A 56,919-nucleotide genomic window follows, 5' to 3' on the forward strand; every position below is an offset into this window, starting at 1 on the left:
CTCGGCGTCATCTTCATCACCCACAACCCGCACCACGCCTACATGGTCGGCGACCACTTCAGCGTCCTGCGCCTGGGCACCATGGAGTTGAGTGCGGCCCGCAGCGAGGTCAGCCTCGAAGAACTCACCAACCACATGGCCGGCGGCGCCGAACTCGCAGCACTGAAGCACGAGTTGGCCCAGGTACGCGGCGTCGACGTCGAAGAACTCCCCGAGGCGAAGGACCTCAAGGTCATGTAGCGGCGTATCCCCAGCACGGCAAGGCCAAACGCCCCAACTGCTGGGGGACATGCCCCGGTCTCCGATGTCTCAGACCTGCTTCTCCGGTGCCGTGTCACTGGTACCGCGTACCACCAGCTTCGGATCCAGTACGGCCTCCCGGACTTCCAGATCCGGATTCTCCAGCCGCTCGACGGCGAACCGCACGGCATGCTCCGCCATCAGAGCCGCGTCCTGGCGGACGGTGGTCAGGCCGATCGGCATCAGATGGGAGAGGTGACTGTCGTCGTACCCGACAACCGACACATCACGCGGGACATCGACGCCTGCCCGCGTCAGGGCCATCAACAGGCCCCACGCACACCGGTCGTTGCCCGCGAGGACCGCCGTCGGCAGAGCCTGCCCCCGATCGCGCTCCGCCAGGAACAGACGGCCCGCCTCGATGCCCGATTCCTCCGTGTGCTCCCCGGGGATGACCCGCACCTCGGCCTCCAGCCCGTGCCGGCGCATCGCGGCCCGGTAGGCACGCCGCCGCTCGACCGATCCGGGACCCCGGCCGCCGTCGATGTGCACGATTCGGCTGTGCCCCAGTTCGACGAGATGCTCCATGGCCTGGTGCACCCCCTTGCCCTCGGCACTGTGGACGAAGTCCACGCGGGCGCGCGGCACCCGGCGGCTGACCGAGACGGTCACCGCCCTGTGTCCGAGTTCGTCGAGATACGCGGCCTCCGCCTCGGAGCCGAGCAGGATCAGCGCCTCGCAGCGGTGACTGAGCAGCGCCTCGGCCGCCTTGGCCTCGCTGCGGCCATGGGTGGCCGCGGAGAGCAGGACGTCGTAGCCGAGGCGTTCCGCCTCGGGATAGATCCCCGCGATGAGGTCCGCGTGGAAGGTCTGGTGCACGGTGAACATCACGCCGAGTGTGCGGCTGCGGCCGCGGGCCAGCAGCCTGGCCGCGCTGTCGGGGCGGTAGCCGATCTCGTCGGCGACCCGCAGCACCCGCTGCCGCGTCTCTTCGCTCGCGCCCGGCTGACCGCGGAAGATGATCGAGACGAGCGCCCGCGACACCCCCGCTTTCGCGGCGACGTCCGCCATCGTAGGCCGCTGCTTTCCCGACGCATCCACCTGTGAACCCACCTTCCGCCGCGGCCAACCCTACGGGCCTCTCGAAATCTCCCGGCAACAAGGTATTGACATGACATTTGGACAGGGGTCATCGTACACAGACTAGAGCGCGCTAGTAGAGCGCGCCAGAGAATCTCCTGAGCACCCCTGCCTCTGGCACGAAAGGGAAACCAGCGTGATGCCGTTCGAAGTGCTGACCATGGGCCGCGTGGGAGTGGACGTGTATCCGCTCCAGACCGGTGTGGGGCTGGCGGAGGTCACGTCGTTCGGCAAGTACCTGGGCGGGAGTCCGACCAACGTCGCCGTGGCCGCGGCCCGTTACGGGCGCTCCGCGGCCGTGATCACGAAGACGGGCCGGGACCCGTTCGGGGCGTTCGTCTGTACGGCCCTGGAGGGGTACGGCGTCGACAGCCGGTTCGTCGGTACGTCGGACATCGCGCCGACCCCCGTCACGTTCTGCGAGATCTTCCCGCCGGACGACTTCCCCCTGTACTTCTATCGGCTCCCCAAGGCCCCCGACCTGGACATCCGCCCGGATGAGCTGGATCTGGACGCTGTGCGTGACGCGCGGATCTTCTGGGTCACCGGGACGGGGCTGAGCGAGGAGCCGAGCCGCTCGGCCACCCTGGCCGCGCTCGCGCACCGGGCGAAGTCCGGCCCGACCGTCTTCGACCTGGACTGGCGGCCGATGTTCTGGGCCGACGCGGATCAGGCGCGTGCGTACTACGCCGAGGCCCTGCGCCACACCACCGTCGCCGTCGGCAACCTCGACGAGTGCGAGGTCGCGACCGGCGAGCGCGAGCCGTACGCCGCCGCGAAGGCGCTGCTCGCCGCCGGTGTGGAGCTGGCCGTGGTCAAGCAGGGACCGAAGGGTGTTCTGGCCGTGGGCCGCGACGGTTCGGCCGCCGAGATCCCGCCGGTCCCGGTGGACGTCGTCAACGGACTCGGCGCCGGTGACGCCTTCGGCGGCGCCCTCTGTCACGGCCTGCTGTCCGGCTGGGACACCCGGCGCACGGTCGCCTTCGCCAACGCGGCCGGCGCCGTGGTCGCGGGGCGGCTGTCCTGCTCCGACGCGATGCCCACCGAGGCCGAGGTCGAGGCCAAGCTCCACGAGGCGTCCATCGCCTCCTCCACCGCAGGAAAGGCGTGATGACGTGCTGTCCGACAACGTGAGCCGGATCGTGGAGGCCCGGGTCAACGACCCCGGCGCCATCGCGACGGCGGCAGCGCGCCGCGTGAAAGCCCCCTCGCTCCTCGGCGCCCACGGCAAGGCGATGATCGTCGCGGCCGACCATCCCGCACGCGGTGCCAACGGCGTGGGCGGCGACCCCATCGCGATGGCCGACCGCTTCGAGCTTCTCGACCGACTGTGCACGGCCCTGGAGCGGCCCGGCGTCACGGGTGTCCTGGCCACCGCAGACATCCTCGAAGACCTGCTGCTGCTCGGCGTACTGGACGGAAAGAGCGTCTTCGGTTCCATGAACCGGGCCGGGCTCGCCGGCTCCGCCTTCGAGATCGACGACCGGTTCACCGGCTACGACGCCGAGACGATCGCCGCGATGGGCTTCGACGGCGGCAAGATGCTCACCCGCATCGCGCTCGACGACCCGGCAACCCCGTCCGCCCTCGAGAACACCGCGCGCGCCGTCAACGAGCTGAACGACCGTCAACTCATCGCCATGGTCGAGCCGTTCATCTCCGAGTGGCATGACGGCAGGATCCGCAACGACCTCTCGACGGACGCCGTCGTCAAGTCGGTCAGCATCGCCTCGGGACTGGGCCGCAGCACCGCCTACACCTGGCTGAAGCTGCCGGTCGTGGACGACATGGAACGCGTCCTGGCCTCCTCCACCCTCCCCGCGCTGCTGCTGGGCGGCGAGGTCAAGGACGCCGCCGCCGCGTTCGCGTCCTGGGGCAAGGCACTGAAGCAGCCCACCGCACAGGGCCTGGTCGTCGGCCGCTCCCTCCTCTACCCCTCCAACGGCGATGTCGCCGGCGCGGTCGACAAGGCGGTGAGCCTGCTGTGACGGACACGAGCAAGCACCACCTGCCGAAGGGGACTTCGGCCGATGCCGACTACGATCTCCTGGTCACGCCCGAGTCGGCGGGCTGGCGATACTCCGGCCTCAGGATCCTGACCCTGAAGCCGGGCCAGGCGCACACCCTGTCCACCCGGGACTCCGAGTTCCTGGTCCTGCCGCTGACAGGCTCCTGCACCGTCACCACGGACAGCAAAGCCTTCCAACTCACCGGCCGGACAGGCGTGTTCGCCTCCGCCACCGACTTCGCCTACCTCCCCCGCGAGTCGCAGGCCCTGATCAGCAGCGCGGCCGGCGGGACGTTCGCACTGCCCTCCGCCCGTACCGAGCGGAGCTCACTCTCCGCCCGGTACGGCCCCAAGGAAAACGTCCCCGTCGAACTGCGCGGGGCCGGGGCCTGCTCCCGCCAGGTCAACAACTACTGCCTGCCCGGCACCTTCGAGGCCGAGCAACTGCTGGTGTGCGAGGTGCTCACGCCCGGCGGCAACTGGTCGTCCTACCCGCCGCACAAGCACGACGAGGCCCGGCCCGGAGTCGAGTCGGAGCTGGAGGAGATCTATTACTTCGAGGTCGCGGGCGACGGGAACGGCTTCGGCTATCAGCGGGTCTACGGCACTCCCGAGCGCCCCATCGACGTGCTCGCCGAGGTCCGCTCCGGCGACACCGTGCTGATCCCGCACGGCTGGCACGGCCCGTCGATCGCCGCACCCGGCTACGACCTCTACTACCTCAACGTCATGGCGGGTCCCGGTCAGGACCGCGCCTGGCTGATCTGCGACGACCCCGCCCACGGGTGGGTGCGGGGGACCTGGGAGTCCCAGGACGTCGACGACCGGCTTCCCTTCGAAGGGCTCACGCAGTAATGAACACCGTCCGACTCACCACCGCGCAGGCCCTGGTCCGCTTCCTGGCCAACCAGTACAGCGAGCGCGACGGCCAGGAGCAGCGGCTGATCCCCGGCGTCTGGGGCATCTTCGGACACGGCAACGTGGCTGGGATCGGCCAGGCACTGCTCCAGGCCGCCGTCACCCAAGAGGCCGATCTCCCCTACTACCTGGCCCGCAACGAGCAGGGCATGGTGCACGCGTCGGTGGCCTACGCCAAGATGCGCGACCGGCTGGCCACCTTCGCCTGCACGGCCTCGACGGGGCCCGGCTCGACGAACATGATCACCGGTGCGGCCCTCGCGACGACGAACCGCATCCCGGTACTGCTGCTGCCCAGCGACATGTTCGCCACCCGCGCCGCCGACCCGGTGCTCCAGCAGCTGGAGGACACCCGGGGCGGGGACGTCACCGTCAACGACGCCTTCCGGGCCGTGTCGAAGTACTTCGACCGGATCTCCCGGCCCGAGCAGCTGATCCCGGCCGCGCTGGCCGCGATGCGGGTCCTGACCGACCCCGTGGAGACGGGTGCCGTGACGCTGTCGCTGCCGCAGGACGTGCAGGCGGAGGCGTACGACTGGCCGGTCGCCTTCTTCCGGCGCCGGGCCTGGCACGTGGGCCGCCCGGTGCCGGAACCGGCCGCCGTGCAGCGGGCCGCGCGTCTGTTGCGCAACGCGCGCAAGCCGCTGATCGTGGCGGGCGGCGGGGCCGTCTATTCCGGTGCCGAGACCCAGCTGCGGGCCTTCGCCGAGGCCACCGGCATCCCGGTCGCCGACACCCACGCGGGCAAGGGCGCGGTCGCCTGGGATCACCCGTGCGCGGTGGGCGGGATCGGTTCGACCGGCTCGTACGCGGCCAACGAGCTGGCGAAGGAGGCCGACGTCGTCCTCGGCGTCGGCACCCGCTACAGCGACTTCACCACCGCCAGCCACACCGTGTTCGGGAACCCGGACGTCGCCTTCGTCAACCTCAACGTGGCCCGCCTGGACGCGGTCAAGCACTCCGCGGAGCCGCTGGTGGCCGACGCCCGGCTCGGCATCGAGGCACTCGCGGGTGCCCTGTCGGACTGGGAGGTCGACTCTCCGTACCGCGAGCACATCCGCCAACTCATCGCCCGTACAAGGGAGATCGAGGACCGCTGCTTCACCGTGGGCCACGGCCCGCTCCCCGCGCAGACCGAGATCCTGGGCGCCCTGAACGACGTACTCGGCGACCGTGACGTCGTCATCAACGCCGCCGGATCCATGCCCGGCGACCTGCAACAGCTGTGGCGGGCCCGGGATCCCAAGGCCTACCACGTCGAGTACGCCTACTCCTGCATGGGCTACGAGGTCGCCGCCGGCGTCGGCGCCAAGATGGCCGACCCCTCGCGCGAGGTCGTCGTCCTGGTCGGTGACGGCTCGTATCTGATGATGGCTCAGGAGATCGTCACCATGGTCTCCGAGGGCCTGAAGGTCATCGTCGTCCTCGTCCAGAACCACGGCTTCGCCTCCATCGGCGCCCTGTCCGAGTCGCTCGGTTCACAGCGCTTCGGCACCAAGTACCGCTTCCGGAACGGCGGTTCGGGCCTGCTCGACGGAGACGTCCTCCCCGTCGACCTCGCCGCCAACGCCTCCTCCCTCGGCGCGGACGTCCTGCACGCCACCTCCGTCGACGAGTTCCGTACGGCGATGGAGAAGGCCAGAGCCGCGACCCGCACCACCGTCGTCCACGTCGAGACCGACCTCTACGGGCCCAACCCGCCCGGCCACGCCTGGTGGGACGTCCCCGTCGCCCAGACCTCCGCCCTGGACACCACCCGCGCCGCGTACGAGACGTACGCCGCCCACAAGCAGGCCCAGCGCCCCTACCTGTAAGGACACCCTCCCGTGAAGACCATTCAGCACTGGATCGACGGCTCGGCCGTCCCCGGCACGGACACCGCCCCGGTGTTCGACCCGGCCACCGGGCGACAGCAGGCCCAGGTGGTCCTGGGTGGGTCGGCTGACGTCGACACCGCCGTCGTGGCCGCCTCGCGGGCCTTCGAGACCTGGTCCGAGTCGTCCCTCGCCCAGCGCACCCAGGTGATGTTCGCCTTCCGGCAGTTGCTCGTGGAGCACGAGGAGGAGCTGGGCCGGATCATCTCCGCCGAGCACGGCAAGACCGTCGACGACGCACGCGGCGAGATCACGCGCGGCCGGGAGGTCGTCGAGTACGCCTGCGGCCTCGGCGACGTGCTCAAGGGGTCCTTCTCCGACCAGGTGTCGCGCGGCGTCGACGTCCACGACTTCCGGCAGCCACTGGGCGTCGTCGCGGGCATCACACCCTTCAACTTCCCTGCCATGGTGCCCCTTTGGATGCACCCCATAGCCATCGCCACCGGCAACACCTTCATCCTCAAGCCCAGCGAGCGCGACCCGTCCGCCGCCAACTTCGTCGCCGAGCTGTACCAGAAGGCCGGACTGCCCGACGGCGTCTTCAACGTCGTCCACGGCGGCAAGCCGGCCGTCGACGCGATCCTCACCCACCCCGGCATCGAGGCCGTCTCCTTCGTCGGCTCGACACCGATCGCCAAGTACGTGCACGAGCAGGCCACTTCGCACGGCAAGCGGGTCCAGGCGCTCGGCGGCGCCAAGAACCACGCGGTCGTACTCCCGGACGCGGACCTGGAGTTCGCCGCCAACCACATCACGGCGGGCGCCTACGGATCGGCCGGTGAGCGCTGCATGGCCGTCTCGGTCGCCGTGGCCGTCGGTGACGCCGCCGACTCCCTCGTCGAGGTGCTGGAGCGCAAGGCCCGCGAGGTCAAGGTCGGACCCGGTGATGTGCCCGGCACCGAGATGGGGCCACTCGTCACCAAGGCCGCCCAGGAGCGCGTCGAGAACGCCGTCGGCATCGCCGCCGCGCAAGGCGCCACCGTCCTCGTGGACGGCCGCGGGCTGAAGATCGACGGCCACGAAGAGGGCTTCTTCACCGGGCCGTCCCTCATCGACCGGGTCACCGTCCAGATGGACGCCTACAAGGAGGAACTGTTCGGACCGGTGCTCGCCGTCGTCCGGGTCGACACCCTCGACGAAGCCATCGACCTCATCAACGCCAACCCCTACGGCAACGGCACCGCCCTGTTCACCGCCAGCGGTGAAGCCGCGCGCCGGTTCCAGCGCCGGGTCAAGGTCGGCATGATCGGCATCAACGTCCCCGTGCCCGTGCCGATGTCGTACTACTCCTTCGGCGGCTGGAAGGACTCCCTCATCGGAGACTCCCCCGTCCACGGCCCCGACGGCATCCGCTTCTACACCCGGCCCAAGGTCGTCACCACCCGCTGGCCGCAGCCCGCCCAGCAGTCCACAGCCGGCTTCAACTTCCCCACCTCCAGCTGATCCCCAGAGTTCCCCGTCCCCCACTTCGCAAAGGACCGACCATGGCAACGGCGCCAACTCCCCTCCGTACCGTCGCGGGCAACCTCTGCCTGGGCTCCGCCCCCGACTCCTGGGGCATCTGGTTCCCCGAGGACGAGCACCAGGTGCCGTACACCCGCTTCCTCGACGAACTCGCCACGGCCGGTTACGAATGGCTGGAGCTCGGCCCGTACGGCTACCTCCCCACCGACCCGCAGCGCCTGAAGGAGGAACTGGACGCCCGTGGGCTCCAGGTCTCCGGCGGCACCGCCTTCGGTGCCCTGCACCGCCCGGAGGCCTGGGACGAGATGCTCGCCCATGTGCGCCAGGTCGCCGCACTTACCGCAGCCGCCGGCGCGCACCACCTCGTCCTGATCCCGCCCATGTACCGGGACGAGAAGACCGGCGCGTTCACCGAGTCGCCCGAGCTGACCGCCGTCCAGTGGGCCGGGTTCGGCCGGGCCGCCGACCGGCTGGGGAAGCTGCTGCTCGACGAGTACGACGTGGGGCTGGTCATCCACCCGCACGCCGACAGCCACATCCAGACCCAGCCCGAGATCGAGCGGCTGCTCAACGAGTCGGACTCCCGCTACACCAACCTGTGCCTGGACACCGGGCACGTGGCCTACGGCGGCGGCGACAACCTGGACCTCATCCGCCGGTTCGGCGAGCGCGTGGGCTACGTCCACATCAAGCAGATGGACCCGGTGATCCTCGCCCAAGTCGCGGTCGAGGACCTGTCGTTCGGTGAGGCCGTCAAGCGGGGCGTGTGCGTGTCGCCCCCGGCCGGGGTACCGAACCCGGCCGATGTCGTGGCCGAACTCGCCAAGCTGGACGCCGAGTTGTTCGTCATCGTCGAGCAGGACCTGTACCCGTGCGCTCCCGAAGTGCCGCTGCCCATCGCGGTCAGCACCCGTGAGCACCTGGCCGGCTGCGGACTGGCGGGTACCCGCCGCCCGCACCTCGACCGGTAGGAGGCTGCCATGGACGTCAGGGACGACGCGACACAGGCAGCCGCCACCGCACCCGCCGAAGCCACACCGCGGGCGGTCTCCCGGCGGCTGCGACTCATCACCGTCATCGCCACCTTCGGCGGACTGCTCTTCGGCTACGACACCGGCGTCATCAACGGCGCCCTGCCGTACATGACCGACGACCTGGGCCTGACCCCCTTCACCGAGGGCATGGTCACCAGCTCGCTGCTGCTCGGTGCCGCGCTGGGCGCGGTCACCGGTGGCCGACTGTCGGACGCGCGGGGTCGGCGCCGTACGATCCTCGTCCTCGCCGTGGTGTTCTTCGTCGGCGCTCTCGGCTGCACGCTCGCGCCGAACACCGCCGTCATGGTGGTGGCCCGGTTCGTGCTCGGCCTCGCGGTCGGCGGCGCCTCGGTGACCGTGCCCGTCTACCTCGCCGAGGTCTCCCCCGCCGAACGACGCGGCGCCATCGTCACCCGCAACGAACTCATGATCGTCAGCGGCCAGTTGCTGGCCTTCACCTCCAACGCGGTCATCGCGCGGGTGGGCGGTGAGTCCGGCGGGGTGTGGCGCTACATGCTCGTGCTCGCCACGATTCCGGCCGTCGTGCTCTGGTTCGGCATGCTGGTCATGCCGGAGAGCCCGCGCTGGCTGGCCTCCAAGACCCGCTTCGCCGAGGCCCTCGAAGTGCTCAAGCAGGTCCGGTCCCAGCAGCGCGCCGAGGCCGAACTCGCCGAAGTCTCCGCGCTCGCCGTCAAGGAGGACCAGCAAAAGCTGGGCGGCTGGCAGGACATGAGGTCCACGCCCTGGCTGCGCAGGCTGATGTTCGTCGGCTTCGGCATCGCGATCGTGCAGCAGATCACCGGCGTCAACACGATCATGTACTACGGCACCCAGATCCTCACCGACGCCGGCTTCGCCGCCGACAGCGCCCTCACCGCGAACATCGCCAACGGCGTGATCTCGGTACTGGCCACCTTCGTCGGCATCTGGCTGCTCGGCCGGGTCAATCGCCGCCCGATGCTGATGACCGGTCAGATCGGTACCACAGCAGCCCTGTTGCTCATCGGAGTCTTCTCGCTGGTGCTGCCTTCCGGTGACGGCCGGGCGTTCGCGGTGCTCGCGATGACGGTCACCTTCCTCGCCTTCCAGCAGGGGGCGATCTCGCCGGTGACCTGGCTGATGCTCTCGGAGATCTTCCCGATGCGGATGCGCGGCTTCGGCATGGGCATCGCGGCGGTGGTGCTGTGGCTGACCAACTTCGCCATCGGCCTGGTCTTCCCGACGCTGGTCTCCGCGATCGGGATCTCCAACACCTTCTTCCTCTTCGTGGTGGCGGGCGTCTTCTCGTTCACCTTCGTCAAGCTCTACGTCCCCGAGACCAAGGGCCGCACCCTCGAAACCCTCGAAGCCGAACTCCGGGCGCGCTTCTCCTGACCCCTGATGCATAAGGAATGACCATGACCGTACGTGTAGGAGTCATCGGCGCCGGCTGGATCGGCAAGGAACACATCCGGCGCCTCACCCACACCGTCACCGGCGCCCGCGTCACCGCGGTCACCGACATCGACGCCGCCCGCGCGCAGGAGGCCGCGGCACCGGTCGGTGCCCAAGTGCTGCCCGACGGCGCCTCCCTGATCGCAGCGGACGACGTCGATGCGGTGCTCGTGACGTCCTGGGGCCCCACCCACGCCGAGCACGTGCTGAACGCGATAGCCGCCGGAAAGCCGGTGTTCTGCGAGAAGCCCCTCGCGACCACCGCCGAGGACTGCCTGCGGATCGTCGAGGCCGAGACGGCGTACGGCCGCCGCCTGGTCCAGGTCGGCTTCATGCGCCGCTACGACGCCGGATACCGGCAGATGAAGCAGGCCATCGACTCGGGCCGGATCGGCGAGCCGCTGATCGTGCACTGCGCCCACCGCAACCCGACCGTCCCCGAGTCGTACACCTCCGCCATGGCCGCCCTCGACACCGCCGTGCACGAAGTGGACGTACTGCGCTGGCTGCTCGACGACGAGATCATCTCCACCCAGGTGCTCGTCCCGCGCGCGACGAGCAAGCGGTTCGCCCACCTCACGGACCCGCAGATCATGCTCTTCGAGACCGCCAAGGGCGTCCGCATCGATCTGGAGGTCTTCGTCAACTGCCAGTACGGCTACGACATCCAGTGCGAGGCGGTCGGCGAAGAGGGCCTCGTCCGCCTGCCCGACCCCGCCTCCGTCGGACTGCGCACCGCCGGACAGCACAGCACGGAGGTGCTCACCGACTGGGTGGGCCGCTTCGCGGACGCCTTCGACACCGAGTTCCGCGAGTGGATCGCCAGCGTCGCGGCGGGTACGGAGCCCACCGGCCCGTCCGCCTGGGACGGTTACGCCGCCACCGTCATCACCGCCGCGACCGTCGAGGCCCTGGAATCGGGCCACGTCATCGCCACCGACCTCAAGCCCCGACCCGCCTTCTACGGAGGTGCCGCGTGAAGATCGCCCTCGACCCCTACATGTTCCGCGCCCTGCCCATCGACGCCATGGTGCGCACGGTCGCCGAACTCGGCTACGAATACATCGAGTTGTCGCCCCGCGACGACTTCATGCCGTTCTTCCTGCACCCGCGCGCCGACGACGATCGCGTGGCGGAGCTGAAGAACTCCCTGCGCACACACGGCGTGCAGCTGTCCTCCGTCCTCCCGCTGTACAAGTGGTCCTCGCCCGACGAGACCGAACGACAGACCGCCGTACGGTATTGGAAGCGGATGATCGAGATCACCGCCGACCTCGAATGTCCCCTGATGAACTCGGAGTTCAACGGCCGCCCCGAGCGCGCCGCCGAGAGCGAAGCCGCGTTCTGGCGCTCACTGGAGGAGCTGCTACCGCTGTTCGAACGCGAGGGCATCGCACTCAACCTGGAGGCGCACCCGGACGACTTCTGCGAGGAGAACACCCCCGCCGTCGACCTCGTCCGCGCCATCAACAAGCCCTGGGTGAACTACCTCTACTGCGCCCCGCACTCCTTCCACCTCTCGGGCGCCGATCCGACGGCGGACATCGCCGCGATGATGCGCTACGCCGGCGACAAGCTCCAACACGTCCACATCGCCGACTCCTTCAACCACAAGGGGTCCAGCGGCCTGCGCTACATCCTCAACCCGCCCGGCACCACCGCCCGCATCCACCAGCACCTCGACATCGACCAGGGCGAAGTCGACTGGAACGCCTTCTTCGGCACACTCCGCGAACTCAACTTCGACGGCGTGGCCACCGCCTGCGTCTTCGCCTGGGAGGAACGCGCCCACGAGTCCTCGGCGTTCATGCTCGACCGCATCCGCAAGGAACTCGGCGCGTGAACGGCCACCCCATCAGGCCCACATGAGACACCCTCCGGGCGTCCGGGAGCCGGCGGACGCCCGGAGCAACCGTCAAGCAGGTCGCCGCGAGACTCACCGCCCGGATACGCCCGGTCGTCATGTCGGCCACGCCAGGTCACTCCGCACGGCTTCTCGTCCCCCGGGGCAGGGGCGTCCTCGTACGGCCACGCACTACCGTTCGGCAGCGGAGCCGGCCGGTGCGAGGGCCTCGATCGCGGCGACGGTCTGGTCGAGGACCACGTCGTAGAGGCGGGCGAAGGCGGCGGGCAGCCGGGGCAGGAGCGGTGCGAGGGCCTCGCGCTCACTCTCGGGGCGGACCGAGAGCCCCGCCCGGAGCTGGGTGACGATCTGTTCCGTGGGGCTGCGGCGTGTCTCGTACGACGCGTAGCCGATGGTCGTCGAGCTGATGAGGAGGACGGCCACCGCGAGGTCCTCGTCGCTGAGACCGAGCGGACGGAGAACCTCGGCCAGCTTGGCCAACGGCCGTACTCCGACGGGCTGTTGTGTCGAAGCCATGTACGGCAGAAGCTGGGCGTGCGGACGCAACCGCTCCCGGCTGTTGCGCATCCAGTGGCGGACCTGCTCCTGCCAGGTGTCCCCGGTCAGGGTCACCGGCTGGATGCGGGACAGGACGCAGTCCGCCACGGCCTGGAGCAGCGTGTCGCGGTCCGGGAAGTAGCGGTACAGGGCCATCGGAGCGGCGCCGGCGGCCTCGGCGACGCGTTTGATGGTCAGGGCGGAGTCCGGATCGCGTTCCAGAAGGTCGACGGCGGCCTCGATGATCTGCTCTTGCGAGAGGCGCGGCGGACGCCCCCTTCCCCGGGATGCGGTCCCGGTCGCTGACTGCGCCATCGGATGCGTCCTTCCCTGCGCCCGCCGTCGTGAGCGCGCCGTCGTCAGGTTACGCGGCCTACCGGTGTCGGGACGGCACTGGTCGACGGTCCTGTCACCTGGCGCATTTCGGGTTCGGCCGGGCTTCTTCCGGTCCTGCCAGGGCCCCTTTCCGGCCCGAGGGCGGGACACATGGCATTTAGTGTACGAGTTACGAAAAACATGCGAGACTCGCGGTCACAGACCCAGCGGGTTCGGCGTGAGCGCACCGGAGCGCCATCTGACGTGCCCTCAGGAACGGAGGCACCCCCGTGTCCGCAGTGACGACTTCTCCGTCGCCGGAGACACCCGCGGGCGCCCACCCGCCGAGGGCCGGCGCCGTTACAGCCGTACTGGCCTTCGGCGGGATTGTCGTCGCGCTGATGCAGACCCTCGTGGTGCCGCTCATCGCCGAGCTTCCGGCCCTGCTGCACGCCTCGACGGCGGACGCGACCTGGGTGATCACCGCCACGCTGCTCGCCGGTGCCGTGGCCACGCCGGTCGTGGGGCGGCTCGGGGACATGTTCGGCAAGCGGCTGATGCTGCTGGCCAGCCTGGGCATGCTGGTGGCCGGCTCGGTGGTGTCCGCGCTCAGTGACTCGCTGGCCCCGATGGTCGTGGGACGGGCGCTGCAGGGCTGCGCGATGGGCGTCATCCCGCTGGGCATCAGCATCATGCGGGACGAACTCCCGCCCGAGAAGCTCGGCACGGCCATGGCGCTGATGAGTTCGTCGCTGGGGGTGGGCGGAGCCCTGGGCCTGCCCGGCGCCGCCCTCCTTGCCCAACACGCCGACTGGCACGCGCTGTTCTGGGTGTCGGCCGGTCTGGGCGCCGCGGTACTCGTCCTCGTGCTGGTGCTCGTACCGGAGTCACGCGTCCGCAGCGGAGGACGGTTCGACCTGGTGGGCGGGATCGGGCTGACGGCCGGCCTGCTCTGCCTTCTGCTGGCCATCTCCAAGGGTGCCGACTGGGGCTGGACCAGTGGCTCGACGGGCGGGCTGTTCGGTGCGGGAGTGGTGATCCTGCTGGTGTGGGGGTGGTGGGAACTGCGTTCCGCCCAGCCCCTGGTGGACCTGCGAACCACCGTCGGCCGTCAGGTGCTGCTGACCAACCTCGCCTCGGTCATGATCGGGTTCGCGATGTTCGGGATGTCCCTGGTCCTGCCGCAACTGCTGCAGATGCCGACGGCCACCGGATACGGCCTCGGGCAGACAATGCTGGTCGCGGGCCTGTGCCTGGCCCCGGCCGGACTGGTGATGATGGTCGTCGCGGCGCTCTCCGCGAAGGTCACGGCGGCCTTCGGTCCCAAGGTCTCGCTGATGATCGGCGCCGCGGTGATCGCGGCCGGATACGGCCTGGGCATCGCCCTGATGGGCGCCGTCTGGCAGCTCATCGTCGTCTCGGCGGTGATCGGCGCCGGGATCGGCTTCGCCTTCGGCTCCATGCCCGCACTCATCATGGCGGCCGTACCCCAGTCCGAGACCGCGTCCGCCAACGGCCTCAACGCCCTCATGCGGGCCATCGGCACCTCGGTCGCCAGCGCGGTACTCGGCGTCGTACTGGCCCACATGACCACGGACTTCGGCGGCTACCCACTCCCGTCCGAGGCCGGATTCCGCACCGCGATGGCCATCGGCGGCTGCGCGGCCATCGGAGCCCTGGTCCTCACCGCCTTCCTGCCGGGCCGCCGTTCCACCGGCCTCGCGACGGCGTCGGAGAAGCCGACTGCGGAGGGGCAGGGCGCGGCGCAGGACGCCAAGTCCCGTTGACGGGACTGACGGACGTAGACACGTCGGCGCGCACCAGGCTGCGAGCCCCGCCCCTCTCTGCCACTCTTCGCAGGCCCCGTATGAAGGGCCCTCCCCCCACCTTGGCGGCCGGCTTCCCCCCGAAGCCGGCCGCCAGGGTGACGTCAACTCGCCATGCGCAACAAGTCGTGGCAACCACAGCCAGACACCGTCAGACACATTCAGCCAAGGAGTCGAGATGAGCCCCCACATCGCAGCACGCAACGTCCTCGTGGTCGTCGGTACCGGAGGCATGGGGCTGGCCGTCGCGCGCCGCCTGGCCGCCGGGCGGCGGATTCTGCTGGCCGACTGGTCCGCCCCGGGCTTGGAAGCGACCGTCGGCACGCTGCGCGGCGAGGGCCACGAGGTCGAGGGCCACACGGTGGACGTCTCGCAGCGGGACTCGGTCGAGAAGCTGGCCGAAGCCGCCGGGGCCGCCGGCCGGGTCGACGCCGTCGTCCACACCGCGGGGGTATCGCCCGCCATGGCGACCGCCCGGCAGATCTTCGAGGTGGACCTGCTCGGCACCGCCCATGTCATCGACGCGTTCCTCCCCGTCGCCTCCGCGGGTACGTCACTGGTCTGCGTGGCGAGCATGGCCGGGCACTTCGCCTCGCTGTCCGCGGACCTCGAACGGCACCTGGCGACCGCCGCGACCGATGAGCTCCTGGGGCACAAGGAGATCGACCTCGACGCCGATCCCGGTCTGGCCTACGTGGTGGCCAAGCGCGCCAACCAGCTGCGCGTACAGGCCGCCGCCCACGCCTGGGGGGCCAGGGGCGCACGGCTGAACACCATCAGCCCCGGAGTGATCTCCACGCCGATGGGCGCCCAGGAACTCCAGGGCCCGGCCGGCGTCCACATCCAGGCGATGCTCGACCTGTCCGGCGCACGCAGGGCCGGTACCCCGGACGACATCGCCGGCGCCGCCGCGTTCCTGACCGGACCCGACTCCGCCTTCATCACCGGGAACGACCTCCTGGTGGACGGCGGGACGGTCTCGGCGCAGCGCTGGAACGCGACCGCCACGGTCTGAGGCGGCCCTGTCGCCACCGCCTTGCGTCAGGCGTGTCCGGGGCCGTGACATGACCGAGGCGACGCCCGCGAGGCGCAGGCGACGCCCGCCGACGGGGCAGGAACCAGACCCCTCCCGGCTGCCGCGGGGCGCCCTGGCCGCGTTCGTCGAGAACGGCATCGCCGACGGCCGAATCCGCCCGGCGCCCTCTACGCCGGCTCGGTCAGGTCCGTGCTCCAGCCCGGTATGCGATTCAGGTCCAGGCGCCCACCGGGGTGAACGAGCTGTCGTCCTGGATGGAGGTGTCGGAGGTGGAGTACTCGTCCACCCACAACTGGTGGGAGCGGTGACGGACGCAGCGCGTGGGGAAGTTGTGGGACATCAGCCGGACCGACTCGTCCTGTGATCCGGTGACGGCGTGGAAGGTCGCGTCCTGTCTGAAGGTGTCCGAGCCGTCGCTCGCGTCCAGCCTGATGCGGAAGCTGTAGTGCCGTAGGTATCGGCCGTCGGCGCTGCGGAAGGAGAAGCCGGTGGCGTCCGCGAGGCCGGCCACCACCGTGAAGCCGGCCTGCTTCTTGACGGTGTCGCTGCTGTTTTCGGTGACCTGGCCGAGGATGCCGAGCGCGTCGGAGCCGTACGCGGCGTAGTGGTCCGGGAGGTTGACGGACTGCAGTGACCGGGCCGCGCCGGCCACCAGGGCGTGGCTGGGATCCAGCAAGTCGTAGGCGGTGAACACCTCGTCGATCAGGGTGTCCTCGTCGGCTCCGGGCTTCGCCCCCTCCGCCTCGATGCGGTCGAGTTCGGCGGTGAAGGCCGCGTAGCTCTCCTGCGTCCAGGCGGCCTGGTCTGTCTCCCGGGCTGGGGCGAGGACCTGGGCGAGTGTCTGCGCGGTGACGGTGAACTCGCTGAAGTCGGACTCCACGGCCGTGCTGGAGGCGGCCGTCGTGAAGGTCCCCACGTCCTGGGCGGTCACCGCGCTCGCGACGGTGGCGGTGCCGACGGTGGTCCAGGTGTTGCCGTCGGTGGAGCGGTAGCCGGTGTAGTCGGTACCGGAGCGGACGAGCCTGAGCCAGGTCGGGTAGGAGGTGCTGCCGTCCGTCTCGACGCTGCGGTCGAGGGTGCCGTCTCCGTCGCTGTCCCACTGGAGCGCGACGCCGTGGCCCGGCGTCACCGAGAGCGTGAGGTAGCCGGGAGAGGTGCCGGTGCCGGTGATGTCGTCGCGGACCATGATGTCGACTGGTTCGGGCTCGGCCCCGGTGAGGCGTACTCCGACACCACCGCCGCCGTCCGCGTCGGGCACTTCGGCGCCGCCGTCGACGATCTCCAGACGCCGTACGTCCTGCCACAGGAGAACGGCAACCGGCGCCAGGTGCGCCACGCCCGCCTCACCGGCCCGGACGGCGTCGGGCTGACCGTCACCGGGCACCCGCACACCGATCTCACCGTGCGCCGCTGGACCAGCGAGGACCTCGACGCGGCCCAGCACACCAGCGACCTGCTCCCCCGCGACCGCGTGTACGTCAACCTCGACGCCGCGCACCACGGCATCGGCAGCGGCGCCTGCGGTCCGCGCACCCAGCCCCAGTTCCAACTCGACGCCCGCCCGGTCACGTTGTCCATCGGCTTCCGCGCGTGCTGACGCTCTGGTACCGGCAACCCGCGCAGGAGTTCCTCGCGGCGCTGCCGTTGGGCAACGGGTCCCCGGGCGCGATGGTGCACGGGCGTGTCGTGCGGGAGCGGATCGACCTCAACGCCGACACGCTCTGGTCCGGCGGCCCCGGGGACCACAACGACTACGGGGCTTCCGCGCACCTTCCCGCCGTGCGCGAGGCGGTGCTCCGTGACCGCGATCATGTGCGCCCCGAGGAGCTGGCCACACGGATGCAGGTGCCGTTCACGCAGGCGTACCAGCCCCTGGGCGCCCTACTGCTCGACCTGGATCACGGCAGCGAAGTCACCGCGTACCGACGGGAGTTGGATCTGACCGAAGGCGTCGCCACGGTCGCGTACACCGTCGACGGCGTACGCCACACCCGCGAGCTGTTCGTGTCGGCGGTCTCGGGCGTCCTCGCGATACGGCTGAGCTGTGACCGCCCGGCGGCACTGGCCTTCACCGCCCGTCTTCACTCGGCACACCCGGGATCGGCGCCGGGCGCGGTCATCTCGCCCGACGTGGGCACCGGATTCGCCGCAGGGCTGCACGTCCAGGCCGACCGGGACGGCACCGTCGAGCGCACCCCGGACGGAGGCCTGCGCGTCACCGGAGCGACGACCGCCACCCTGCTCGTCGCCTCCTCCCGGCCCGGCTCCCAGCCGGCCAACCTCCAGGGCATCTGGAACACCGCGGTCCAGCCGCCCTGGCAGTCCAACTGGACGACCAACATCAACCTCCAGATGAACCACTGGCACGCCGAGACCAGCGCCCTGCCGGAATGCCACGAGCCGCTCTTCGACCTGATCGACGACCTCGCCGAAGCCGGCCGACGCACCGCGCGGGCCTACTACCGCTGCCGGGGCTGGACCGCACACCACAACGTCGGCATCTGGCGCAGCACCAACCCCGTGCAGGGCAGCCCGAGTTGGGCCAACTGGCCGATGGCGGCGGCATGGCTCTGCGCCCACCTCTGGGAGCACTACCGGTTCACCGCCGACCGCCGCTTCCTCGCCGAGCGCGCGTACCCGGCGATGCGCGAGGCCGCCGTCTTCCTCCTCGACTTCCTCGTCAAGGACACCGGCGGGCACCTCGTCACCTGCCCCTCCACCTCACCCGAGCACCGCTTCCGAGCAGCCGACGGATCACTGGTCGCCACCGGCGCGGCGAGCACGATGGACCTCTGGCTCACTGGAGAACTCTTCGACAACTGCCTCGCGGCGATCGAGGAGTTGGGCCTGCGCGACGAGATCGAGGACCCGCTGCGCACCGCCCGCAAACGGCTGCGCCCGGTGGCGTACGTGGCCGGGGAGTCGCTGCCCGAGTGGTGGGAGGACGTCGAGCCCGAGGACCTCGGGCACCGCCATCTCTCCCACCTCTACGGCCTCTACCCCGGTTCGCTGATCGACGCCGAGGGCACGCCGGAGCTGTTCGCCGCCGCCCGCGCGGCCCTGGACCAACGCCTCGCACACGGCGGCGGGGGCACCGGCTGGAGCCTCACCTGGGTCGCCGCGCTCGCCGCCAGGCTCGGCGACGGGAACCTCGCCCGGCGCAGCGTCAACTCCCTTCTGGCGGGCTCCACTTCGGACAACCTCTTCGACCTGCACCCGCCGGAGCTGTTCCAGATCGACGGCAACTTCGGTGCCACGGCGGCCATGGCCGAAATGCTCCTCCAGAGCCACACCGACGAACTGCGGCTGCTGCCCGCACTTCCGTCCGCCTGGCCGGGCGGCAGCGTTCGGGGCCTGCGGGCCCGGGGCGGAGTCGGTGTGGACCTCGACTGGCAGGACGGCGCGCTCACCGGTGCCCGACTGTCCTCCACCGCTCCAGGCCCGTACGCGTTGACCGCCCCAACCGCCGGACGCGTCCTGCGGGTGACGGACGGCGAGGGCCGGCCCGTCGCGGTGGACAGCACGCCCCTGCCGGGCGGGGTCGTACGCACGGCCTTCACGGCAGTCGGGGCATCGGTCCACCACGTGCGCCCTCGCCTGCGGCGACTGGCGGGGGCGCGATCAGGTCCAGGGCGCGACGACGGTGAAGGAACGGCTGGCGCGGAACGCGGTGGTGTTCTGGGCGGGGTCGACCCAGAGTTCGAGGTTGTCGCGGTAACGGAGGTAGCGACCGGGGTAGTTGTAGGACTCCAGGGAGACCGACCCGTCGGTGGAACCGGGCCGGGCGCAGAAGGTGGCGTCCTTCTGGAACACGGCCGATCCGTCGTTCGCGTCCAGCCGGATGCGGAAGGCGTAGTGGCGCAGGTATCTGCCCGAGGCGTCCTCGATCGAGTAGCAGTGGGAATCGGCCAGTCCGGCGACGAATCTGAAGGTGGCCTCCTGCTTCGCGGGCCCGGGACCGGTGGCGGCGACGGGACTGAGGAAGCCGAGATTGCCGACTTCACGCACATAGTGGCCGGATCGGTCGACCGATCGCAGGGAATGGCGCCCGAGAAGCGTCGAGGCGGCCGTCGATGTCGGCGTCGGGATGGCGGACGTCGTCGGGGTCGGCGGTGACGACGGGGCGGCGGACGATGCCGGGGCCTGGACCGGCGCCTGCGCCGCAGGTGGTCGTACGGGCGCGTCGGACCGCGTGTAGGCGTACAGAGCGCCGCCACCCGCCAGGGCCACCGCCCCGGCCGTCAACGTCGCCACCGGCTTGGCCGCCAACTTGCCCAGCAGGTGTGCCACTCGGCCTGCACTGTCGGAAGCGTGCGCGAACCCACCGGCCGCCGTCCCCGCCGAGGCCGAGGGCATCGACTTGGCCAGCAGCAGCCCTGCCAGGCCGATCGGCACCGGTACCAGCGCGAATCCGCCCAACAACCCCTCCGTGGGCACCAGTTCGGAGGTGGTGAACAGGCACTGCGGGCAGTCGCGGACATGGCGCGCCAGCCGCTTGCGCCACCGCGCGTTCGGCCGGCCGTCCCAAGAGGTCAGCTCCGCCTCCAGCTCCGCACAGCGCGGCGACGCTGCCAGGGCCCGCACCACGGCCCGCCCGGACTCGAGCCGCTCCTTGACCCGCTGCACCCGTACCGCGGCATGTTGCGGCGCGAGTTCGCAGGCCGCCGCGAGTTCGGCGCGGGTCAGCTCTCCGGCGGTTTCCAGCCACCACAGCGAGAGCACCTCGCGCTCCTCGTCCTCCAGCCAGCGGGTCGCCTCCACCGCCTCGCGCCGCTGTCCCGACAGGGCCAGCCGGAGAATGGCCAGATCGGCGAAGTCCGCCTCCGGGGCCGCCTCCTGGACGGTCTCCTCCGGCAGCTCCGCCTGCGGCCGGGCCTGCCGGCCGCGCCAACGGTCGCGGACCTGCCGTACGGCGATGGCGACCAGCCAGGAGCGGAACCGCTCCGGTTGCTCCAGACCCGGCAGCCCGTCCAGGGCCCGCAGCATGGTGTCCTGGACCACGTCGTCGACGTCGCTGTGCCCGTCGAGGGCCCTCCCGACGATGTTGTAGACCAACGGCAGGCAGCCCCGCACCAGGTGCTCCAGCGCCTGCGGGTCACCGGCCCGCGCCGCCACGACCACCGCGACGTCCGGCCGTTCCCGCACGTCCTGCGAGCGAACCCGTCCCACCTTGTCCCGCCCTGTCTCGTCGACGAACGCCTGATGCTGACGTTCCGAAGGATGGCAGTGTGCCAGAGGAGTTTGAAACTCCCTTCCGCGGTTCTGTTATCCGCGATCCGCCCGCACGTCTCCTGTGTGTACGCCGAATCCGACAGGAGCCAATTCAGTGTCAATGAGCCAGGACGACAGCCGACCGATGATGAGCCGTCGCAGCGTGCTGCGGATCACGGGTGCGGCCACCGTGGCGGCCGGCCTCGGGACAGCCGCTGTCGGCGCCGCCGCCTCTCCCGCGACCGCCGCTTCCGCCTTCGCACATCCGGGGATGCTGCACACGCAGGCCGACTTCGACCGTATGGCCGCGAAGGTGAAGGCGGGCACCGGGCTCTGGAAGCAGGGTTACGCCAAGCTGGCGGCCAACCCGCGCGGCCTGAGCACCTGGAAGGCGAACCCGCTCGCGACGGTGATCCGCGGCGCCGACGGCGACAACGTCACCACGCTCGCCTTCGACATCCACGCCGCCTACCAGAACGCCCTGCGCTGGAAGATCACCGGCGACACCGCCCACGCGGACGCGGCCCGCGACATCCTCAACTCCTGGTCGGCCAAGCTCACCACGCTCGACGGCAGCGCCGACCGGTTCATCGCGGCGGGCATCCACGGCTACCAGTTCGCGAACGCTGCGGAGATCATGCGCGGCTACGACGGCTTCGACCTGGCCCGGTTCAAGAAGATGATGCTGGACGTCTTCTACTCGGCGAGCAGCAGCTTCCTCGCCAAGCACAACGGCGCGTACGACTCCAACTACTGGAGCAGCTGGGACCTGTTGAGCACGGCGTGCGTACTGGCCGTCGGCATCCTCTGCGACGACCGGGCCAAGGTCGACGAGGCGGTCACGTACTTCAGGACCGGCAAGGGCATGGGCTCCGTCAAGAACGCCATCCCGTTCATCCACCCCGGTGGCCTCGGACAGATGGTGGAGGTCGGACGTGATCAGGGGCACGCCCTGCTGAGCGTGGGCCTGCTGGGCACCATCTGCGAGATGGCGTGGAACCAGGGCATCGACCTGTACGGCTACGACGACAACCGCGTCCTCAAGGGCGTCGAGTACGCCGCCAAGTGGAACCTGGGCAAGGACGTCCCCTTCACTTCATGGACCTGGCACAAGGGCGCGCCCGGCTCGTGGGAAGGGTGGGAGACGTTCACGGAGGCGTCCGAGAGCGGCCGTGGCGGGGTGCGCCCGATCTGGGAGAGCCTCTACAACCACTATGTGAACCGCCGCGGCCTGGACGCGCCGTACGTGAGCGCCATGGCCGCCAAGGTCAGGCCCGAGGGCGGCGGCGGGGACTACGGAACCGGCGGTGGCCTCGACCACCTCGGCTTCGGCACACTGGTCTTCACCAGGGACAAGACGATCGTCTCCGCCACGACACCGACACCGTCCGCGAGCGCGTCGGGGTCGGGGTCCGGGTCGGGGTCCGGCTCGGCGACGGACTCCGGCACCGCGACCCCCACCGCCGACGCCTCCGGCGGAACCCAGCCGCAGGGCGGCCGGGGCGAGGACCTCGCGGCCACCGGCGCGGGTGGCATCGCCGCCGCAGCTGCCACCGGCGTCCTCGCCATCGCGGGCGGCTTCATCGCCCTGCGCCGCAGAGGCGCCCACGGCAACAGCTGAACGCGGATCCCGTGGCACCTCGCGATGGGGTGCCACGCCCACCTTGGCGGACAGGAGGATCAGGTCTGTCCGACATCGGTCCTCGCCAACTCCGCCTTGTTCAAAGGAGGTTCTTGCGCAGCGCTCCCGCCTGGGCGACCAGGACGACATTCTCCGGCCGTCCAAGGCTGCCGATGTCGTGCAAGGGGTCGTGGTCGACAACCACGAAGTCCGCGGTCTTCCCCGCCTCCAGGGAGCCGAGTCGGTCGTCGACCCCGAGGAGCCGGGCCGCGGTGAGCGTGCCCGAGGTGATCGCGGCCAGCGGGTCCATGCCGAGTTCCACCAGGTGCGACAACTCGCTCAGATTTCGGCCGTGTCCGACGACACCGGCGTCCGTGCCGAGGGCGATCGGGACACCGCGGGCGATGGCGTGCGCGATGTTCTCCTTGGTGATGCCGGCCCAGCGGCTCTTCTTGCGGAAGTGGTAGTCGGGCATGGCCGCCTCGTCGAGTGGGGCGAAGACCGTGGCGAGGGTGGGGACGAGGACGGCTCCCCGCTCCAGGGCCAGATCGCACAGCTCGTCGGTCATTCCGTAGCCGTGCTCGATGCTGGTGACACCGGCCTGGAGGGCGTTGCGGATGCCCGCGGTGCCCTGGGCGTGCGCGGCGACCGTCTTCCCGCGATGCCGTCGGGCCTCGTCGACGACGGCCTTCAACTCGTCGGGGGTCAGCCCCTCGTCGTCGGGGTCGTCGTGCGGGCTGCCCATGCCGCCGGTGGCGCAGACCTTGATGAGGTCCGCGCCGTCGCGCAGCATACGCCGGGCCGCGATCCGTACCTCGTCGACCGTGTCGGCGATCTCAGCCAGGTGCGGGGCGGAATTCACGCCGCTGGGCAGCGAGCAGTCGGCGTGTCCGCCGGTGTGGCCGATGACCTTGACCGCGGTCTGGAGCCGGGGGCCTTCGACGAGGCCCCGTTCGACGGCGGTGCGATAGCCCGCGGGCAGACCGCCGAGGTCACGCAGCGTCGTGACACCCGCGTCGAGGGTCGTGCGCAGCCGCCGCGCGATCTCGAAGGTCTCCACCGTCGGGTCGATGGTCAGGCCCGCGGTGAGGCCGCGTCCCGGGGTCATGCACAGGTGCGTATGACAGTCGAAGAAGCCGGGGAGCAGGGTGCGTCCGCGCAGATCCACCGTCATCGCCGTCGGTGTCGGGGGTGCGGTGGCGGCCGGTCCCGCGTAGACGACGATTCCGGTGTCGTCCACGACGAGGACCGCGTCCGGTACGGGCGCGGCTCCGGTTCCGTCGATCAGAGTCGCGTGCTGGTAACGGGTGTTCATGGCATCTCCGTGAGGAAGCGGTGTTCGCCGGAGCCGACTTCGGGGCGCTCCGCCATGCCCGGCAGGTCGATCAGTGCGGTGGAGCCGGGCGGGACCATGACCGTCACGCGCAGCACGCCGTCGATGCGGGACCAGGACACGGCGGCGCGGCCGTACGGCGTTTCGTGTGTGGCGGAGGCATGGGTGAGTCCGCCGCCGGGGCGGGGGCGGACCAGCAGGCGGCGGTAGCCGGGGGCCGCGGGGGCGAGCCCGGCGACGGTGCGGTGCAGCCAGTCGGCGACGGCGCCGAGGGCGTAGTGGTTGAAGGAGGTCATCTCGCCGGGGTTGACCGTGCCGTCCGGCAGCATGCTGTCCCAGCGTTCCCAGACGGTGGTCGCGCCCATGGTGACCGGGTAGAGCCACGACGGGCAGGTCTTCGTCAGCAGCAGTCGGTACGCCGTGTCGTACTCCCCCGCGTCGCACAGCGCGTCGCAGATCAGCGGCGTACCGACGAAGCCGGTACCGATGTGGAAGCCGCCCTCGCGGACGAGTTCGGCGAGGCGACGGCCCGCCTGGGCCCGATGGGCGTCGGCGAGCAGGTCGAAGCGCAGGGCGAGGGCGTACGCGGTCTGGGCGTCGTTCGTGAGGAGGCCGTCCGGGGTGACGTACTCGTCGCGGAAGGCGGCCCGTACCGCCTCGGCCAGCTTCGTGTAGTGGGCGTGATCGTCGTCCCTGCCGAGGAGTTGGGCGGTGCGGCCGAGCAGGGAGGCCGAGTGGGCGTAGTAGGCGGTGGCGACCAGTTGTTTGTCGGTGCGGGCGTCGCCGGGTTGGTCCGGCGGGGCGGTGGGGTCGAGCCAGTCGCCGAGCTGACGGTCGGTGTTCCACAGGTGCCGGTCTCCGGCCACGGCGGTGATGCCGTCGACCCAGGCCTTCATGCTGTCGTACTGGGCAGCGAGGATGCCGAGGTCGCCGTAGCGCTCGTACATCACCCAGGGCACGACGACCGCCGCGTCGCCCCAGGCGGCGGCGCGCAGTTCGGGGAAGCGGTCAGGGAAGAAGGGCACGTACATCGGGACCCGGCCGTCCGGGTACTGCTGGGCGGCGAGGTCGGTCAGCCAGGAACGCAGCAGGCCGGAACACTCGTACAGGAAGGTCGCGGTGGGGGCGAAGATCTGCACATCGCCTGTCCAGCCGAGCCGTTCGTCGCGCTGCGGGCAGTCGGTGGGGATGTCGACGAAGTTGCCTCGCATGCCCCACACCACGTTCTCGTGCAGGCGGTTGAGCAGCGGATCGGAACAGCTGAACCAGCCGGTGCGGCGCATGTCGGTGTGCAGGACGACGGCCTGGATGTCACCTTCGCCCATGTCCCCCGGCCAGCCGGTGACTTCGGCGTAGCGGAAGCCGTGGAAGGTGAAGCGCGGCTCCCACTCCTCGCCGCCCGCATCACCGCGCAAGGTGTACGTGTCCGTGGCGCGGGCCTCGCGCAGCGGACGCACGGCGAGTTCGCCGTCCTCCAGTACCTCGGCGTGGCGCAGGGTGACGGTGTGTCCGGCCTCGCCGGTGACCCGGATGCGGAGGCGGCCGACGAGGTTCTGACCGAAGTCGAGAATCGTACGGCCGGACGGAGAGGTGAGGACGGTGACGGGAGCCAGCGTTTCGGTACGGCGTACGGGCGGGCCGTCCGGGGCGACGAGCAGTGCCAGGTCGTGGGGCAGGACCTCGACCGGACTCCACTCGGCGGGCACGCGTCGCGCGTCGTACTCCTCGCCCTCGTAGATCCCGGAGCTGAGGATCGGGCCGTGCGCGGCCCGCCATCCCGAGTCGCTGCCGAAGGTCTCGGTGGTGCCGTCGGTGTAGCGCACCTCGATCTGGACGAGGGCGGCCAGCCGGTCTCCGTAGATGTTGCGGCGTCCGCCGCCGAAGCCGATCCGGCCGCGGAACCAGCCGTCGGCCAGCAGCACGTCGACCGTGTTGCTCCCCAGGTGCAGCGCTTCGGTGATGTCGTACGTCTGGTGGCGCAGCCGCTCGGTGTAGTGGGTCCAGCCGGGGGCCAGGACGTGGTCGCCGACGCGTACGCCGTTGATCTCGGCCTCGTACAGGCCGTGGCTGGTGGCGTAGAGGCGGGCGGACGCGACGGGCGCGCGCAGTTGGAAGGTGCCGCGCAGTACGGGCGGCGGGACCTGTCGGTCGGTGGCCTCGGGCCAGGCCGGGGACACGAAGCGGGCCTGCCAGTCGGCCGGTTCGAGCAGCCCGGCCTCGACGGTCAGCGGTGCGGACCACGGGCTCGCGCCCGCGCCCTTCGGTCCCCATACCCTTACGGACAGGCCGACTTGCTGCCGCGAGCGCAGGGGGTCGCCGGGCCAGGGCACCAGGACCGAGTCCGCGGACAGGCGACGGGCTGTGTACAACTCCCGCTCACCGTCCGTGAGTCGGATCTCGTACGCCGACTGGGTCCAGCCCGGATGGGCGGTGACGGTCTGCCAGCTCAACCGGGGGCGGGGTTCGCCGATCCCGAGTGGCTCCCGGTGATGCTCGGCCCGCAGGGCGGTCACGTGGATGTCCTGGTCAGGCATGTGCTTCCTTCGAGTGGGCCTCGGCCGGCGCGAGCGGGAGAGCGAAGTGGAAGACCGCTCCCCGCGGCTGGTTCCCGGCCGCGTGGATACGGCCGCCGTGGCGGGTGATGATGCGGTGGCTCAGGGCCAGGCCGATGCCGCTGCCGTTCTCCTTCGCGGTGAAGACGCCGTCGAAGATCCGGTCGCCGGGCAGGTCGGCCGGCAGGCCCCGGCCGTGGTCACGGACGGCGAGTTCGGCGTTTCCGTCCGCCGTCCGCCGCGTGGCGATTTCGACCTTCCGCTCCCCCAGTGGCCAACTCGCCATCTCCTCAATGGCGTTGAAGGCGAGGTTCATGACGACCTGCCCGATGAGGACGTTCTCGCAGCGCACCGGGAGGGGCGCGTCGGTGAGGTCGAACTCGACGTCCACGGCGTGCTGTTGAGCCCTGACGTCGATGAAGTAGGCGCAGTCCTCGACGATCGTGTTGAGGTCGGTCAGCTGCTCGGACTGTTCCAGGCGGCCCACGTACTGCCGCAGGCTGCCCAGGATGCGCCTGGCCCGCTCGATCTGCCGTACGGCGTTGTCCAGCCCCCAGGCGACGGACTCGTCACCGGCGGCGAGCCGGCCGCGGGCTCCCTCCACGAAGTTGTACGCGGCGGCGAGCGGCTGGCTCACCTCGTGCGCGATCGCCATCGCCATGTCGCCCATGGCGTTGTAGCGGGCGAGGTGGTTGAGGTGCTGGGTGTCCCGGCGGTGTTCCTCCTCGGCGCGCACCCGGTCGGTGATGTCGTAGAAGAGCACGAGCCGGCCACGCAGATCGCTCTCGATGTCGATGTGCTGGCAGGTGGCCGCGTACCAGCGGGCCTCGCCGCCGGGGGCGCCGAGGCGGTAGCGGCCCTCGCTCTCGGGGACGGCACCGTCGCGGCAGTAGTCCGCGAAGTCGGCACCGTGCAGGGCCGGTACGTCGACGCCGAGCAGTTTGGCGGCGGACTCGCTCGCGAACACCACACCGCCGTCGTCGTCGAGGACGACGATGCCCTCGGCCAGGTTGCCGAGGAAGGTGCGCAGTCGCCCCTCGGTGCGGAACAGATCGCGGCGGACGGCCTTCTCCTCGGCGATGTCGCGGAACTGGACCATCACGACAGGGCGTGACGGCAGGTCCACGCGGATCGCGATGGCCTCGGTCAGGATCTCCTCGCCGCTCTTGGAGCGGTAACACCACTCGGTGGCGCTGACCCCGTCCTCGACCGCCTGCCCGAGCCAGCGGTGCCCCAGTTCCCGGCTGTACTGGCGGGCGTTCTTGCTCATGTCGGGGGCCTTGAGCGGCTTCAGTTCGTCGACGGTCCACTCCAGGAGGTCGCAGGCCGCCTGGTTCGCCCAGAGGATGTCGTACGTCCTCGCGTCGTGGAGGAGCACGCAGTACTTCAAGGCCTGTGTCAGGGCCCGGAAGTCGGCCGGTTCGAGATCGTTCATACGGCCTTGCCCTCGCTCTCATCGGGCGGCCGGGAGCCGCAGTCCCAGCCGGAGTACGTCGCGGACCAGCGTCGCGATGCTCTCCGCGCCGGTCTTCTCCCGGATGCGGGTGCGGTGTACGTCGACGGTCTTCGTGCTGATGCCGAGCCGCCCGGCGATCTGCTTGCTGGGCACGCTGTCCACCACCAGGTGCAGCACCTCGCGTTCGCGGGCGGTCAGGGTGTCCAACCGCCCCAGCAGATCGCGCCGTTGGGCCAGTTCGTCGAAGCGTTCCCGCGCCGTCCGCTGCGCCGCCTGCACGACGTCGAGCATGTGCTGGGGGTCGTAGGGCTTCTCCAGGAAGTCGACAGCCCCGTTCTGCAGGGCCCGTACCGACATCCGGATGTCCCCGTGCGCCGAGACGAAGACGACGGGCAGCGCCGCCCCCGCCTCGTTCAGCATCTCCTGGACGCCGAATCCGCTGATCTCCGGCATCCGTACATCGAGGACCAGACAGGCCGGCCGGTCCCGGTCGTAGGACCGCAGGAAGGCCCGGGCGTCGGAGAAGCACTGCGAACGGATGCCCACCGACTCCAGGAGCCAGGCCAGCGAGGTGCACAACTCCTCGTCGTCGTCCAGGATGTAGACGAGGCACATCTCAATCGCCCCAGGCAGCCTGGGCGATCCAGTACTCGCTGCCGTCGGCGCTGACGCCACGCTTCCACTCGCTGGTGCGTCGCAGGGCGGGTTCGACCCGAGCGGTCGCCGCGTCGGCGCCGTCCGGGCCGTCCTGATCGACCTGCCAGTGGACCCAGTTGACCTCCTGGCCGGCGCTGTCGTGCACGAACAGGTCGACGTGGTGCCAACCGTACTGGTGGGTGTCGGCGTAGCAGGTCAGGAACATCGTCCGGTCGTGGGTGTCCGCGCTCATCGCTCTCCCGTCAACGGTGCGCTGAAAAGCCGTTCCGTGCGGAAGGCCGAGATACGGGGACGGTCCGGGCCGATCCGGAAGGTCACGTCGAGCTTGGCGACCATGATTTCGGAGAAACCCGACTCGTAGCGCGAGAGCTGTTGCATCGACCAATTCCCTTGGGCGGTACCGCCCTTGACGTAGACCACACCAGGGAAGAGCAGGTGCACATTCGTACGGAAGTGCGGGGTGGGCGGCAGATAGGCCGACAGCATCTCGACGATCGCCTCACGGCCCTCGGTGCGCCCGAACTTCTCGGCGTACTCGCTGCCGCCGCCCTCCCAAATCGCGTCCTCGGTGAAGAGGTCCCCCAACTCACCTTCCGTACGCACCGGAACGTCGCAGAGGGCGAGGTAGCGGGTCAGGGTGTCCACGACCAGCCTCTCGCTCGACCCCTCGCTCATGACGCGTCCCGTTCCCGCGCCAACCGCAGCCGCTCCGCCCGGCGTTGCGCCTGCCGCTCAGGGTCGGGCACCGGCGCGGCGAGCAACAGCCGTTTGGTATAGGGGTGTTCGGGGTGCTCGGTGATCTGGGCGGCGTCGCCCGTCTCCACGACGTCGCCGCGGTACAGCACGGCCACCCGGTGGCTGATGTGCCGTACGACGGAGAGGTCGTGCGTGACGAACAGATACGCCACCCCCGTGGCCTCCTGGATCTCGATGAACAGGTCGAGCACCCGTGCCTGTGTGGACAGGTCCAGGGCGCTGACCGGCTCGTCGCACACGATCAGTTTGGGATCCCGGCACAGGGCGCGCGCGATGGCGATCCGCTGCCGCTGACCGCCGGAGAATTCGCGCGGCAGCCGCTGCGCCGCGTCATGCGGGAGGTACACCTGGTCGAGCAGGGTCTGGACGCGGCGTTCCGCGTCGGTGCGCGAGACGCCGGTCACGAGCATCGGTTCGGTGAGGATGTCCATGACGGTCATGGCCGGGTTCAGCGAGGTGAACGGGTCCTGGAAGACGACCTGGATGTCCTTGCTCAGCGCCCGCCGCTCCCGTTTGCCGAGCCCCGAGACCGGCTTTCCGTCGTAGCGGATCGCACCACTGGTGACGGGAGCCAGGCCGAGGACCGCGCGGCCCAGGGTCGTCTTGCCGGAGCCGGACTCGCCGACCAGGCCGAGTGTCTCGCCGGGTGCGATCGACAGGGACACTCCGTGCAGGACGCGGAAGGGCTGCGCGCGGCGGCCCTTGCCCGGGTACTCCACGACGACGTCTTCGAGTTCGAGCAGCGGGGTCGGGGCCGCGGGGCGAGCGGTCATGACGTCACCTCCTTCAAGGGGGCGCCCAGAGCGGCGCGCGCCGGGCCGCCTTCGAGCGTGGAATCGAGGAGCATCCGCGTATACGCGTGCTCGGGCGACGCGAAGATCTTCTCGACGGGTGCCGTCTCGACGATGCGCCCGCTCTGCATGACGGCGACCCGGTCGCAGATGTCGGCGACGACGCCGAAGTCGTGGGTCACGAGGATCATGCCCATCTCGCGTTCCTGTTGGAGGGAGCGCATGAGGTCGAGCACCTCGGCCTGGACGGTGACGTCGAGTGCGGTGGTCGGCTCGTCGGCGATCAGCAGTTGCGGATCGCAGGACACGGCGCCCGCGATCAGTACGCGCTGGGCCATGCCTCCCGAGACCTGGTGCGGGTACGACTTGAACACCCGCTCCGGGTCCGGGATGCCGACGCGCGCCAGCAGCTCCAGCGCCCTGGCGCGGGCTTCGCCCCTGGAGATCCCCAGATGCTTGCGCATGGGTTCGACGAGCTGGGAGCCGATACGGAAGCAGGGGTCGAGGTTGGACATGGGCTCCTGCGGTACGTATCCGATACCGCGGCCGCGCAGGGCGTTGAGTGCGGCCCGGCTCACGCCGAGCAACTCCTTGCCGGTGAAGGCCATCTGATCCGCCGTCACCTCGGCCTCGTTCGGCAGCAGTCCGAGGACGGCGAACGCCGTCTGGCTCTTCCCGGAGCCGGACTCCCCCACCAGGCCCAGGACTTCACCGCGCTCCACGGTGAGGCTGACTCCGTCGACGACGATCTTGTCGCCGCCGGAGCCATCGGAACCACCGGAGCCGCCGGGCCTCGGGTAGCTGATGCGGAGGCCTTCAACGGTCAGCAGACGATCGGACGGCGACGGCACCCCGGCAGCGGACTTCCTGGGCGCCGGACGACGGCGGCGGACCACCCGGGTCTCGGTCGTCCCCAGTGCGTCGCGCACCGCGTTGCCGAGCAGGCTGGCCGCCAGGATGGTCACGCCCATCGCGAGGCCCGGCCACACCAGCAGCGTCGGTGTGGTGTAGACGTTGGTGAAGCCGTCGTTGAGCATCGCGCCCCAGCTTGCCTGGGACGACTTTCCCAGACCGAGGAAGGACAGACCGGCCTGGATGCCGATCGCCACCGCGAAAAGCTGCGTCGCCTGGATGACCGAGGGCGCGATGACCACCGGCAGGATGTGCCGCCGCATGATGCGGGGGTCGCCGAGGCCGGAGACCCGCGCGGCGTCGACGTAGAGCTCCTCGCGCACCGAGACCACCGAGGCGCGGATCAGGCGGAAGACCATCGGCGCCATGATGACGCCCAGGACGACCATCGCGACGTTGAGATCCTGGGAGACGGCCGCCATCACCACCAGCATCACGATGATGGCGGGCACGGCCATGATCACGTTGATGAGCCAGCCGGCGACCGCGTCGAACCAGCCCCGGTAGAAGCCGCTGACCAGGCCGAGCGGTCCGCCGACCAGGAAGGCGACCAGGGCCGCGAGCGTGCCGCCGAGCAGGCTGGTCCGGCCGCCGTACAGCAGCCGTGACAGCACGTCCCGGCCGACGCCGTCGCCGCCGAGCGGGTGGGTGCCCGACATCGGTGCGAGGGTGTCCGACAGAACGCTGTGGTCCGGTGCGTAGTCGGTGAGCAGGGGGGCGGCGAGGCTCGCGAGGATCACCAGCGCCAGAACCACGAGGCAGCCGACGGCAACCGGGTCGCGCAGGGTCCGGCGCAGGAGGCGGTCCCGTTTCGGGATCGCCGCGGTCTCCGGGACGGTCATGAGACACGCACCTTCGGGTTGAGCCAGCCGTACGCGATGTCCAGCAGCAGGTTGACGGCGACGACGACGGCCACGGTCACCACGACCGTACCGAGCAGGACGGGCGCGTCTCCTCGGACGGCCGCCGAGTTGGCGAGGGTGCCGATGCCCGGCAGTCCGAACACCTTTTCCACGACGACCGCGCCGCCGATCAGGCCGATGAACTGGAGGGCGAGCACGGTCAGGGCAGGTGGGGCGGCGTTCCGCAGCGCGTGCCGGTACACAACACTGCGGGTGCTGAGTCCCCGGCTGCGCAACGTGCGGACGAAGTCGGCCCGCAGGACGTCGATCAGTGCCCCGCGCACCTGCATCGCCGTGGCCGCCGTGGCCGCGACCGCCAGGGCCACGGCGGGCAGGATGACCGATTGGAGCCATCCCGTGGCGGACGTGCCGAGAGCGACATATCCCGTGGCCGGCAGCAGTCCGAGCTGGACCGCCATGACGACCGCGAGGACCAGGGCGATCAGGAAACTGGGGATCGCGGTGCCGAGCACCGCGGCGAACTGCACGACGCGGTCCACCCAGCCGCCGCGCAGCGCTGCCACGGTCCCCAGCACGATGCTGAGGACCAGGGCGATCAGCATGCCGACGAGGACGATGGAGAGCGTGACAGGAAGGGTGTTCACCAGGGACTGGTTCACCGAGTCGCCGGTGAACCAGGACTGGCCCAGATCGCCGTGCACGGCCCGGTCGATCCAGTGCCCGTACCTGACCACCAAGGGGTCGTCGAGGCCGAGTTCACGGGCCTTGGCGGACACCTGGGACGGCGAGGCGGTCTCGCCGAGAATATTGCGGGCCACGTCGGCGCCGGTCAGGCTGAGCAGCAGGAACGTCGCGGTGGCCACGACGACCACCAGGACGACACCGGCAGCGATGCGCCGGAACAAGAAGACAAGCACGGTCAGTTCCTCCTTCCGCGTGTCGTAGCGGCCTCGCCGCTATCGTCCGCGTGTCGCAGCGGCCTTGCCGCTAGCTCGTGGCCGGCGCGAAGTTGTAGATCGGCGGGAAGTTGATGCCGGGCTGCGGTGTCACCTTCACGCCCTTGGCGGTCGCGTAGGCGTTCACCGTGGGGGTCCAAGGGGCGTTCCACGCCTGGTCGACGACGTAGGTGTTGAGCTCCTTGAACAGCGCGGTGCGCTCGGCTCCGGTCGCCTTCGAGATCTGGGAGATCAGGTCGTCGGCCTTGGGATCGTTGTACTTGAAGGGGTTCCAGGTCGCGTTCTTGGTCAGCTCCAGCTGGACCTTGTCCCACGAGGTCGGGGCACCCAGCTTGAAGTAGGACAGGGCGTACTTGCCGGAGAGCATGCTGCTGAAGATCTGGTCGCTCGGCAGGTTGTCCAGCTTCACCTTGATACCGATGTCCTTGAGGGACTGGGTGAGGGCCGCCTGCTCCTGCGGGAAGAGGGCGGACAGGTCCGGCATGGTGACCGAGAAGCCGTTCGGGTAGCCGGCCTCGGCAAGGAGCTTCTTGGCCTTCGTCGGGTCATAGGAGTACTTGGAGTTCAGCGAGGCGTCGTAGCCCTCCTCCCACGGGGCGAACAGCTGCGTGGTGGGCTCGCCGAGTCCGGTCTTGGCCGTCTTGATGATGGCCTGCTTGTCGAAGGCGTGGTTGAGCGCCTGCCGGACCTTGAGCTTGCCGAGCGCGGGGACGATCTTGCCGGCCCGGTCCCAGATGAACAGGCCCTCGATGTCGCCGGGTTGATAGGTGACGACGTTCAGGCCGCGGTCCTTGACGGTCTTGACGCGGCTGAGGCTGAGCGAGGCGCCGTCGAGCTGGCCCGAGAGCAGGGCGTTGGTACGGGCCGTCGGGTCGGCCAGGTACTTGATGACGATCTTGTCGTACGGGAAGGCCTTCGCGTTCCAGTAGCCCGAGGTGCGCGTGTAGGTGTACGTCTGCCCGGCCGTGGTCGCCGAGGTGTCCAGCTGGTACGGGCCGGAGCCGACGGGAGCCTTCGGGTTCTCCAGTGACTTGGGGCTGGCGATCATGCCGGAGACCTGGCCCAGGGCCGGGAGCAGGGCGGCGGTGGGGTGGCTCAACTTGATGGCGACGGTCTGGGCGTCCACGGCGTCCACGCTCGAAATGTCCTGGATCTCGCCGGCAGCCGTGCCCGTACCGCTCTTGGTGTGCATGAGGTTCTGCTTGACGGCCTGCGCGTCGAGCGGTGTGCCGTCGGTGAACTTCACACCGCTGCGCAGCTTCAGCGTCAGGGTGGTCTCGGCCTTGTCGTACGTCCACGAAGTGGCGAGGTTCGGGGTGGGCTCGTTCTTCGTGTTCAGCCGGATCAGCGTGTCGTAGACCGGCTGGTAGTACTGGGCCTCGGGGCCCATGCTGGCCTTCGCGAGGTCCCACGGTGTGGCCGTGACCGACTCGGAGATGGTCAGTGTCTTGTCGGCGGCACCGGTCGAGCCGGTGCCGCCGCAGGCTGCGGTCGTGATGGTCAGGAATCCGGCGCCGATGAACGCCGCTGTCTTGCGCATGATCTCTCCATCTGTTCCATTACCACTGTCTCCTCGGCTCCCCGCGGTCGTCCCGCTCCCCGGGTGTGAACAACCAGTCATTCGACGTTCCGAGCCTGTAGATCACTGCACGTACTTGGCGGCCCACTCCCCGCACTTGCGGACGCTCCCCTCCGGCGTCGGCTGGGCCCCGCGGTCCACTTCGATGATCAGCCAGCCGTCGAAGCCGTCCGGGAGCGCGTCGACGAAGCCTTCGATGTCGGCGTTTCCGTGGCCCGGCTCCGACCACAGGCCGGCCTTCACCGTCTTGCGGTAGTCCCAGCCCGCCTCCCTCGCCCGTGCGGCAAGGCCGAGGTCGAGGTCCTTGATGTGGACGCTCGCCACGCGGTCCGCATAGTCGCGGACGAGCTGCGCGGCGTCGGCGCCCGCCCAGGCCAGATGGCCCATGTCGGGACCGAACCCGAGGACCGAGGCGTCGACGGTGTCGAGAATGAAGCGGGTCTCCTCCTCCGTCTCGGCCCAGGTGCCCACGTGCGGGTGGAAGGCGGGGGTGATCCCCTGGGCGCGGATGATCCCGGCCGTCTCCGCCAGCAGGTCCCGCACGCGTTCCAGCCGGTCCTGGTCGGCGTCCTGGCCGACCGCCGGCCGGGCCACGCGTACCGCGTCCTTGGCCATCCCCATGGCGAGGAACACCGTGGGCACGCCGAGTTCCGCGTGCTGTTCGGCGACCCGCGCGGCGGTGTCCCGGTACTGCTGCCGCTCGGCCTCGTCCTCGGTGAGCCGTACGGGAACGTAACCGGGCGCGGCGCTGAGTCCGTACTCGGCCAGCAGCGCGGCGTACGTCGCGGCCGTCAGGTCGCCGGGGACGTCGCTGTGCACGGCGGTGATGCCCGCGTCGCGGATGACCTCAAGCCGGTTCTCCAGCGACGGCGCAAGGGTGGGATCGATCCAGCCTTCGGGGCTCGCGACCCACTGCAGGGGGTTGATCGCGAGACGGTCCTGCCTGATCTTCATGTTCTCGGGTCCTTTCAGACTGTGGAGCGCGGCTCGGGATCAGTGGGCGTAGCGGGGTTCGGGGCGCTCGCAGCTGCTCTCCAGTGCGACGACCCGGTTCTCCTGCTGCGCGATCTCGAAGCTCGCGAGGACTTCCAGGGTGTGGAAGGCGAACTGGGCGTTCGCGCGGTGCGGCTCGCCGGCGAGCGCACCGACGAGATCCTGTACTCCCAGGCCCCGGCGGTGCTGCTCGGGTGTGCCCACGGCGCCGAACAGCTCGGTCACCGGAGTGAGCACCTCCCAGTCGCTGTCCTGGTGGCGCTTGATCCGTACGTCGCCGTCGAAGAAGTTGGGGTTCGGCAGGGCGAGGGTGCCCTCCGTGCCGTAGATCTCGATCCGTGGCAGTTCGGTGTCCCAGACGTCGAAGCTCATCAGGACGGTGCCGATGGCTCCGGAGGCGAAGGTCAGCACGGCGGAGGCGTGGGTGGGCACCTCGACGGTGATCTCGTCGACCACGCGGTCGGGGCTCGTGACCTTGCGGGTCTTCGCGCCGATACGGGTGGCCCCGGAGAGCGAGCTCACCGGGCCGAGGCAGTTGATCAGGGCTGCCAGGTAGTAGGGCCCCATGTCGAACACGGGCCCGGCGCCCGGCTGGAAGAAGGAACGTGGGTCAGGGTGCCAGGTCTCGGCGCGGCTGGAGCGTACGAAGGCGGTGGTACCGACGACCTCGCCGATCAGCCCGGCGTCGATCGCGTGCCGTGCGGTCTGTACGGCGCTGCCCAGGAAGGTGTCCGGAGCCGAACCCAGCAGCCGGCCGGTGCGCGCCGCGGCTTCGAGGATGCTCCGGCCCTCCTCGACGGTGACGGCGAGGGGCTTCTCCGCGTAGACGTGCTTTCCGGCCTCCAGCGCGGCGATGGTGGTCTTCGCGTGGAACTGCGGGGGCGTGATGTTGATGATGATCTCGACGCTGTCGTCGGCGACGAGTTCGGTGTCGTCCCCCCATTCCGGGATGCCGAATTCGGCGGCGGCCTGCTTGGCGCGGGCCGGGTCGATATCGGCGACGCGGACCACTTCCAGCTCCGGGAAATTACGCAGGCCTTCGACGTATCGGCCGAATATGTTGCCCGCGCCCAGAATCCCGATGCGGTGCCGCGTGTTCTCCTGAGCCATGAATCTCCTGCGCTTTCTTGTCAGTTGGGGGGCGTGTCGGTCGAGTGGGGGGCACGGCCGTCAGGCCACGATCAGTGGCCGTAGCGTGCGGTGGGCGATCTCCAGCCCCGTCTTGACCTTCTCCTCGGTACCGCTCCACACCGGGTCCTCGTGCTCGACCGAGAGCGTCCCGGTGAAGCCGTTCTCGTACAGGGCGTCCACGACGGCGTTCCAGTCGACCTGGCCGCGGCCCGGGACGCGGTAGCGCCACCAGCCGTTGTCCCAGGGGTCGTCGCGCTCGACCGCCTTGCCGAAGACGCCGTAGCGGTCGATCGCGCCGGGCAGGATCTCGGCGTCCTTGGCCTGGGCGTGGACGATCCGGTCGGCGTACGGTGCGATGGTCTTCACCGGGTCGACGCCGATCCAAGTCAGGTGCGACGGATCCCAGTTGAGGTAGAGCCCGAGGGAGAACATCCACTCCCACAGCTCGGGCGAGTAGGCGAGGTTGCCCGGGTAACCGTCCGGGTGCCAGCCCTCCATCACACAGTTCTCGATGATGATGCGCACGTCGCGTTCGCCCGCGTACTCGACGAGTTCGGGGAAGATCTTCTCCGCCTCGCGGAGGTTGTGCGCCACGGGCTGGGTCCAGTCACGGCCGACGAAGGTGCCGACGTACGGAACGTCGAGGGCGGCCGCGGTGTCGATGACCTTCTTGAGGTGGGTGCGGATCTCTTCACGGCGCCCGGCGTCGGGGTGGAGGTTGTTCTCGTAGTAGGCGAGCGCCGAGAGCTGGAGGCGGTGGCGCTGGAACAACTCCCTTGTCTCGTCCGCCTGTTGGGCTCCGAAGTCGGCCACCGGCAGGTGTGCGGCTTCGAAGTCACGGCCGCCGGTGACGGGCCAGGCGGCGACCTCCAGAGCCTCGTATCCGGCCTCGCTCGCCCAAGCGGCGATCTGCGTCAGGGAGAGGTTCGGGAGACAGGCTGTGAGCATGCCGAGTTTCATACGGGGGCCTCCTGGCTCTCGTGGGTGAGGACGGGGCCCTCGACGCCGGTCCATGCGAGGGAGCCGGCCGACCGCAGCACGGCTTCGACGAGCCGTGCCGAGCGCAGTCCGTCCGCGCCGGTGGGCAGGCCTTCGGGTGTGCCGCCCTCGATCGCCGTATAGGCGTCGGTGACAAAGGAGTTGAAGCAGTCGGCGTAGCCCTGGGCGTGTCCGGCGGGCAGCCGGGAGAGCCGCCGCTGCTCGGCCGAGCCGTGCTGTGGATCGCGCACGAGAATCCGTGCGCCGTCCTGGGCGCCCAGCCAGGCGGTCTCGGGGTTCTCCTGGTCGAAGACCGCGCTGCCGTCCGCACCGTCGAGCTCGAACCACAGCCGGTTCTTGCGGCCCGCCGAGACCTGGGAGACCGTCAGCGTGCCGAGGACACCGTCTTCGGTGCGCAGCAGCACGGCGGCCACGTCCTCGGTGGGCCGGTTCGCGAACGTGGTGCCGATGCGAGCCGTCAGTTCGGTGAAGCGGACTCCGGCGACCCACTCCACGAGATCGCACCAGTGGGATCCGATGTCGGCGAAGGCCCGCGAGGGTCCGCCCTCGGCCGGGTCCACCCGCCAGGACGTCGCGTCCTCGGCCAGCAGCCAGTCCTGGAGGTAGCTGCCGTGGATGAGCTGCCACGCCCCGAACTCACCGCGCAGGCGGCGGTCGCGGATCTCCCGTACGAGGGGGTGATAGCGGTAGACGAAGGGGACGGCCAGCAACAGCCCGGCGCGCTCGGCGAGTTGGGTCAGCAGCTCGGCGTCGGCGGCGGACGTGGCCAGCGGCTTCTCGCAGATCACGTGCTTGCCGGCGCGCAGGGCCACCTCGGCCTGCCGGACGTGCAGGGCGTTGGGCGTGCAGAGGTGCACCACCGTGACGCTCTCGTCGGCGAGCACCGCGTCGAAGTCCGGATACCGAGCGGGTATGTCCCACTCCTTGGCGACCTGTGCGCCGCGCTCGGGAGTCGATGCCACCGCTCCGGCGAGGACGCCCCCGGCCGAGCGGATCGCCGCGGCGTGCACCGCGCCGATCATTCCGGTCCCGACCACGACCGCCCGCAGGGAACCACTCACCGGTGCACCTCCGCCGTCTTCCGACCGACCGCGGCCTGAACGCCGCGTTGCGCATCACCATCGTTTAGTTCGCTGGAAAAGCACAAGAGGCCCTATTTAATTTTCTCCAAGGCCTAAAATCGGTCAAATCCCGGGTCCATGCCGAAACGATCTCGTCATGATCCAGACATCCTTGGCCTGAACACCTTGTTGACGGGCGGAAGGTGACGTCATTAAGGTCGCTGGAATGCATAAAGGCGACGGATACAGCGAGGGACACACCGCCGGGACGACCCCGTCCTCCCCGGTGCCGGTCGCGCTGCGCAGGGTGCTGGACCTCGTGGTCTCCGGTGAGGCGACCAGCCGTGCGGAGATCTCCCGGCGCAGCGGTCTCGCCCGCTCGACCGTGGGCCAGCAGGTCGACCACCTCGTCGCGCGCGGCATACTCCAGGAGCTGGAGAGCAGGGAATCGGTCCGTGGGCGCCCGCCGCGGGTCCTGACGATCAGCCCGCAGGCCGGGACCATCGCCGTCGCGGACATCGACACCCTGTCGAGCCAGGTCGCCATCGCCGACCTCACCCAGCGGGTGATCGCGCACGAGACCGTGGACATCCGGATCGACGCCGGCCCCAAGGCGGTGCTGGACGCGGTGACGGAGCGGCTGTCGAGTCTGCTGGCGAAGCACGGCCGCGACCCGGGCCGGGTCCGCGAGACGGTGGTCGGCCTGCCCGGTCCCGTCGACTTCCAGCACGGCTGCGCGGTACGTCCGACCGGCATGCCCGGATGGGACGGCTACCCCGTCGCCGAGCACCTGCGCACCGCTTTCCGCTGCCCGGTCGTGGTGGACAACGACGTCAACCTCATGGCGCTCGGCGAGGCCGGCCAGGCCGAGGCGGACACTCCGCTGCTGTGCATCAAGATCGCCAGCGGCATCGGTGCCGGGATCGTCACCGCGAACGGCGACGTGTACCGCGGAGCCGACGGGGCGGCCGGCGACATCGGCCATATCCGGGCGGTCGGCGGCGGCGATGTGCTGTGCGCCTGCGGCAACATCGGCTGCGTGGGAGCGCTCGCCTCCCACCGGGCGATCCTGCGCAGCCTAGGCATTCCCGAGTCGACGGGCGAGGACCCGCTGCACGGCGCGCACGAGTTGGCACTGCGGGTGGCCAACAGTGATCCGCCCGCCCTGCACGCGCTGCGCCAGGCCGCCACCGAGATCGGCGAGGTGGTGGCGATGCTGGTGCACATGTTCAACCCCCGCACCCTGGTGCTGGGCGGCCCGCTGAGCGAACTCCGCGACGATCTGCTCTCCGGCGTCCGCGCGGTCGTCTACCAGCGCGCCCTGCCGCTGGCCACACGCAAGCTCACCATCACCACCACCCAGCTCGGCGCCGCGGCCGGGATCCACGGCGGGATCGCGCTCGCCACCCGGGACATCTTCAGCCCGCCGGGCATCGCACGACTCCTGGCGAGCGACCCCACGTAGAGGCTCACGGCGAGCCGGGCCACGCAAGGGCTCTCGGCGCACCGGAACCGCCTAAAGGAATCCCCTACACACTCCAGCCAACTCCCAATTGTCGGCCCGTTCCTGCCGCGCCTAGCGTGAAGGCACGGCGGGAACGAGGACCGCCCGGCAATGCGAGGAGTTCGTCCCATGACGCAGTCGCTGGAATCCCCGGCACCGGTCGGTTCCGACGCCCGAGCGGCCGCCTTCGACCGCGTGCTGTCCCAAGTGGCCGAGCGGCGCGCGGAGTTCGAGGAGAAGCGGCACGTTCCGCAGGACATGGTCGCCGAGTTCAAACGAGCCGGTCTCTACCGGGCGGGCGCCCCGAAGCGCTTCGGCGGCGACGCACTGCCGCCGGCCGAGTTCCTGCGGCTCATCGAGCGGATATCCGAGGTCGACGGATCGGCCGGCTGGGTGGCCAGCTTCGGCTCGGCACTCGTCTATCTGGCCGCGCTGCCCCTGGAGACCCAGGCCGAGTTGTACGCCGACGGGCCCGATGTGGCCTTCGCCGGCGGCCTGTTCCCCGTCCAGCCGGCCGAACTCGTCGACGGCAGGTACCGCGTCTCGGGCCGGTGGAAGTTCGCCAGCGGCTGCAAGGGCGCGGACGTCCTCGGTGTCGGCATCAAGGCGAGCGGGGACCACGCCGGTCAGCCGAACGCCGGTCGTCCGCTGACCGCGGTGATGCGCCCCGAGCAGCTGGAGATCGTCGAGAACTGGGACGTCATCGGTCTGCGCGGCACCGGAAGCCACGACCTGGTGGCCGACGGAGCGCTCGTCCCCGAGGAGTGGACGTTCGTACGCGGCGGTGAACCCACCATCGACGAACCGCTGTACCGCTACCCGACCGTCCCGTACGCCGCCCAGGTCCTTGCCGTGGTCGGCCTCGGAGTCGCCCGCGCCGCACTCGACCAGGCGATCGCCAATGGCGGACGCGCCGGATTCACCGGTGCCCCGAAGCCCGCCGAGCGCGCCACCTACCGCATCTCGGTGGGCCAGGCGGAGGCCCAACTCCGGTCCGCACGCGCCTTCTTCTACGAGACCACCGGCGAGGTGTGGGCGACGGTGGAGGCGGGAGATCCCGCGACCCCCGACCAGGCCAGTCTGCTCCGGCTCGCCTCCGCCCATCTCGCGAAGACCTCGTTCGAGGTCGTCCGCGCCGCCTACCAGCTCAGCGGCATCCCGGCCATCACCGACGGCAACCCGATGCAGCGCTACCTGCGCGACGCGTCCGTCGTCCCGCAGCACGCCTTCCTCCAGGAGGGCATGTACGACGGCGCCGGCGCGGTCCTCATGGGCGTCGAGCCCTTCCCCGGCTACCTCTAGCCCCTCCCCCGGCCATCTCCGAGCAGCCCTTGTCCGGCCCACCCCTGAAAGGCGGGAACTCCACCATGCCCAATTCCGGCGGCAAACCCCTGCGCGTGCTCTTCTGCATCGGCGTCAACCAGAACTTCTTCGATCTGCCCTCCGGTCAGGGCAAGGCGGTCTGGGACGGCTTCACGACCATGCTCTCCCAGCTCTGGGAGCTGCCCGGTGTGAGCGTCCTCGGCACCATGGACGACGACCAGCACATGGTCGGCCCCTCGGACTCCTGGCCCTGGACGTCGTACGTGCTCGCCGACGTAACCGACCAGCCGACGGTCGCCGCGGCCTGCAACCTCTTCCGTACCGTCCAGGTCGGCGAGTACGGGCTGTGGCGCTACATGAAGATCGAGGCGCGCGTCGGCCGTCCGCTGCCGGAGCCGGAGGTCACCCGATGACCGTGTCCCCGGAGACTCCCGACCTCGCCTCGCTCGTCGAGGACGACCGCGTCGCCGGCACCCTCTACACCGGCCCGGAGCTGTTCGAGCTGGAGATGGACCGGATCTTCCACCGCACCTGGGTGTGGGTGGCCCACGAGAGCGAGATCGCCAAGGCGGGCGACTTCAAGACCGCCTGGATCGGCCGCCGTCCCGTCATCGTCAGCCGCGACCGCCGCGGCGGCATCAACGTCCTCCTCAACCGCTGCCGCCATCGCGGCGCCAGCGTCTGCGACGTCCCCAAGGGCAACGGCAACGGCTTCACCTGTCCCTACCACGCGTGGTCGTACGCCCTGGACGGCACACTGCGCGGCATCCCCTATCCCGAGGGCTACGAGAACGTCACGGAGAAGAAGGACCTGCCGCTGCAACGCCTCAAGGTGGGGACGTACGCGGGCATGATCTTCGCGAGCTTCAACGACGAGATCGAACCGCTGGAGGACTTCCTCGGCGGGGCGCGGCTGTGGATCGACCGCTTCATGAAGCAGGGCGCCGGCTTCCCGATCAAGGTGCAGGGCGAGCACAAGTTCCGTTTCCAGGGCAACTGGAAGATCCAGCTGGAGAACACGACCGACTGGTACCACTTCCCGATCGTGCACCGCTCCTGGATGTCGTCCGTGGACGCCGAGACCGCGAGCATGCTGTCGATCATGACCGACGAGAGTGCGGTCACCCACGCCCTCGGCAACGGCCACAGCGTGTCCGTCTCCGTCGCCGAGCACGTCGACCTGGACGTCGACGACGGCACCGAGAAGCTCCAGGACCGCTTCGGTCACGTCATCGAGGAGCTGTCGAAGGACCTGCCTCCGGAGCGCGTACGGCGGATCGTGCGCTCGCTGCACGGCGCCGGCTTCAACCTCAACCTGTTCCCGAACGTGGCCATGTCGATGTCCTTCTTCCGGGTCCTGCGGCCGATCTCGGTCGCGGAGACGGAGATCCGGCATGTGGCCCTCGGCCTCGACGGCGGCCCCGAGATCGTCAACCGCGAGCGGCTCCGCATCCACGAGCACTTCCAGGGGCCGTTCGGCTTCGGCAGCCCCGACGACGCCGAGGCCTGGAACCGCGTCCAGCGCGGCGTGACCGGCGGTGTCGACATGCCGATCCTCGTCAACCGGGGTCTCGGCCGGGAGAAGCCCAACGACCTGGGCCAGCCCACCTCCCACGCGACCGACGAGACCGGCATGCGCGAGGCCTACGCGATGTGGAAGAGGATGATGACCGATGTCAAGTGACGTTCTCAGTACGACAGTTGGTGACGTTCTCAGTACAGCAGTTGTGGATGCCGAGCTGCCGCTCGACGATCCGCGTGCCCTCGCCGCGCTCTCCCTGATCTGGCGCGAGGCCCGCCTCCTGGACGCCAAGCGGTACGAGGAGTGGGACACGCTGTGGGCCGAGGGCGGGGAGTACGTCATCCCCATCGACCCGGAGACGACGGACTTCGCCGGCTCGCTTAACCTCGTGTACGACGACGACCGGATGCGCCGGATGCGCATCGAGCGGCTGACCGGTGGCTTCTCCATCTCGGCGACCGCCGCGGCCCGTACGGTCCGCACCGTCTCCCGCTTCACGGTCGCCGCCCGTGACGAGTCCGAGGACTCCATCGAGATCTGTTCGGCACAGGTGGTCGTGGGCTACAAGCGCGGCGAGACCTTCGTCCTGGCGGCCGATCTCACACACCGCGTCACCTTCACCGACGGCGGTCCCCGGATCGTGCGCAAGGTCGTCCGTCTGATCAACTCCGAGGACGCCGTGACGGCGTCGGGGTTCCTCCTGTGAGCCCGGCAGGGTGGGAGGACGACCAGCCGCGCGTCGTGCTGGTCACCGGAGCGGCCCGCGGCCTGGGCGCCTGTATCGCCTCCCGGTTCTACGACCGCGGCTACCGCGTCGCCGTCACCGACCTGGACGAGGAGGCCGCGGTCAAGAGCGCTGCCGCCCTGGACCCGACCGGGAGTTCCGCGGTCGGGCTCGGCCTGGACGCCCGTGACAAGGCCGCGTTCGTACGGGTGCTGGACGATCTGGTCGCGCGCTGGGGCGCCGTCCACGTCCTGGTCAACAACGCGGGCCACTCCAAGGTCGAGGCGCTGATGGACATCACCCCCGACAGCTTCGGCTCGGTCGTGGCGGCCAACCTCGACGGCACGTTCCTCGGCTGTCAGGTGCTCGGCGCGTACTTCGCCGACCGCGGCTACGGACGCATCGTCAACATCGCCTCGCTCGCCGGGCAGAACGGCGGCACGGCGACCGGCGCGCACTATGCCTCGGCGAAGGGCGGTGTCATCACGCTCACCAAGGTGTTCGCCCGTGAACTCGGGCCGCAGGGCGTGACAGTCAACGCCATCTCTCCCGGCCCGCAGGAGCTGCCGTCCGTCCGCGAGAGCGTCGACCCCGACAGGCTCGCGCAGATCGAGGCCTCGATTCCCGTACGCCGCCTCGGGCGCCCCGAGTTCATCGCCGACATGGCCGTGCTGCTGGCGGCGGACAACGCGGACACGGTGACCGGGGCGTGCTGGGACGCCAACGGCGGCCTCTACATGCGCTGAAGCCCAGCATGAGCTGAAGCTCCTTGCCCCGTTGGTTCCGCCCTTTGGTTCCGCCCTTTGGTTCCGCCCTTTGGTTCCGCCCCGAATGTGAAGGCAGACGGATGTTCACTGTCACCGTCACCGAGGCCGTCGACGTCACCGACGCGGTCAAGGTCCTCCGGCTGGCCCGCGCCGACGGCAGCCCACTCCCGGGCTACCCGGCCGGTGCACACATCGACGTGACCGGACCGACCGGGATCACCCGCCCCTACTCACTGTGCGGACCGCCGCACGACCCCGGCGCCTACACCATCGCCGTCAAGCGCGAGGAGACGTCCCGGGGCGGCTCCCACGCCCTGCACGACAAGACGGAACCCGGCACGGAGCTGCGCATCGGCACACCCCGGCAGCTCTTCGGCCTCGACCTCGACGCGAGCGCGCACCACCTGGTCGCCGGCGGCATCGGTATCACGCCGCTGCTGGCGATGGCGTACGAACTGCTCGCCACGGGCGCGGACTTCAGGCTGCACTACGTGGCACGGAGCCGGGCCGAGGCGGCCTTCGCTGACCGGCTGGAGGAGTCCGCCTTCGCCGACCGGGTCGTCCTGCACTTCGGGCACGGGCGTGAGACGGCGATCCAGGCACTCTCCGACGCACTCACCGATCTCCCGGCGAGCGCACACGTCTACACCTGCGGGCCCCAGGGCTTCATGGAACAGGTCGCCGCGCTCGCGGCCCGAAGCCTGCCTCAGGACCAGATCCACTCCGAGCTGTTCCAGGCGGCGGACCAGCCGGACGCCGCCCCCGGCGAGAGCTTCGAGGTCGAACTCGACACCGGCGAGGTCTACACCGTGCCCGCCGACAAGAGCATCGCCGAAGTGCTGGAGGACAACGGAGTCCCCCTCGACACCTCCTGCCGCGAAGGCATCTGCGGCACCTGCGTCCTACGGGTCCTCGACGGCGAGCCCGACCACCGCGACCACTGCCTGACCGCCAAGGAAAAGGCGGCGGGCGACCAGATCGCCGCGTGTGTCTCCCGCTCCAGGTCACCCCGGTTGGTGGTCGAGCTGTGGTGAGCCGGCACGCCGAGCGATGCGCCGCGCCGGAGACCGGCGCAGAGAGGAACAGACGACCATGACCGCGTACGACACCCAACTCGCCGCGACTCAGGCGGACTTCAGGGAGGCGATGGCGCACCTTCCCGCGGCCGTCAACATCCTGACGACGGACGGACCGAACGGCCGTTGCGGCATCACTGTCAGCGCGGTCTGCTCGGTGACCGACGATCCGCCGACCGTCCTGGTCTGTGTCAACCGCAAGAGCGCCATGCACGACGTCTTCAGCGCCAACGGCCGCGTGTGCGTCAACGTGCTCGGCGGGGACCAGCAGGAGCTGGCGCTGCACTTCGCCGGCGCGACTGAGGCGTCGATGGCCGAGCGCTTCACCTGGGATGTCTGGGACCGGAGTCATGACGTGCCGGTGCTCAAGGACGCGGTGGTGACCGTGGTCGGCACCATCAAGGACTCCAAGGCCATGGGCACCCACAGCGTGCTCTTCGTCGAGATCGAGCAGATCCGCACCCGGCCGGGCGGCCACAGCCTCGTCTACTTCAACCGCAGCTTCCACCGGCTGGACTCGGCGCCGCCGGTGGCCTGTTGAGCAACAGCCCATTGACATGCGCCTGTTGACGAACACCCCTACTTCGAAAGCAGGTTGACGTGCCCTCACTGACATCCGCCGCGCACGACCCGCGCGAAGCCATCGACGGCGCACTGCGACGCCTGGCCGAGACCGAGCCGGACATCCGTGCCTGGGTTCGCGTCGACGCGAAGGGTGCGCGCAAGGCGGCCGAGGGCGTCACGAACGGGCCACTGCGGGGTGTGCCGGTCGGCGTCAAGGACATCATCGACGTCGCGGGGCTACCCACCGAGTGCGGCTCCCCGCTGCGTCGCGGGCGGATCGCCGCCTCCGACGCCTGGCTGGTGGAACGGCTGCGCCGGGCGGGCGCCGTACCGCTGGGCAAGACGGTCACCACCGAGTTCGCGTACTTCCAGCCGGGCCCGACCCGCAATCCGCACAACCTCGCCCACACTCCGGGCGGTTCCTCCAGTGGGTCGGCGGCGGCGGTCGCGGCGGGCGTGGTGCCGTTGGCGCTGGGCTCGCAGACGGCGGGTTCACTGACCCGGCCGGCGTCGTTCTGTGGTGTCGCCGGGTATGTCGCCCCGGTCGGCGCCTGGTCCACACGGGGGATCACCGGGCTCAGCCCGAGCCTGGACGCGCCGGGGCTGCTCACGGCCCGGGTCACCGAACTGGCCGCCGTGGTCGAGGCCGTCGACGGCATCAGGGCCGAACTTCCGGACAGCATCAGGGTGTTGATCTGGCCCGGCACCGAACTGGCCGACATCGACCCGGCGATGCTCGACGCGCTGGACCACACAGTCAGGGCCCTGACGGCAGCCGGCACCGAGACGAGCGACCTGGGCGACCAGGTCCGGACACCCGAACTCGCCGAGACCCATGCGACCGTCATGGCGTACGAGGCCGCGCGTTGCCTGGCCGCCGAGGCGGAGCACCCGGAGTCGCTGAGCACGCCCCTGCGCGAACTGCTGGAGCGTGGCCGCCGGACTCCGGACGACGAATACCGCACGGCACAGGACACCGCCCGAGCGGCCCGTGCCCACATCCTCGACCTGCTCACCCGGGTCGACGTGATCCTCGCTCCGGCCGCCCCGGGCCCCGCCCCGCGCGGGCTGGACGCCACCGGCACCCCAGTACTCAGCCGCCCTTGGCAGTTGCTCGGCCTGCCCGTCGTCACCGTCCCCGGCCACCGCGACCCGCACGGCATGCCGCTCGGCCTCCAACTCATCGGCCACCCCGATCGCGTGGCCCATCTGCTCGGCATCGCCCGGCACACGGAGACGGTCATCCAGGAGATCGCGGGCGGCACCCGATGAAGATCACCGCGATCGAGACGATCCCGTACTCGATCCCGTACGTGAAACCCCTTCGCTTCGCGAGCGGTGAGGTGCACAGCGCCGAGCACGTGCTCGTCCAAGTCCACACCGACGAAGGGCTGTTCGGAGTCGCCGACGCGCCACCCCGCCCCTTCACCTACGGCGAGACACAGCAGTCCGTGATCGGTGTCATCGAGAAGATCTTCGCCCCGCAGCTCACCGGCATGGACGTGTTCGCCCGCGAGCAGGTGCACGCCCGGCTGCACCGCACCGTAGGCAATCCCGCCGCCAAGTCGGCCGTGGACATGGCTCTTTGGGACATTGCCGGACAGGCCCTGGACCAACCCGTCACCCGGCTCCTCGGCGGCTACACCGACCGGATGCGCGTCTCGCACATGCTCGGCTTCGACGCCCCGGAGCGGATGGCCGAGGAGGCCGAGCGGATCCGGGACACGTACGGCATCACCACCTTCAAGGTGAAGGTGGGGCGGCGGCCCATCACGCTCGACCTCGATGTGTGCCGGGCACTTCGCGAAACCCTGGGTGCCGAGGCCGAGTTGTACGTCGACGGCAACCGCGGCTGGACCGCCTCGGAGTCGGCCACCGCCCTGCGCGCGCTCGAACCCGTAGGCATCACCCTCGCCGAGGAACTGTGCCCCGCCGACGACGTGCTGGGACGTCGATGGCTCGTACGACAGAGTCCCGTGCCCTTCGTCGCGGACGAGTCCGCCACCACGCCTGCGGAGGTGACCCGCTCCCTGCTGGACGGCGCGGCCACCGCGATCAGCGTCAAGACCGCCCGCACCGGCTTCACCCATTCCCAGCGCGTGCTGTTCCAGTGCGAGGGGATGGGCGCCGAGGTGGTGATGGGCAACCAGATCGACGGCCAGTTGGGCACGGTGTGCACGGTCGCCTTCGGCGCCGCATACTCCGCCGCCTCCCGCCGCGCCGGCGAACTCTCCAACTTCCTGGACATGAGCGACGACCTGCTCACCGAACCGGTCACGATCACCGACGGCACGCTCGCCGTACGGGACCTGCCCGGTCTGGGCGTCGCGATCGACCCGGACAAGCTCACCCGCTACCGCCAGGACCGCTGAACCCCATTTCCCGATCGGCAAAGGAGCCGCACATCATGTCCGACACCACCCTCAAAGCCACGGCCGCCGCATCCGGTGCTTCGGCCACCGACCGCTTCCGCACCGACAAGACCATCGCGTCCGGCCAGGCCGTCGCCGACACCGAGCGCGTCAACACCCTTGCCACCGAGCTGATATCCGCCGTGCACGACGTCATCCGCCGGCACCAGGTGACGTACGAGGAGTACAACGCCCTCAAGGCGTGGCTGATCTCTGTCGGAGAGGACGGCGAGTGGCCGCTCTTCCTGGACGTGTGGATCGAGCACGTCGTCGAGGAGGTCGCGGGCGCCGACCGCAAGGGGAGCAAGGGAACCATCGAAGGGCCGTACTACGTGCCGGGCGCTCCCGACCTCCCCAGTGTCAGCACCCTGCCGATGCGCGAGGACGAGGCCGGTACCCCGCTCCTCTTCCAGGGCCAGGTCACGGGAGTCTCGGGCGAGCCTCTGTCCGGCGCGCTGCTGGAGATGTGGCAGGCCGACGACGACGGCCTGTACGCGCAGTTCGCACCCGGCATCCCGCAGTGGAACCTGCGCGGTGCCGTCGAGACCGACGACGAGGGGCGCTTCGCGGTGCGCACCATCCAGCCCGCCCCCTACCAGATCCCCACCGACGGATCGTGCGGCAAGCTCATCGCCACCGCCGGTTGGCACGCCTGGCGCCCGGCCCATCTGCACCTGAAGGTCTCCGCGCCCGGCCACGAGACGCTCACCGCCCAGCTGTACTTCCGCGGCGGCGAACACGTCGGGGACGACGTGGCCTCCGCCGTCAAGCCGGAACTCGTCATCGCCCCGCAGCCGACGGGCGACGGCGGCAACCAGGTCACCTACGACCTCGTCCTCGATCCCGCGTCCTGATCGGAGACCGTCATGCTGTTCGCCGTCCACATGACCGTGAACCTGCCACCCGATCTCGACCCGGCGCTGCGCGCGTCGACCGTCGCCGCCGAGAAGGAGTACGCACAGAAGCTCCAACACTCCGGCGAATGGCTGCACTTGTGGCGCTGCGCCGGTCAGTATTCCAACCTCAGTGTCTTCGACGTCATCGACAACGACCGGCTCAACGAACTCCTGTGGGGCCTGCCGCTCTTCCCGTACATGGACGTCACCGTGACCCCGCTGGCCCAGCACCCGTCCGCCATCCACTGACCCCCTCATCTCCTCGGTCAGTCCTTGACGGCGCCGGTGGCGAGCCCGCCCTGCCAGTAGCGTCGGCTGCGCAGCAGCGATCCGAGTGCCAGGCCGGCGCCCGGCCCGATCAGGACACCGGCCGATGTCCGCCACGGCTTTCCGGACGAACCGGCGATCCACGAGGCGTGGGCTCTGGTCCAGTAGTGCCACCCGGCCTCTCCGGTGAACATCCCGGCGAGCATGTCCCGCAGCGGACTCTCGCGAATGGTCCCGATCTCCAGCTCAAGGCAGTAGCAGGGTCCACCCGGTGGCCTGGTGCCAGTACTACGACGGCGGCCGGAGCAGTACCGGAAGCTCATCCTCGGCGGCATCGAGTCAGCGATGGGCAGGACACCCTTCTGCCGGGCGCGTTGAACGAAGGGAGACCGACCCGCCTTCACCCGACAGCGGCTTGCTCGCCGGTCGTGAGGTAGGAGATGACCATGTCGCCCAGCAGAGTCCGGTAGTGGTCGCGGCGGTCCGGTGCGGTGAGGTCCCGTCCGAAGAGGGCGCCGAAGGTGTGCCGGTTCGTGATCCGGAAGCAGCAGAACGCGCTGATCATCATGTGCAGATCCACGGCGTCCACCTCGGCGGTGAAGACTCCCTGTTCGCGGCCCGCGCGGAGGATCCGGTCGAGGATGTCGATCACCGGGGCGTTGAGCGAACGCAGTGTCGGCGAGGCGGCGATGTGCTCGGCCTGGTGGATGTTCTCGATGCTGACGAGGCGCATGAAGTCCGGGTGCGCCTCGTGGTGGTCGAAGGTGAGACCGGCCAGCCGACGGATCGCGGACACCGGGTCGAGATGTTCGACGCCGAGTTCCTGTTCGCTGTGCCGGATGCTCGCGTACGCCCGCTCCAGCACGGCCGTGAACAGCTGCTCCTTGCTGCCGAAGTAGTAGTAGATCATGCGTTTGGTGGTTCGGGTGCGGTCGGCGATGTCGTCGGTGCGGGCGCCGGAATAGCCGATGCGAGCGAATTCCTCCGTCGCGGCATCGAGGATCTCGGCCCGGGTCCGTGCGGCGTCACGGGTACGTCTGGCAGCGGGTTGTCCCTCTGTCAGGGTCAGTGGCTGCGGGGGGACGGAAGCTGGCATGAGGTTCCTCACCGGGTGGGACTGCCGACGAGGTCGGCCAGGTCTTCGAGCATACGATCGGTGTGCGGCTCACAGCCGGTGAACAGCCGGAACGCGTCGGCGGCCTGGAAGACGGCCATGCCACCGCCGTCGAGGGTACGGCAGCCGAGGGCGCGTGCCGTGCGCAGCAACTCGGTCTCCAGTGGGCGATACACGACCTCGGCCACCCACAGTCGTGGGTGCAGCAGCTCGGCGGGGAACGGCAGCCCCGGGTGGCCCGCCATACCGGTGGGGGTGGCGTGGACCAGGCCGTCGACGCGGGCCAGCTCGGCCGCCAGGTCCGGCAGCGGCGCGGTGCTCGCCCGGCCGGGCCCGAAGGTGCGGTGGAGAGCGGCGGCGAGGGCGGTCGCGCGGGTGTGGTCGGCGTCCACGAGGGTCAGCCGGTCTACGCCGACGGTGAGCAGCGCGTGGGCGACGGCGGCCCCGGCCCCGCCTGCTCCGAGCTGCAGGACCGAACCGGTAGGTACGTCGGGCAGTCCACGCGCGAAGGACTGGGCGAAGCCGGTGCCGTCGGTGTTGTGCCCGATGGCGCGGCCGGCCCGGAAGACGACGGTGTTGACGGCGCCGATCTCCGCCGCCTCGGGCGCGAGTTCGTCCAGGTGCTCGATCACGAGTTGTTTGCAGGGGTGGGTGATGTTGAGACCGTCGAATCCCAGGGAGCGGGCGGACTTCAGCAGTTCGCCCACGGCCGTGGGCGGCAACGCCAGTTCGTCGATGTCGATGATGCGGTAGAGCAGGCGCAGGCCGTGCCGGTCCGCTTCCCGCTCGTGCAGGGCGGGGCTGAGCGAGGGGCCGATTCCGGCTCCGATCAGCCCTGTGAGAAAGGAGGAACTCACGGTGGAGGGGGTCACGGTGGAGGAGGTCACAGTGATCGCGGGGTTCCTTCCGGCAATCGGAGGTCGGTGCGCCTGCGGCCGTCCGTACGGGGGCGGACGGCCGCAGGCGCGGCGGGGACGGGGGACAGGGTCAGACGGCCGTCGACTCCGCCGACTGGCGCTCGGCGGCCTGGGCCTGGCGCATGCCCGGCTTCATACCGAGCTCGGCGGTGGGCACGTTGTAGGTCTCGCGGGCGGTCAGCACGGCGATCGAGCTGACGGCGCACATCGAGGCGGTGAGGATCCCGACGGCGACCCAGTTCTTGCCGTCGGAGCCGGAGAGCTGTGCCGCGTAGGTGACGGCGAATCCGGTGATGGCGAACCCGCACTGGGTGCTGATGGCCATGCCCGACAGACGGACCCGGGTGTTGAACATCTCGGCGTAGAGCGAGGGCCAGATGCCGTTGGAGGCGCTGTACACCAGGCCCATGGTGGCGGCGCCTGCCAGGAAGATCAGCGGGTAGCTCTTCGAGGTCACGGCCGCCAGGTAGACGAAGATCATGACGGCGCTGCCGACGGAGCCGATGAGGAAGACGGGCTTGCGGCCGATGCGGTCGGAGAGTTTGGCCCACATCGGGAGCGCGATCAGGGCCACCAGGTTGGCGAAGACGCTGACCCACAGCATGGTGGTGCGGTCGAGGCCGACGGCGCCGGTGGAGTAGGACAGCACCCAGACCCCGCCGATCGTGCTCACCGACGCGATGAGCGCAGCCGAAGCCACCCGCAGCATGTCGGCCCAGTGGTCCCGGAGGAGTTCGACCACCGGCAGCTTGGCCACCTCGTCGCGCTCCGAGATCTTCTCGAAGGCCGGGGCCTCCTGCAGCGTGCGCCGGATGAAGTACGCGGCCAGGGTCACGAACGCGCTCAGCAGGAACGGGATGCGCCAGCCCCAGGTGAGCAGCTGGTCCTCCGGGAGGGAGGCGATCGGGATGAAGACCAGGGTGGAGATGATCAGGCCGAACTGAGTCCCGTTGAGGGTGAAGCTGGTGAAGTAGCCGCGTTGGTTCTCCGGCGCGTGTTCCAGCGTCAGGGAACTGGCGCTGGACTGCTCACCGGCGGCGGACAGCCCCTGGAGGAAGCGCAGCGCCACGAGCAGGATCGGGGCCAGCGTGCCGACCTGGCCGTAGGTGGGCAGGCAGCCGATCAGGAAGGTCGACAGACCCATCAGGAAGAGGGTGAAGACCATGATCTTCCTGCGGCCGATCCTGTCCCCGAAGTGCCCGAGGAAGACGGCGCCGATGGGGCGGGCCGCGTAGGCCACGCCGAAGGTCGCCATCGAGATCAGCGTCGCGGTGGCCGGGTCGTCCGGGTCGAAGAAGACCCTGGGGAAGACCAGCGCGGCGGCACTGCCGTAGATGAAGAAGTCGTAGTACTCCAGGGCGCTGCCGATCCATGCGGCCAAGGCCGCCTTTCGGTGCCCACTGGGTGGAGTCTTCGACTCCGAGGCGTCATCGAGCGAACGAGCGGTCACGTGTGCTCCTCTTTGAGTACCGCGAGTGCTCCCGTTGCGGGAACGGCCGGGGTGAGCGGGGACAGAGGGGGGACGAGCGCGGCGGACGACGTCACAACTCGCCTACGGGGGTGCCGTGTCGAGTGGACTTGCCGGATGGCTGGCGGGGATGGCAGCCAATTAACGTACTGGGAAGTTAATAGAGGACTGTGAGGTCACTTCCAGCCCGCGTCAAGACATCCGGCCGAAATTTGTTCGTCACGCTTCACCTCTTGCACTGGAGGCGCCTCACCGCTAGATATAACGAACCAGTGAGTACATTGATCGCCACGACGAGGTGGGCGTTTATGCCAGGGATGCAGGTCGAGACCCTGATGGGGCCCGTCGGAGGCGCCGCGGAGGGCTGCCCGGTCCTCTCCTGGAAGGGCATCCCCTACGCCGCGCCGCCCACCGGGGAGCGTCGCTTCGGACCGCCGGCTCCTGTCAAGCCCTGGACGGCGGTGCGGGATGCCACGCGCTACGGTCCGCGGGCGGTCCAGTTCACCCCGGCCACCGGCCCGGACATCGAGGGCGAGGAGGACTGCCTCACCCTCAATGTCTGGGCCCCGGCCGAGCCGAGCGCGCCCAGGCCGGTGCTGTTCTGGATCCACGGCGGCGCGTTTCTGCACGGCAGCGGCAGCCTCTATGACGGCACGTGGCTGGCGGAGGTGTGCGACGCGGTCGTGGTGACCGTCAACTACCGGCTCGGCCCACTCGGTTTCGTCGACCTGGAACACCTCGGTATCGCCGACACCGCCAATCCCGCACTGCGTGACCTGGTCGCGGCCCTGGAGTGGGTGCGCGGGAACATCGCCCCGTTCGGCGGCGACCCCGGCCGGGTGACGCTCTCCGGCCAGTCGGCCGGCGGCATGCTCACCACCACCCTGTTGGCGGTCCCGGCCGCCCGCGGGCTGTTCCACCAGGCCCTGGTGCTCAGCGGCGCCGCCCGCAACGTCCACACCCCGGACCAGAACGCCGAGGTCACAGGCCGCCTGCTCACCTGCCTGGACACGACCGCCGAGCGGCTGTCCGACGTCCCGGTCCAGGCACTGCGGGACGCCGCGGCGCACGTCGTGGCCGGCGCGGGCGACGAGGTGCTGCGCGGAGACGGCTTCTGCCCCGTGGTGGACGGCACTGTCTTGCCCAGGGCGCCGCTGGCGGCGGTCACAGGCGGTGAGGCCCGCCACCTCCCGGTCTGGATCAGTCACGTCAGCCACGAAATGGACATCTTCCTCGGCCCCCCTGCCGCCCCGGTCCTGGCCGGCACGGACACGGCCGGTCGGGCGGCCCTCGGCGAGCAGCGCTGGGCCGAACTCGGGAAGGCGTACGCGTCCCTCGCCGAGGCCGGCCGCGACCCACAGCTCGACCTGCTGGACGACACGATGTGGCTGATCCCCGCCATCCGGCTGGCAGAGGCCCAGCATGCCGCCGGCGGCCAGGTCTGGTTCAGCCGCTTCGACCACGTGCCCGGCCTGCCCCCGTACGACCGCCTCGGCGCGACCCACGGCGCCGACAACCGCTGTCTCTGGGCCCGCCCGCCCGCCTTCAACAACCTGCCCGGTCTGCCGCCCGCCCCGCCCATGCGCCCGGCCGACCTCGCCGTCACTGCGACACTGCACCGGGCCGTACGGGCCTTCCTGCACACCGGCACCCCCGACTGGCCCCGCTACGAACCGGAGGACCGCGCCACGATGATCCTCGACGACCCGCCCCGGATCGCATACGACCCCCGCCGCGAACGCCGTCTCCTCTGGGCGGGCCTGCCCGGGCACGCCGCCCCCTGACCCTCCCTCAAGATCGGCCGGAAGGGGCGATACAGGTACGGCCGACCGCCCGTCCCTTACCCTGGGCAGGGAGGCGATAGCGTGGCGACGGCCGGGTCGAAGTACGTGGTGCAGCGCCTCGACGGGGTCCGTCGGGCCAATCTCGCGGTCGTGTCGCGCACGATCGACCGCCTCCGGATCGCGTCGCAGACGGCGATCTCCGACGAGACCGGGCTCGCCAACGGGGCCGCTGCGAACTTGCTCGCGCAGCTCCGCCGGATCGGGCTGGTAGAGGACACGGAGATCGCCGCGACGGGCACCAGGGGACGGCCGCGCCGAGCAGTGCGGCTGGCTCCCCGCTTCGCGCTGGCGGTCGGGGTCGAGGTGAGCGTCGAGGCAGTCGCGATCAGCGTCTGCGGTACGGACGGGGCCGAACTGGCGAACAGCTACGCCCGCCAGGAACGACGGCCGGACTCGCTGCCCGCGGCGGTGCTCGACGTCCTCGCGGAGTACGAGAAGCTGCTCGGCGCAAACGGCCTCCCGCCGCTCACGGCGAGCCTTGTGATCGCGCTTCCTGGCCTTGTGGCCGCACAGCACCTGCGGGTGCCGCCCTTCGGGTGGACCGACGTCCTGGTCCCGGATCTCATCCGAACCGCACCCCCGGCCGTCCGACGGCTCGCCTTCCTCAACGACGGTGACGCGGCTGTGATCGCCGAGGCCGCTCTGCGCCCGGAGGTCGAGTGTGTGGCCGCGATCCACGGCAGTGACGGCATCGGCGGCGGAGTCAGCCTGAACGGACGGCTGTTCTCCGGTGCTGGAGGGGCCGCCGGGCAGTTCGGGCATGTGGTCGTCGAGACCGGTGGACGACCGTGCCACTGCGGCAACCGGGGCTGTCTGTGCCAGTACGTCTCGACCACCGCGTTCGCGAAGGATGTGCAGGAGGGGGCGACGCTCTCAGCGCTGGGTCATCGCGGCTACGCGGCACATCTCGCCACGCGCGCGCGTCAGGGTGACTCGGCGGTCCTGACGTTGCTCAGACACGCCAAGACCCGCCTGAGTCAGGCAGTGGACGTGCTGGGAGCGGTCCTCAGCCCGGAGACGGTCGTACTGACCGGCAATCTGGCGCCGCTCACCCCTTGGCTGGCGTTCTCGCCGTCCTCCTGGACGCCGGCCCAGGAGTACCGCGCCGAGTGGTCCCGTCCCGTGGTGAGCAGCGCCCTCGGCCAGGACAGTGTGGTCAGGGGGGCCGCGGTCGCGGCCCGCGCCGCCATCCTCGACGATCCGCTGGGCTTCGCGACGGCCTGACCCTAGGCCAGCATGCCGGCCGGGCCCGGAGGCCGGGAGCCCCGGCGGATCAGGAGCCGGCGAGGATTCCCTGGGTTCCGGATTCGACGATGTCCCGCAGGTGGGCGAGCATGCGGGCGGGGTCCGACCGGATGCCGGTGAAGAGCGTGAGGTTCTCGGCGGCCTGGTACACGAACATGCCGCCGCCGCCCGAGGTCCGGCACCCGGCTGCCCGGGCGTCGCGCAGCAGTTCGGTCGTCATCGGCTGGTAGACGATGTCGTCGACCCACAGGTCCCGGCGGAGCAACGCGGTCGGCACCGGTGTGCCGGGATGGGCCGGCATCCCGATCGGGGTGGCGTTCACGACCCCGTCGGCGGTGCCGAGGTGGTCACCCAGTGCGGCGATGCGGTCGACGCGCACCGCGGCGGCCGGGTGGATCCGCCGCAGGGCGTCCGCGCTCGCTTCGGCGGCGACGGTGTCGCGGCCGAGGAGGACGAGTTCCTCGACCCCGGCACGCAGCATCGCGTGCGCCACGGCGACTCCGGCGCCCCCGGCCCCGAGCTGGACGACCCGCCGCCGGGGGACATTGCCGAGCTCGGTCTCGAAGGCGCGGGCGAACCCGACCCAGTCGGTGTTGTGCCCGATCAGCCTCCCGTCGGCGAAGACCACGGTGTTGACGGCGCCGAGCGCCCTCGCGTCGGGCGACAGCTCGTCCATGAGCGGGACGACCGCCTTCTTGAAGGGGTGAGTGACGTTG

General features: G+C 70.1%; 50 protein-coding genes and 2 pseudogenes (1 of these 52 only partly in view). 29 read left to right on the forward strand and 23 right to left on the reverse strand.

The genetic code is table 11. The features are described 5' to 3' along the window. Positions 1 to 240 (forward strand): annotated as a pseudogene (locus ACWDR4_RS30825) (sugar ABC transporter ATP-binding protein); the annotation flags it as partial. 69 nt (positions 241 to 309) lie between these two features. On the opposite strand, the gene ACWDR4_RS30830 reads toward ACWDR4_RS30825, so the two are convergent. Next, the gene (locus ACWDR4_RS30830) at positions 310 to 1,311 is read right to left on the reverse strand and encodes a LacI family DNA-binding transcriptional regulator (protein WP_450413383.1); all 1,002 of its coding nucleotides are present in this window, start codon (positions 1,309 to 1,311) and stop codon (positions 310 to 312) included. A 208-nt stretch (positions 1,312 to 1,519) separates the two neighbouring features. Here ACWDR4_RS30830 and iolC point away from each other — a divergent pair, with 208 nt between their 5' ends. From iolC to ACWDR4_RS30875, 9 genes are read left to right on the forward strand one after another with little or no spacing between them, the layout of a single operon-like run. After that, entirely contained in the window at positions 1,520 to 2,491 is a 972-nt protein-coding gene (gene iolC, locus ACWDR4_RS30835) for a 5-dehydro-2-deoxygluconokinase (protein WP_450413384.1), read from the forward strand. A gap of 4 nt (positions 2,492 to 2,495) precedes the next feature. Next, entirely contained in the window at positions 2,496 to 3,368 is an 873-nt protein-coding gene (locus ACWDR4_RS30840; RefSeq protein ID WP_450413385.1) for a Cgl0159 family (beta/alpha)8-fold protein, read from the forward strand. After that, the gene (gene iolB, locus ACWDR4_RS30845; protein WP_450413386.1) at positions 3,365 to 4,243 is read left to right on the forward strand and encodes a 5-deoxy-glucuronate isomerase; all 879 of its coding nucleotides are present in this window, start codon (positions 3,365 to 3,367) and stop codon (positions 4,241 to 4,243) included. The genes ACWDR4_RS30840 and iolB overlap by 4 nt, the downstream gene beginning before the upstream one ends. Further along, positions 4,243 to 6,120 carry a 3D-(3,5/4)-trihydroxycyclohexane-1,2-dione acylhydrolase (decyclizing) gene (gene iolD / locus ACWDR4_RS30850; protein ID WP_450413387.1) on the forward strand — a complete coding sequence of 626 codons (1,878 nt, stop codon included), beginning with the start codon at positions 4,243 to 4,245 and terminating at the stop codon, positions 6,118 to 6,120. The genes iolB and iolD overlap by 1 nt, the downstream gene beginning before the upstream one ends. 12 nt (positions 6,121 to 6,132) lie before the next feature. Further along, positions 6,133 to 7,623, forward strand: coding sequence for a CoA-acylating methylmalonate-semialdehyde dehydrogenase (locus ACWDR4_RS30855; protein ID WP_450413388.1), 1,491 nt, complete (start codon positions 6,133 to 6,135; stop codon positions 7,621 to 7,623). A 41-nt stretch (positions 7,624 to 7,664) separates the two neighbouring features. Continuing rightward, positions 7,665 to 8,615 (forward strand): TIM barrel protein, encoded by a 951-nt coding sequence (locus ACWDR4_RS30860; protein WP_450413389.1) that lies wholly within the window; start codon positions 7,665 to 7,667, stop codon positions 8,613 to 8,615. Between the two features lie 9 nt (positions 8,616 to 8,624). Further along, positions 8,625 to 10,052, forward strand: a complete 1,428-nt coding sequence (locus ACWDR4_RS30865; protein ID WP_450413390.1) for a sugar porter family MFS transporter — start codon at positions 8,625 to 8,627, stop codon at positions 10,050 to 10,052. Between the two features lie 23 nt (positions 10,053 to 10,075). Beyond that, positions 10,076 to 11,092 carry a Gfo/Idh/MocA family oxidoreductase gene (locus ACWDR4_RS30870; protein ID WP_450413391.1) on the forward strand — a complete coding sequence of 339 codons (1,017 nt, stop codon included), beginning with the start codon at positions 10,076 to 10,078 and terminating at the stop codon, positions 11,090 to 11,092. Next, entirely contained in the window at positions 11,089 to 11,955 is an 867-nt protein-coding gene (locus ACWDR4_RS30875; RefSeq protein ID WP_450413392.1) for a sugar phosphate isomerase/epimerase family protein, read from the forward strand. The genes ACWDR4_RS30870 and ACWDR4_RS30875 overlap by 4 nt, the downstream gene beginning before the upstream one ends. Before the next feature lie 192 nt (positions 11,956 to 12,147). Here the strand turns inward: ACWDR4_RS30875 and ACWDR4_RS30880 are convergent, their stop codons facing one another. Further along, the gene (locus ACWDR4_RS30880; protein ID WP_450413393.1) at positions 12,148 to 12,828 is read right to left on the reverse strand and encodes a TetR/AcrR family transcriptional regulator; all 681 of its coding nucleotides are present in this window, start codon (positions 12,826 to 12,828) and stop codon (positions 12,148 to 12,150) included. Between the two features lie 299 nt (positions 12,829 to 13,127). On the opposite strand from ACWDR4_RS30880, the gene ACWDR4_RS30885 reads away from it, so the two are divergent. Beyond that, positions 13,128 to 14,615, forward strand: a complete 1,488-nt coding sequence (locus tag ACWDR4_RS30885; protein WP_450413462.1) for an MFS transporter — start codon at positions 13,128 to 13,130, stop codon at positions 14,613 to 14,615. A gap of 217 nt (positions 14,616 to 14,832) precedes the next feature. Next, positions 14,833 to 15,669, forward strand: a complete 837-nt coding sequence (locus ACWDR4_RS30890) for an SDR family oxidoreductase (protein ID WP_450413394.1) — start codon at positions 14,833 to 14,835, stop codon at positions 15,667 to 15,669. 232 nt (positions 15,670 to 15,901) lie between these two features. Here the strand turns inward: ACWDR4_RS30890 and ACWDR4_RS30895 are convergent, their stop codons facing one another. Continuing rightward, a complete protein-coding gene (locus ACWDR4_RS30895; protein ID WP_450413395.1) occupies positions 15,902 to 16,876 on the reverse strand; it encodes an AbfB domain-containing protein in 975 nt (324 codons plus the stop codon). Between ACWDR4_RS30895 and ACWDR4_RS30900 the strand changes: the two genes are divergently transcribed. Together ACWDR4_RS30900 and ACWDR4_RS30905 are read left to right on the forward strand one after the other, a co-directional pair. After that, complete coding sequence (locus ACWDR4_RS30900; RefSeq protein WP_450413396.1) at positions 16,805 to 17,287, forward strand: beta-galactosidase small subunit-related protein; 483 nt, start codon at positions 16,805 to 16,807, stop codon at positions 17,285 to 17,287. The genes ACWDR4_RS30895 and ACWDR4_RS30900 overlap by 72 nt on opposite strands. After that, positions 17,281 to 19,122 (forward strand): annotated as a pseudogene (locus ACWDR4_RS30905) (glycoside hydrolase family 95 protein); the annotation flags it as partial. The gene ACWDR4_RS30900 and the pseudogene ACWDR4_RS30905, both read left to right, overlap by 7 nt. Positions 19,123 to 19,311: 189 nt before the next feature. Here the strand turns inward: ACWDR4_RS30905 and ACWDR4_RS30910 are convergent. Further along, positions 19,312 to 20,859, reverse strand: coding sequence for a sigma-70 family RNA polymerase sigma factor (locus ACWDR4_RS30910; protein WP_450413397.1), 1,548 nt, complete (start codon positions 20,857 to 20,859; stop codon positions 19,312 to 19,314). Positions 20,860 to 21,022: 163 nt separating this feature from the next. Here ACWDR4_RS30910 and ACWDR4_RS30915 point away from each other — a divergent pair, with 163 nt between their 5' ends. After that, positions 21,023 to 22,522, forward strand: a complete 1,500-nt coding sequence (locus ACWDR4_RS30915; RefSeq protein WP_450413398.1) for an alginate lyase family protein — start codon at positions 21,023 to 21,025, stop codon at positions 22,520 to 22,522. 100 nt (positions 22,523 to 22,622) lie between these two features. Here ACWDR4_RS30915 and ACWDR4_RS30920 read toward each other — a convergent pair whose 3' ends face one another. The 14 genes from ACWDR4_RS30920 to ACWDR4_RS30985 form a co-directional block, all read right to left on the reverse strand. Then, positions 22,623 to 23,837, reverse strand: a complete 1,215-nt coding sequence (locus ACWDR4_RS30920; protein ID WP_450413399.1) for an amidohydrolase family protein — start codon at positions 23,835 to 23,837, stop codon at positions 22,623 to 22,625. Beyond that, positions 23,834 to 26,389 carry a glycoside hydrolase family 78 protein gene (locus ACWDR4_RS30925; RefSeq protein ID WP_450413400.1) on the reverse strand — a complete coding sequence of 852 codons (2,556 nt, stop codon included), beginning with the start codon at positions 26,387 to 26,389 and terminating at the stop codon, positions 23,834 to 23,836. The genes ACWDR4_RS30920 and ACWDR4_RS30925 overlap by 4 nt, the downstream gene beginning before the upstream one ends. Further along, positions 26,382 to 27,842: an ATP-binding protein gene (locus ACWDR4_RS30930; protein ID WP_450413401.1), complete on the reverse strand. Its 1,461-nt coding sequence runs from the start codon at positions 27,840 to 27,842 to the stop codon at positions 26,382 to 26,384. The genes ACWDR4_RS30925 and ACWDR4_RS30930 overlap by 8 nt, the downstream gene beginning before the upstream one ends. An 18-nt stretch (positions 27,843 to 27,860) precedes the next feature. Next, positions 27,861 to 28,478, reverse strand: coding sequence for a response regulator transcription factor (locus ACWDR4_RS30935; protein ID WP_450413402.1), 618 nt, complete (start codon positions 28,476 to 28,478; stop codon positions 27,861 to 27,863). A 1-nt stretch (position 28,479) separates the two neighbouring features. Further along, positions 28,480 to 28,752, reverse strand: a complete 273-nt coding sequence (locus tag ACWDR4_RS30940; protein ID WP_450413403.1) for a hypothetical protein — start codon at positions 28,750 to 28,752, stop codon at positions 28,480 to 28,482. After that, complete coding sequence (locus ACWDR4_RS30945; protein ID WP_450413404.1) at positions 28,749 to 29,195, reverse strand: nuclear transport factor 2 family protein; 447 nt, start codon at positions 29,193 to 29,195, stop codon at positions 28,749 to 28,751. Before ACWDR4_RS30945 ends, ACWDR4_RS30940 begins: the two co-directional genes overlap by 4 nt. Then, positions 29,192 to 30,049: an ATP-binding cassette domain-containing protein gene (locus ACWDR4_RS30950; RefSeq protein ID WP_450413405.1), complete on the reverse strand. Its 858-nt coding sequence runs from the start codon at positions 30,047 to 30,049 to the stop codon at positions 29,192 to 29,194. The genes ACWDR4_RS30945 and ACWDR4_RS30950 overlap by 4 nt, the downstream gene beginning before the upstream one ends. Then, positions 30,046 to 31,821, reverse strand: coding sequence for a dipeptide/oligopeptide/nickel ABC transporter permease/ATP-binding protein (locus ACWDR4_RS30955; protein ID WP_450413406.1), 1,776 nt, complete (start codon positions 31,819 to 31,821; stop codon positions 30,046 to 30,048). Before ACWDR4_RS30955 ends, ACWDR4_RS30950 begins: the two co-directional genes overlap by 4 nt. Beyond that, entirely contained in the window at positions 31,818 to 32,759 is a 942-nt protein-coding gene (locus ACWDR4_RS30960; RefSeq protein WP_450413407.1) for an ABC transporter permease, read from the reverse strand. The genes ACWDR4_RS30955 and ACWDR4_RS30960 overlap by 4 nt, the downstream gene beginning before the upstream one ends. Positions 32,760 to 32,829: 70 nt before the next feature. Continuing rightward, positions 32,830 to 34,338, reverse strand: a complete 1,509-nt coding sequence (locus ACWDR4_RS30965; RefSeq protein WP_450413408.1) for an ABC transporter substrate-binding protein — start codon at positions 34,336 to 34,338, stop codon at positions 32,830 to 32,832. Positions 34,339 to 34,440: 102 nt separating this feature from the next. Continuing rightward, positions 34,441 to 35,331, reverse strand: a complete 891-nt coding sequence (locus ACWDR4_RS30970; RefSeq protein WP_450413409.1) for a sugar phosphate isomerase/epimerase family protein — start codon at positions 35,329 to 35,331, stop codon at positions 34,441 to 34,443. Between the two features lie 39 nt (positions 35,332 to 35,370). After that, entirely contained in the window at positions 35,371 to 36,480 is a 1,110-nt protein-coding gene (locus ACWDR4_RS30975) for a Gfo/Idh/MocA family protein (protein ID WP_450413410.1), read from the reverse strand. A 60-nt stretch (positions 36,481 to 36,540) separates the two neighbouring features. Beyond that, positions 36,541 to 37,461, reverse strand: coding sequence for a sugar phosphate isomerase/epimerase family protein (locus ACWDR4_RS30980; protein WP_450413411.1), 921 nt, complete (start codon positions 37,459 to 37,461; stop codon positions 36,541 to 36,543). Then, on the reverse strand, positions 37,458 to 38,561 hold the full coding sequence (locus ACWDR4_RS30985) for a Gfo/Idh/MocA family protein (protein ID WP_450413412.1): 1,104 nt from the start codon (positions 38,559 to 38,561) through the stop codon (positions 37,458 to 37,460). The genes ACWDR4_RS30980 and ACWDR4_RS30985 overlap by 4 nt, the downstream gene beginning before the upstream one ends. A 226-nt stretch (positions 38,562 to 38,787) precedes the next feature. Between ACWDR4_RS30985 and ACWDR4_RS30990 the strand changes: the two genes are divergently transcribed. The 12 genes from ACWDR4_RS30990 (at position 38,788) to catC (ending at position 49,597) form a co-directional block, all read left to right on the forward strand. Continuing rightward, complete coding sequence (locus tag ACWDR4_RS30990; protein ID WP_450413413.1) at positions 38,788 to 40,026, forward strand: ROK family protein; 1,239 nt, start codon at positions 38,788 to 38,790, stop codon at positions 40,024 to 40,026. 168 nt (positions 40,027 to 40,194) lie between these two features. Continuing rightward, on the forward strand, positions 40,195 to 41,367 hold the full coding sequence (locus tag ACWDR4_RS30995; protein ID WP_450413414.1) for an acyl-CoA dehydrogenase family protein: 1,173 nt from the start codon (positions 40,195 to 40,197) through the stop codon (positions 41,365 to 41,367). A gap of 65 nt (positions 41,368 to 41,432) precedes the next feature. Next, positions 41,433 to 41,801 carry a hypothetical protein gene (locus tag ACWDR4_RS31000; protein ID WP_450413415.1) on the forward strand — a complete coding sequence of 123 codons (369 nt, stop codon included), beginning with the start codon at positions 41,433 to 41,435 and terminating at the stop codon, positions 41,799 to 41,801. After that, positions 41,798 to 43,072, forward strand: coding sequence for an aromatic ring-hydroxylating oxygenase subunit alpha (locus ACWDR4_RS31005; protein WP_450413416.1), 1,275 nt, complete (start codon positions 41,798 to 41,800; stop codon positions 43,070 to 43,072). The genes ACWDR4_RS31000 and ACWDR4_RS31005 overlap by 4 nt, the downstream gene beginning before the upstream one ends. Next, positions 43,062 to 43,616 carry an aromatic-ring-hydroxylating dioxygenase subunit beta gene (locus ACWDR4_RS31010; protein ID WP_450413417.1) on the forward strand — a complete coding sequence of 185 codons (555 nt, stop codon included), beginning with the start codon at positions 43,062 to 43,064 and terminating at the stop codon, positions 43,614 to 43,616. Before ACWDR4_RS31005 ends, ACWDR4_RS31010 begins: the two co-directional genes overlap by 11 nt. Continuing rightward, positions 43,613 to 44,380, forward strand: coding sequence for an SDR family NAD(P)-dependent oxidoreductase (locus ACWDR4_RS31015; RefSeq protein WP_450413418.1), 768 nt, complete (start codon positions 43,613 to 43,615; stop codon positions 44,378 to 44,380). Before ACWDR4_RS31010 ends, ACWDR4_RS31015 begins: the two co-directional genes overlap by 4 nt. 101 nt (positions 44,381 to 44,481) lie before the next feature. Beyond that, complete coding sequence (locus ACWDR4_RS31020) at positions 44,482 to 45,435, forward strand: PDR/VanB family oxidoreductase (RefSeq protein ID WP_450413419.1); 954 nt, start codon at positions 44,482 to 44,484, stop codon at positions 45,433 to 45,435. Between the two features lie 58 nt (positions 45,436 to 45,493). Continuing rightward, positions 45,494 to 46,018, forward strand: a complete 525-nt coding sequence (gene hpaC, locus ACWDR4_RS31025; RefSeq protein ID WP_450413420.1) for a 4-hydroxyphenylacetate 3-monooxygenase, reductase component — start codon at positions 45,494 to 45,496, stop codon at positions 46,016 to 46,018. A gap of 59 nt (positions 46,019 to 46,077) precedes the next feature. Next, a complete protein-coding gene (locus ACWDR4_RS31030) occupies positions 46,078 to 47,313 on the forward strand; it encodes an amidase (RefSeq protein WP_450413421.1) in 1,236 nt (411 codons plus the stop codon). Continuing rightward, complete coding sequence (locus ACWDR4_RS31035) at positions 47,310 to 48,413, forward strand: mandelate racemase/muconate lactonizing enzyme family protein (protein ID WP_450413422.1); 1,104 nt, start codon at positions 47,310 to 47,312, stop codon at positions 48,411 to 48,413. The genes ACWDR4_RS31030 and ACWDR4_RS31035 overlap by 4 nt, the downstream gene beginning before the upstream one ends. Positions 48,414 to 48,448: 35 nt before the next feature. After that, a complete protein-coding gene (catA, locus tag ACWDR4_RS31040) occupies positions 48,449 to 49,306 on the forward strand; it encodes a catechol 1,2-dioxygenase (RefSeq protein ID WP_450413423.1) in 858 nt (285 codons plus the stop codon). 12 nt (positions 49,307 to 49,318) lie between these two features. Continuing rightward, positions 49,319 to 49,597: a muconolactone Delta-isomerase gene (gene catC, locus ACWDR4_RS31045; RefSeq protein ID WP_450413424.1), complete on the forward strand. Its 279-nt coding sequence runs from the start codon at positions 49,319 to 49,321 to the stop codon at positions 49,595 to 49,597. Positions 49,598 to 49,614: 17 nt separating this feature from the next. Here the strand turns inward: catC and ACWDR4_RS31050 are convergent, their stop codons facing one another. From ACWDR4_RS31050 to ACWDR4_RS31065, 4 genes are all read right to left on the reverse strand, one after another. Then, positions 49,615 to 49,821, reverse strand: coding sequence for a hypothetical protein (locus ACWDR4_RS31050; protein WP_450413425.1), 207 nt, complete (start codon positions 49,819 to 49,821; stop codon positions 49,615 to 49,617). A gap of 194 nt (positions 49,822 to 50,015) precedes the next feature. After that, positions 50,016 to 50,711 (reverse strand): TetR/AcrR family transcriptional regulator, encoded by a 696-nt coding sequence (locus ACWDR4_RS31055; protein ID WP_450413426.1) that lies wholly within the window; start codon positions 50,709 to 50,711, stop codon positions 50,016 to 50,018. An 8-nt stretch (positions 50,712 to 50,719) separates the two neighbouring features. Next, the gene (locus ACWDR4_RS31060) at positions 50,720 to 51,586 is read right to left on the reverse strand and encodes a shikimate dehydrogenase (protein ID WP_450413427.1); all 867 of its coding nucleotides are present in this window, start codon (positions 51,584 to 51,586) and stop codon (positions 50,720 to 50,722) included. Between the two features lie 130 nt (positions 51,587 to 51,716). Next, positions 51,717 to 53,096 (reverse strand): MFS transporter, encoded by a 1,380-nt coding sequence (locus ACWDR4_RS31065; RefSeq protein ID WP_450413428.1) that lies wholly within the window; start codon positions 53,094 to 53,096, stop codon positions 51,717 to 51,719. 326 nt (positions 53,097 to 53,422) lie between these two features. On the opposite strand from ACWDR4_RS31065, the gene ACWDR4_RS31070 reads away from it, so the two are divergent. Together ACWDR4_RS31070 and ACWDR4_RS31075 are read left to right on the forward strand one after the other, a co-directional pair. After that, positions 53,423 to 54,898 carry a carboxylesterase/lipase family protein gene (locus ACWDR4_RS31070; protein ID WP_450413429.1) on the forward strand — a complete coding sequence of 492 codons (1,476 nt, stop codon included), beginning with the start codon at positions 53,423 to 53,425 and terminating at the stop codon, positions 54,896 to 54,898. Positions 54,899 to 54,979: 81 nt separating this feature from the next. Then, entirely contained in the window at positions 54,980 to 56,182 is a 1,203-nt protein-coding gene (locus ACWDR4_RS31075; RefSeq protein ID WP_450413430.1) for an ROK family protein, read from the forward strand. 49 nt (positions 56,183 to 56,231) lie between these two features. Here the strand turns inward: ACWDR4_RS31075 and ACWDR4_RS31080 are convergent, their stop codons facing one another. Continuing rightward, positions 56,232 to 56,919: the 3' portion of a shikimate dehydrogenase gene (locus ACWDR4_RS31080; protein ID WP_450413431.1), read on the reverse strand. The gene runs 200 nt beyond the window's last position; only the last 688 of its 888 coding nucleotides appear in the window; its start codon lies off the right edge, out of view — the gene reads right to left on this strand; its stop codon occupies positions 56,232 to 56,234.

The sequence above is a fragment of the Streptomyces sp. NPDC000878 genome, assembly GCF_053599695.1.

Bases quoted from the DNA above. Each gene is read 5' to 3' on its own strand.
- ACWDR4_RS30830 (WP_450413383.1), bottom strand. From the start codon at position 1,311: ATGGCGGACGTCGCCGCGAAAGCGGGGGTGTCGCGGGCGCTCGTCTCG.
- iolC (WP_450413384.1), top strand. From the start codon at position 1,520: ATGCCGTTCGAAGTGCTGACCATGGGCCGCGTGGGAGTGGACGTGTAT.
- iolD (WP_450413387.1), top strand. From the start codon at position 4,243: ATGAACACCGTCCGACTCACCACCGCGCAGGCCCTGGTCCGCTTCCTG.
- ACWDR4_RS30860 (WP_450413389.1), top strand. From the start codon at position 7,665: ATGGCAACGGCGCCAACTCCCCTCCGTACCGTCGCGGGCAACCTCTGC.
- ACWDR4_RS30865 (WP_450413390.1), top strand. From the start codon at position 8,625: ATGGACGTCAGGGACGACGCGACACAGGCAGCCGCCACCGCACCCGCC.
- ACWDR4_RS30870 (WP_450413391.1), top strand. From the start codon at position 10,076: ATGACCGTACGTGTAGGAGTCATCGGCGCCGGCTGGATCGGCAAGGAA.
- ACWDR4_RS30880 (WP_450413393.1), bottom strand. From the start codon at position 12,828: ATGGCGCAGTCAGCGACCGGGACCGCATCCCGGGGAAGGGGGCGTCCG.
- ACWDR4_RS30890 (WP_450413394.1), top strand. From the start codon at position 14,833: ATGAGCCCCCACATCGCAGCACGCAACGTCCTCGTGGTCGTCGGTACC.
- ACWDR4_RS30895 (WP_450413395.1), bottom strand. From the start codon at position 16,876: ATGGTCCGCGACGACATCACCGGCACCGGCACCTCTCCCGGCTACCTC.
- ACWDR4_RS30915 (WP_450413398.1), top strand. From the start codon at position 21,023: ATGAGCCAGGACGACAGCCGACCGATGATGAGCCGTCGCAGCGTGCTG.
- ACWDR4_RS30920 (WP_450413399.1), bottom strand. From the start codon at position 23,837: ATGAACACCCGTTACCAGCACGCGACTCTGATCGACGGAACCGGAGCC.
- ACWDR4_RS30925 (WP_450413400.1), bottom strand. From the start codon at position 26,389: ATGCCTGACCAGGACATCCACGTGACCGCCCTGCGGGCCGAGCATCAC.
- ACWDR4_RS30930 (WP_450413401.1), bottom strand. From the start codon at position 27,842: ATGAACGATCTCGAACCGGCCGACTTCCGGGCCCTGACACAGGCCTTG.
- ACWDR4_RS30935 (WP_450413402.1), bottom strand. From the start codon at position 28,478: ATGTGCCTCGTCTACATCCTGGACGACGACGAGGAGTTGTGCACCTCG.
- ACWDR4_RS30940 (WP_450413403.1), bottom strand. From the start codon at position 28,752: ATGAGCGCGGACACCCACGACCGGACGATGTTCCTGACCTGCTACGCC.
- ACWDR4_RS30945 (WP_450413404.1), bottom strand. From the start codon at position 29,195: ATGAGCGAGGGGTCGAGCGAGAGGCTGGTCGTGGACACCCTGACCCGC.
- ACWDR4_RS30950 (WP_450413405.1), bottom strand. From the start codon at position 30,049: ATGACCGCTCGCCCCGCGGCCCCGACCCCGCTGCTCGAACTCGAAGAC.
- ACWDR4_RS30955 (WP_450413406.1), bottom strand. From the start codon at position 31,821: ATGACCGTCCCGGAGACCGCGGCGATCCCGAAACGGGACCGCCTCCTG.
- ACWDR4_RS30965 (WP_450413408.1), bottom strand. From the start codon at position 34,338: ATGCGCAAGACAGCGGCGTTCATCGGCGCCGGATTCCTGACCATCACG.
- ACWDR4_RS30970 (WP_450413409.1), bottom strand. From the start codon at position 35,331: ATGAAGATCAGGCAGGACCGTCTCGCGATCAACCCCCTGCAGTGGGTC.
- ACWDR4_RS30975 (WP_450413410.1), bottom strand. From the start codon at position 36,480: ATGGCTCAGGAGAACACGCGGCACCGCATCGGGATTCTGGGCGCGGGC.
- ACWDR4_RS30980 (WP_450413411.1), bottom strand. From the start codon at position 37,461: ATGAAACTCGGCATGCTCACAGCCTGTCTCCCGAACCTCTCCCTGACG.
- ACWDR4_RS30990 (WP_450413413.1), top strand. From the start codon at position 38,788: ATGCATAAAGGCGACGGATACAGCGAGGGACACACCGCCGGGACGACC.
- ACWDR4_RS30995 (WP_450413414.1), top strand. From the start codon at position 40,195: ATGACGCAGTCGCTGGAATCCCCGGCACCGGTCGGTTCCGACGCCCGA.
- ACWDR4_RS31000 (WP_450413415.1), top strand. From the start codon at position 41,433: ATGCCCAATTCCGGCGGCAAACCCCTGCGCGTGCTCTTCTGCATCGGC.
- ACWDR4_RS31005 (WP_450413416.1), top strand. From the start codon at position 41,798: ATGACCGTGTCCCCGGAGACTCCCGACCTCGCCTCGCTCGTCGAGGAC.
- ACWDR4_RS31010 (WP_450413417.1), top strand. From the start codon at position 43,062: ATGTCAAGTGACGTTCTCAGTACGACAGTTGGTGACGTTCTCAGTACA.
- ACWDR4_RS31020 (WP_450413419.1), top strand. From the start codon at position 44,482: ATGTTCACTGTCACCGTCACCGAGGCCGTCGACGTCACCGACGCGGTC.
- hpaC (WP_450413420.1), top strand. From the start codon at position 45,494: ATGACCGCGTACGACACCCAACTCGCCGCGACTCAGGCGGACTTCAGG.
- ACWDR4_RS31035 (WP_450413422.1), top strand. From the start codon at position 47,310: ATGAAGATCACCGCGATCGAGACGATCCCGTACTCGATCCCGTACGTG.
- catA (WP_450413423.1), top strand. From the start codon at position 48,449: ATGTCCGACACCACCCTCAAAGCCACGGCCGCCGCATCCGGTGCTTCG.
- catC (WP_450413424.1), top strand. From the start codon at position 49,319: ATGCTGTTCGCCGTCCACATGACCGTGAACCTGCCACCCGATCTCGAC.
- ACWDR4_RS31050 (WP_450413425.1), bottom strand. From the start codon at position 49,821: ATGCTCGCCGGGATGTTCACCGGAGAGGCCGGGTGGCACTACTGGACC.
- ACWDR4_RS31055 (WP_450413426.1), bottom strand. From the start codon at position 50,711: ATGCCAGCTTCCGTCCCCCCGCAGCCACTGACCCTGACAGAGGGACAA.
- ACWDR4_RS31070 (WP_450413429.1), top strand. From the start codon at position 53,423: ATGCCAGGGATGCAGGTCGAGACCCTGATGGGGCCCGTCGGAGGCGCC.